Origin of the sequence: Vogesella alkaliphila, assembly GCF_014652475.1 — a bacterium.
GTDB lineage: Bacteria > Pseudomonadota > Gammaproteobacteria > Burkholderiales > Chromobacteriaceae > Vogesella > Vogesella alkaliphila.
Genome location: NZ_BMYW01000005.1, coordinates 23,751 through 70,672, shown reverse-complemented (window position 1 = coordinate 70,672; position 46,922 = coordinate 23,751). Strand labels below are relative to the sequence as shown.

Annotated in this window: 40 protein-coding genes and 2 tRNA genes; 15 read left to right on the top strand and 27 right to left on the bottom strand. The window is 65.9% G+C overall.

Annotated features, from left to right (window positions below; translation table 11 throughout):
- Positions 1 to 31 precede the first annotated feature (31 nt).
- The 13 genes from IE100_RS08955 to IE100_RS08895 form a co-directional block, all read right to left on the bottom strand.
- A complete protein-coding gene (locus IE100_RS08955) occupies positions 32 to 1,831 on the bottom strand; it encodes a methyl-accepting chemotaxis protein (protein ID WP_189373753.1) in 1,800 nt (599 codons plus the stop codon).
- A gap of 96 nt (positions 1,832 to 1,927) precedes the next feature.
- The gene (locus tag IE100_RS08950; protein ID WP_189373752.1) at positions 1,928 to 2,518 is read right to left on the bottom strand and encodes a methyltransferase domain-containing protein; all 591 of its coding nucleotides are present in this window, start codon (positions 2,516 to 2,518) and stop codon (positions 1,928 to 1,930) included.
- Between the two features lie 86 nt (positions 2,519 to 2,604).
- A complete protein-coding gene (locus IE100_RS08945) occupies positions 2,605 to 3,009 on the bottom strand; it encodes a DUF1289 domain-containing protein (RefSeq protein WP_189373751.1) in 405 nt (134 codons plus the stop codon).
- Between the two features lie 92 nt (positions 3,010 to 3,101).
- Positions 3,102 to 3,178: transfer RNA gene (locus IE100_RS08940), tRNA-Pro, on the bottom strand.
- Between the two features lie 28 nt (positions 3,179 to 3,206).
- Positions 3,207 to 3,554 carry a MerR family transcriptional regulator gene (locus tag IE100_RS08935; RefSeq protein ID WP_189373750.1) on the bottom strand — a complete coding sequence of 116 codons (348 nt, stop codon included), beginning with the start codon at positions 3,552 to 3,554 and terminating at the stop codon, positions 3,207 to 3,209.
- Complete coding sequence (locus tag IE100_RS08930; RefSeq protein ID WP_047967888.1) at positions 3,535 to 3,837, bottom strand: integration host factor subunit alpha; 303 nt, start codon at positions 3,835 to 3,837, stop codon at positions 3,535 to 3,537. The genes IE100_RS08935 and IE100_RS08930 overlap by 20 nt, the downstream gene beginning before the upstream one ends.
- Positions 3,838 to 3,900: 63 nt before the next feature.
- Positions 3,901 to 6,261: a phenylalanine--tRNA ligase subunit beta gene (gene pheT / locus IE100_RS08925; protein WP_189373749.1), complete on the bottom strand. Its 2,361-nt coding sequence runs from the start codon at positions 6,259 to 6,261 to the stop codon at positions 3,901 to 3,903.
- A gap of 18 nt (positions 6,262 to 6,279) precedes the next feature.
- The gene (gene pheS / locus IE100_RS08920) at positions 6,280 to 7,266 is read right to left on the bottom strand and encodes a phenylalanine--tRNA ligase subunit alpha (protein WP_189373748.1); all 987 of its coding nucleotides are present in this window, start codon (positions 7,264 to 7,266) and stop codon (positions 6,280 to 6,282) included.
- 116 nt (positions 7,267 to 7,382) lie between these two features.
- Entirely contained in the window at positions 7,383 to 7,739 is a 357-nt protein-coding gene (rplT, locus tag IE100_RS08915) for a 50S ribosomal protein L20 (protein ID WP_189373747.1), read from the bottom strand.
- Positions 7,740 to 7,750: 11 nt separating this feature from the next.
- Positions 7,751 to 7,948 (bottom strand): 50S ribosomal protein L35, encoded by a 198-nt coding sequence (rpmI, locus tag IE100_RS08910; protein WP_047967884.1) that lies wholly within the window; start codon positions 7,946 to 7,948, stop codon positions 7,751 to 7,753.
- A gap of 154 nt (positions 7,949 to 8,102) precedes the next feature.
- Positions 8,103 to 8,627: a translation initiation factor IF-3 gene (infC, locus tag IE100_RS08905; protein ID WP_082133798.1), complete on the bottom strand. Its 525-nt coding sequence runs from the start codon at positions 8,625 to 8,627 to the stop codon at positions 8,103 to 8,105.
- A gap of 35 nt (positions 8,628 to 8,662) precedes the next feature.
- Positions 8,663 to 10,564: a threonine--tRNA ligase gene (gene thrS / locus IE100_RS08900; protein WP_189373746.1), complete on the bottom strand. Its 1,902-nt coding sequence runs from the start codon at positions 10,562 to 10,564 to the stop codon at positions 8,663 to 8,665.
- 183 nt (positions 10,565 to 10,747) lie between these two features.
- A tRNA-Val gene (locus IE100_RS08895) sits at positions 10,748 to 10,824 on the bottom strand.
- A gap of 135 nt (positions 10,825 to 10,959) precedes the next feature.
- On the opposite strand from IE100_RS08895, the gene tgt reads away from it, so the two are divergent.
- The 7 genes from tgt to IE100_RS08860 all read left to right on the top strand — a co-directional run bounded on the left by tgt (position 10,960) and on the right by IE100_RS08860 (position 19,261).
- The gene (tgt, locus tag IE100_RS08890) at positions 10,960 to 12,075 is read left to right on the top strand and encodes a tRNA guanosine(34) transglycosylase Tgt (protein ID WP_189373745.1); all 1,116 of its coding nucleotides are present in this window, start codon (positions 10,960 to 10,962) and stop codon (positions 12,073 to 12,075) included.
- Between the two features lie 163 nt (positions 12,076 to 12,238).
- Entirely contained in the window at positions 12,239 to 12,559 is a 321-nt protein-coding gene (gene yajC, locus IE100_RS08885; protein ID WP_189373744.1) for a preprotein translocase subunit YajC, read from the top strand.
- Between the two features lie 45 nt (positions 12,560 to 12,604).
- Complete coding sequence (gene secD / locus IE100_RS08880) at positions 12,605 to 14,452, top strand: protein translocase subunit SecD (protein ID WP_189373743.1); 1,848 nt, start codon at positions 12,605 to 12,607, stop codon at positions 14,450 to 14,452.
- Positions 14,453 to 14,464: 12 nt separating this feature from the next.
- Positions 14,465 to 15,400 carry a protein translocase subunit SecF gene (gene secF, locus IE100_RS08875; protein WP_189373742.1) on the top strand — a complete coding sequence of 312 codons (936 nt, stop codon included), beginning with the start codon at positions 14,465 to 14,467 and terminating at the stop codon, positions 15,398 to 15,400.
- 88 nt (positions 15,401 to 15,488) lie between these two features.
- Positions 15,489 to 16,127, top strand: a complete 639-nt coding sequence (locus IE100_RS08870; RefSeq protein WP_229800321.1) for a DedA family protein — start codon at positions 15,489 to 15,491, stop codon at positions 16,125 to 16,127.
- A gap of 16 nt (positions 16,128 to 16,143) precedes the next feature.
- Positions 16,144 to 18,075 carry a DNA mismatch repair endonuclease MutL gene (mutL, locus tag IE100_RS08865; protein ID WP_189373934.1) on the top strand — a complete coding sequence of 644 codons (1,932 nt, stop codon included), beginning with the start codon at positions 16,144 to 16,146 and terminating at the stop codon, positions 18,073 to 18,075.
- Positions 18,076 to 18,097: 22 nt separating this feature from the next.
- On the top strand, positions 18,098 to 19,261 hold the full coding sequence (locus IE100_RS08860) for a benzoate/H(+) symporter BenE family transporter (RefSeq protein WP_189373740.1): 1,164 nt from the start codon (positions 18,098 to 18,100) through the stop codon (positions 19,259 to 19,261).
- Between the two features lie 7 nt (positions 19,262 to 19,268).
- Here IE100_RS08860 and IE100_RS08855 read toward each other — a convergent pair whose 3' ends face one another.
- Both IE100_RS08855 and IE100_RS08850 read right to left on the bottom strand, forming a co-directional pair.
- Positions 19,269 to 19,973, bottom strand: a complete 705-nt coding sequence (locus IE100_RS08855; protein WP_189373739.1) for an aspartate/glutamate racemase family protein — start codon at positions 19,971 to 19,973, stop codon at positions 19,269 to 19,271.
- Position 19,974: 1 nt separating this feature from the next.
- Positions 19,975 to 20,583, bottom strand: coding sequence for a LysE family translocator (locus IE100_RS08850; RefSeq protein ID WP_120811462.1), 609 nt, complete (start codon positions 20,581 to 20,583; stop codon positions 19,975 to 19,977).
- Between the two features lie 165 nt (positions 20,584 to 20,748).
- Between IE100_RS08850 and IE100_RS08845 the strand changes: the two genes are divergently transcribed.
- Together IE100_RS08845 and IE100_RS08840 are read left to right on the top strand one after the other, a co-directional pair.
- Positions 20,749 to 22,179, top strand: coding sequence for an aminotransferase-like domain-containing protein (locus IE100_RS08845; protein ID WP_189373738.1), 1,431 nt, complete (start codon positions 20,749 to 20,751; stop codon positions 22,177 to 22,179).
- A 72-nt stretch (positions 22,180 to 22,251) separates the two neighbouring features.
- Positions 22,252 to 22,758: a cold shock domain-containing protein gene (locus tag IE100_RS08840; protein ID WP_189373737.1), complete on the top strand. Its 507-nt coding sequence runs from the start codon at positions 22,252 to 22,254 to the stop codon at positions 22,756 to 22,758.
- A 132-nt stretch (positions 22,759 to 22,890) separates the two neighbouring features.
- Here IE100_RS08840 and IE100_RS08835 read toward each other — a convergent pair whose 3' ends face one another.
- The 7 genes from IE100_RS08835 to IE100_RS08805 form a co-directional block, all read right to left on the bottom strand.
- On the bottom strand, positions 22,891 to 24,375 hold the full coding sequence (locus tag IE100_RS08835) for a carboxypeptidase M32 (RefSeq protein WP_189373736.1): 1,485 nt from the start codon (positions 24,373 to 24,375) through the stop codon (positions 22,891 to 22,893).
- 98 nt (positions 24,376 to 24,473) lie between these two features.
- Positions 24,474 to 25,124, bottom strand: a complete 651-nt coding sequence (locus IE100_RS08830) for a hypothetical protein (protein WP_229800305.1) — start codon at positions 25,122 to 25,124, stop codon at positions 24,474 to 24,476.
- A 206-nt stretch (positions 25,125 to 25,330) separates the two neighbouring features.
- The gene (gene ribD, locus IE100_RS08825) at positions 25,331 to 26,443 is read right to left on the bottom strand and encodes a bifunctional diaminohydroxyphosphoribosylaminopyrimidine deaminase/5-amino-6-(5-phosphoribosylamino)uracil reductase RibD (protein ID WP_189373735.1); all 1,113 of its coding nucleotides are present in this window, start codon (positions 26,441 to 26,443) and stop codon (positions 25,331 to 25,333) included.
- Between the two features lie 36 nt (positions 26,444 to 26,479).
- On the bottom strand, positions 26,480 to 26,935 hold the full coding sequence (gene nrdR, locus IE100_RS08820) for a transcriptional regulator NrdR (RefSeq protein ID WP_189373734.1): 456 nt from the start codon (positions 26,933 to 26,935) through the stop codon (positions 26,480 to 26,482).
- Positions 26,936 to 27,101: 166 nt separating this feature from the next.
- Positions 27,102 to 28,349, bottom strand: coding sequence for a serine hydroxymethyltransferase (gene glyA / locus IE100_RS08815; RefSeq protein WP_189373733.1), 1,248 nt, complete (start codon positions 28,347 to 28,349; stop codon positions 27,102 to 27,104).
- 189 nt (positions 28,350 to 28,538) lie between these two features.
- Positions 28,539 to 29,648: a hypothetical protein gene (locus IE100_RS08810; protein ID WP_189373732.1), complete on the bottom strand. Its 1,110-nt coding sequence runs from the start codon at positions 29,646 to 29,648 to the stop codon at positions 28,539 to 28,541.
- A 601-nt stretch (positions 29,649 to 30,249) separates the two neighbouring features.
- A complete protein-coding gene (locus tag IE100_RS08805; RefSeq protein ID WP_189373731.1) occupies positions 30,250 to 30,432 on the bottom strand; it encodes a hypothetical protein in 183 nt (60 codons plus the stop codon).
- A 233-nt stretch (positions 30,433 to 30,665) separates the two neighbouring features.
- Here IE100_RS08805 and IE100_RS08800 point away from each other — a divergent pair, with 233 nt between their 5' ends.
- Positions 30,666 to 31,436 carry a sulfite exporter TauE/SafE family protein gene (locus tag IE100_RS08800; protein WP_189373730.1) on the top strand — a complete coding sequence of 257 codons (771 nt, stop codon included), beginning with the start codon at positions 30,666 to 30,668 and terminating at the stop codon, positions 31,434 to 31,436.
- A 173-nt stretch (positions 31,437 to 31,609) separates the two neighbouring features.
- Positions 31,610 to 32,311 carry a substrate-binding periplasmic protein gene (locus IE100_RS08795; protein ID WP_189373729.1) on the top strand — a complete coding sequence of 234 codons (702 nt, stop codon included), beginning with the start codon at positions 31,610 to 31,612 and terminating at the stop codon, positions 32,309 to 32,311.
- A gap of 12 nt (positions 32,312 to 32,323) precedes the next feature.
- Here the strand turns inward: IE100_RS08795 and IE100_RS08790 are convergent, their stop codons facing one another.
- The 3 genes from IE100_RS08790 to IE100_RS08780 all read right to left on the bottom strand — a co-directional run bounded on the left by IE100_RS08790 (position 32,324) and on the right by IE100_RS08780 (position 37,826).
- The gene (locus tag IE100_RS08790; RefSeq protein WP_189373728.1) at positions 32,324 to 33,586 is read right to left on the bottom strand and encodes an MFS transporter; all 1,263 of its coding nucleotides are present in this window, start codon (positions 33,584 to 33,586) and stop codon (positions 32,324 to 32,326) included.
- Positions 33,587 to 33,890: 304 nt separating this feature from the next.
- Positions 33,891 to 36,812, bottom strand: coding sequence for a VCBS domain-containing protein (locus IE100_RS08785; RefSeq protein ID WP_189373727.1), 2,922 nt, complete (start codon positions 36,810 to 36,812; stop codon positions 33,891 to 33,893).
- A 303-nt stretch (positions 36,813 to 37,115) separates the two neighbouring features.
- Complete coding sequence (locus IE100_RS08780) at positions 37,116 to 37,826, bottom strand: response regulator transcription factor (protein WP_189373726.1); 711 nt, start codon at positions 37,824 to 37,826, stop codon at positions 37,116 to 37,118.
- Between the two features lie 303 nt (positions 37,827 to 38,129).
- Here IE100_RS08780 and IE100_RS08775 point away from each other — a divergent pair, with 303 nt between their 5' ends.
- Together IE100_RS08775 and IE100_RS08770 are read left to right on the top strand one after the other, a co-directional pair.
- Positions 38,130 to 38,291: a hypothetical protein gene (locus tag IE100_RS08775; protein ID WP_189373725.1), complete on the top strand. Its 162-nt coding sequence runs from the start codon at positions 38,130 to 38,132 to the stop codon at positions 38,289 to 38,291.
- A 129-nt stretch (positions 38,292 to 38,420) separates the two neighbouring features.
- The gene (locus IE100_RS08770) at positions 38,421 to 38,609 is read left to right on the top strand and encodes a vir-repressed protein (RefSeq protein ID WP_189373724.1); all 189 of its coding nucleotides are present in this window, start codon (positions 38,421 to 38,423) and stop codon (positions 38,607 to 38,609) included.
- A 64-nt stretch (positions 38,610 to 38,673) separates the two neighbouring features.
- Here the strand turns inward: IE100_RS08770 and IE100_RS08765 are convergent, their stop codons facing one another.
- Entirely contained in the window at positions 38,674 to 41,565 is a 2,892-nt protein-coding gene (locus IE100_RS08765) for an adenosylcobalamin-dependent ribonucleoside-diphosphate reductase (protein ID WP_189373723.1), read from the bottom strand.
- 201 nt (positions 41,566 to 41,766) lie between these two features.
- Positions 41,767 to 45,060: a DUF748 domain-containing protein gene (locus tag IE100_RS08760; RefSeq protein ID WP_189373722.1), complete on the bottom strand. Its 3,294-nt coding sequence runs from the start codon at positions 45,058 to 45,060 to the stop codon at positions 41,767 to 41,769.
- Between the two features lie 328 nt (positions 45,061 to 45,388).
- Here IE100_RS08760 and IE100_RS08755 point away from each other — a divergent pair, with 328 nt between their 5' ends.
- Entirely contained in the window at positions 45,389 to 45,550 is a 162-nt protein-coding gene (locus IE100_RS08755; RefSeq protein ID WP_156168059.1) for a hypothetical protein, read from the top strand.
- Positions 45,551 to 45,568: 18 nt separating this feature from the next.
- Positions 45,569 to 46,906, top strand: a complete 1,338-nt coding sequence (locus tag IE100_RS08750; RefSeq protein ID WP_189373721.1) for a glutamine synthetase family protein — start codon at positions 45,569 to 45,571, stop codon at positions 46,904 to 46,906.
- The last annotated feature ends 16 nt before the right edge of the window (positions 46,907 to 46,922 follow it).

The following is a 46,922-nucleotide window of genomic DNA, read 5'->3' as shown; positions in this document are numbered from 1 at the left end:
ACGATCCGGGCGTTTTGTCATGGGCAGCGTATCAGTCCGCCTTCAGCAGGGCCGACGGGTCGAAACCGACCCGGATCGCCCCCCAGTGCCGGCCGGCCAGGCGGATCGGCAGGGCGATCTCCGACAGGATCTCGCCGGTGTCGCGCATATAGGTCTGCAGCAGGAAGGGCTGGGTGTTCTTCGCCGACTTGATGCCGGTCGGATCGTTGAAGATACGCTTGTCGCGGCTGCCGACCAGATCCTGCTGCAGGTCGCCGGTCGGCGGCTTGGAATAGAAGCTGTTGTGGGTCGGCGCGTAGCCGTTGGTATCGACCAGCAGGCAGAAACGGCCGCCATTGGTCTTTTGCACCACCAGGTCGTAGACTTTCTGCAGTGCCGGTGCCAGCTTGTCGTCGTAGGCGGTATGGAATTTCGCCGGATTGGAGCCAGGAATCGGCTGGTAGCGCTGGTCAAACACGTTGAGACCCTCGCCCTGCGCCCGCTCCAGCATGTTCGCCAGTTCGTCGCGGGCGTGGCGGGCCACGCCGATCACCGCGTCCAGCTCGCCCTCGCCGATCACGAAGCGCGACACCAGCTCCTGCACCTGCTCCGCCGCCACCGACAGCTTGACCGACACGTCTTCCGACTGCGCCAAGTGCGTGGACACCACCGTGCTCAGGCCGTGGATTTCCGAGACGTTACGGTTGACCTGCAGATTGGTGCCGGCAAACAGCTCCATGGTGCCCGCGATTTCGGTCAGGCCGCTGGCCATGTTTTCAAAATCGCTCATCATGCGACCGAAGTGCTGCGAGGAACGATTCACCACGTCCAGCGCCTGCGAGGTATCGGTATTGATGCGCGCGGTCGCCTCCTGGGTGTGCGACACCAGGTTGAGCATGCCGTCGATGTTGCCGGAGATTTCGTCGGTCGCCACCCGCACCCGCTCCGCCAGCTTGCGCACTTCGTCGGCCACCACCGCGAAACCGCGACCGGATTCGCCGGCGCGCGCCGCCTCGATCGCCGCATTCAGCGCCAGCAGGTTGGTCTGTTCCGAGATGTCCTTGATCAGGTCGACGATGGTCTTGATGCTGGCCGAGCGGTTGTTCAGCTCCACCACGGTATTGTTGAAGGCGCCGACACGGCCGCTGATCTCGCCTATCCGCGTCGCGGCGTCCTGCAGCTCGGCGTAGGACTCGCGCGCCATCGCCAGGTTGCCCACCGTGGTGGCGGAAATCGACTGCGTTTCAGCCGACACCTGGCTGATGCCGGCGGTGGTCTGATCGCTGGAATCGCGCACCTGGCTGGCCAGCTCCGCCTGCTGCTTGGCGCTGTTCAGCGACTCGCCGATGTTCTTGCGCGTGCGGGTGGAGTCCATGGCGATGCGGATGGTCATGATGCGCACATTGCTGATGATCTCGCGCATCTTCTTCAGGAATTCGTTATAGGACAGCGACAGGTCGCGGATCTCGTCGTAGGTGATGGTCGGGATCTCGCGCGACAGGTCGCCCTCGCCGGCGCCGATCTCGCGGAAGATGCCGATGATCATCTGCAAGGGCCGCACGATCAGGAAGCGCAGGTACCAGACCATGAAGGCGATGAACACCAGCGACACGCACCAGATGGCAAACGACCAGATCATGGTCTTGTCCAGCAGCGAGAAGATCTGCTGACGGATCGGTTCGGTCAGTTCCTGGCCACCGACCAGTTGGCGGATATCGTCCAGCGCCAGGTAAACGTAGGCGATCAGGATCAACTGGAACAGGCTGATGAAGAAAAAGCTGCACAATTTCTTGGTCAGCGAATTCCAGAACGATTTTTCCATCAGGTAATAAGTCCGCCAGAACCAATTCATCCTTCGTCTCTCCTGTTGCTAGCTGCGTGCTTGTCTGCACTTATTGTCGGTCGTTTTTACACTGTTTCCGTGAAAAAAAATAGCGGTTATCTTAAATCAAATGACCGGCATCAACTTTTCTGATCGCTGCCAGCAAAGCCAGTATTCGTCCGGCGCGAACACCGGCAAGGAGCCGCTCACCGGGGTTTGCTGCTGCAGGCTGAACCAAGGCTGGAACAGCGCCTGCAGCCGGGTCAGCTCGGCGCCGAAGGGCGGGCCTTTCAAGGTTGGCCGCAAGAAGAAGTAGCCGGCGAGATAGCCGCCTGGCTTCACCAGGTGCGCCATTTTCTCGGCGTAGGCCGGCCAGCGCGACGGCGGCAACGCACACAGGAAGGCACGCTCGTACACCCAGTCCCAGCTGCCGTCGACCTCGTCACTGAAAAAATCGGCCTGCCGCACCAGCTCCGACAGCGGGCCGAGCTGCTGGCGCGCCTGCGCCACCGCCGCGGCGCTGAAGTCGATCGCGGCCACCTGCAAGCCCTGGCGCTGCAGGTAGGCGACCTCGTAGCCGCTGCCGCAACCGGGCAGCAACACCGAATGCGCCAGTGGCAGCAGCGGCTGCACCAGCGCGGCGAACCCGGCCGGCAGTTGGCCGCTCTCCCACGGCGTGACCTGCTGCTGGTAACGGCTGTCCCAGAATGAACTCAAGCTGCTGTCCTGCGCCATGCGACATCCCCCTGCTCCCGATTGAGCCGCTATCTTGCCGCCGACAGGCAGGCGAAGACAAGGCACGCTCAGTTCTGCGGCGCGCAGTCGGCATCGAACAGGCAGTCCCAGAACAGGCGCAGCCAGTCGTCGCGGTGCACCGGCAGCAGGTAGCGGCGGCCGTCGTGGGTCAAGAACGGCACGTAGCCTCGGCCCTGCCGCTGCTGCGGCCAACCCAGGGTGACCAGCAGCGACGGCGTCAGCGCCAGCGTGGCCTGCCGCTCAGCCGGCTGGATCGTCAGCAGGCGGCCGCCGGTCTGCATCGCCATCTGCAGCCAGACCTTGCGTCGCGACAGCTGCGCCTGCACGGCCGCGCGCTGGCCGTCGTCAAGCGCCAGCCAGTCGGAGACCTCGGCAAAACTGCGGCCGCAGCCGAAGCAGACCTCGTCGCCGACGGCGGTGGAGCAGACTCCGATACACGGCGTGGCGATCATGTTGGCGGCTCCCGGCAGCTGATACCCAGAAGAAAGTGGATACGGACAAATGATAAAGGCCACCTGCAAGCAAGTGGCCTTCGAATGATTGTTGGTCGGAGTGAAAGGATTCGAACCTTCGACCCCTTGCACCCCATGCAAGTGCGCTACCGGGCTGCGCCACACTCCGACTCAAGGCAAAAATTATAAACAGTTATTCAGTCTTTGCCAAGGCTCAGATCCAGCCAGTCGAGGATGGCCTGCAACTCCTTGCGCACTTCGCCGGCGGTGGCCGGTGCCGGCTGGTCGCCTTCCAGACGCTGGCGGGCGCCATGCAGCGTGAAACCGTCGTCGTAGAGCAGGGAACGGATGCGACGCACCAGCAAGACCTCGCGGTGCTGGTAGTAGCGACGGTTGCCGCGGCGCTTGACGTTGCGCAGCTCGGAGAACTCCTGCTCCCAATAGCGCAGTACATGCTGCTTGACGCCGGTCAGCTCGCTGACTTCACCGATGGTGAAATAGCGTTTGGCCGGAATGGCAGGAAGCTCAGCCTTGGGTGTTTGCATGATGTTGTTCAACCATTCCCTTGAGTTTCTGACTTGCATGGAAAGTTACCACGCGTCGGGCGGTGATGGGAATCTCTTCGCCGGTTTTCGGGTTGCGCCCCGGGCGCTGCGGCTTGTCGCGCAGCTGGAAATTGCCGAAACCGGACAGTTTGACGCTGGTGCCCGTTTCCAGGGTGGAGCGGATTTCTTCAAAAAACGACTCCACCATGTCCTTGGCTTCGCGCTTGTTCAGGCCCACCTTGTCGAACAACAGATCGGCCAACTCGGCTTTGGTCAAAGTCATGATATTCCTCACTACAACATCGGATAAAACGCCACCCGCCCGGCGGGTGGCCAACAGGATGGATCAGGCGCGCAGTACGGCACCGGCCGCTTCGGCGGCCGCCAGCATCGCGGCCACCGCCTGCTCGACCTCGTCGTCGACCAGGGTGCGGTCGGCCGCCTGCAGCACGATGCGGAACGCCAGGCTCTTCTTGCCCTCGTCCACACCCTTGCCGCGGTAGAGGTCGAACAGCGCCAGCTCGCGCACGAATTCCGGCGCCACCGCCAGCATCGCCTGCTGCAGCGTGGCGACGCTCACCTCTTCCGCCACCACCAGCGCGAGGTCGCGGCGGACCGGCTGGAACTTGCTGACCGGCGCCAGCTTGACGCGGCCAACCTGCTCGGCCGCCTCGACCGCCAGTTCGAACAGCACCGGCGCGTTGGTCAGGCCGTAGGCCTGTACCCACTGCGGGTGCAGCTCGCCCAGCACGCCGACCACGGCGCCGTCCAGCAGCACCTCGGCGCAGCGGCCAGGGTGGAAGGCCGGATGGGCGGCCTTGCGGTATTCGGCGACGCGTGGGTACAGCAGCGCCTCGACGTCGGCCTTGATGTCGTAGAAATCGACGCGCTCGGCCTTGCTGCCCCACTGCTCGTCGACACGGCTGCCGTGCGCCAGACCGGCGATGACTTCCGGCTGTTGCACGCTGCCGTCGGCCTGCTTGTGGAACACGCGGGCGATCTCGAACACGCGCACACGGCTGTGCTTGCGGTTAAGGTTGGCCGCAAGGGTGTCCACCAGACCGCCGATCAGGCTGGAGCGCATCACGCTCATCTGGCTGGCGATCGGGTTGATCAGGCGTACCGGATTATGATTACCGGCGAAATCGCGCTCCCACTTTTCTTCCACGAAGGCGTAGCTGACGATTTCCTGGAAATCGCGACCGGCCAGCAGGCGGCGTACCTCGCTGCGCACGCGCAGGCCTTCCGGCTGCGACAGCATGGTTTGCGCGGCGACCGGGGCGTTGGCCGGAATATTGTCGTAGCCGTAGACGCGGGCGATTTCCTCGATCAGGTCTTCCTCGATCGCGATATCGAAGCGGAAGCTCGGCGCGGAAACCACGAAACCGTCGGCGTTCTGCTCGAACGGCAGGCCGAGGCGGGTGAAAATGGCAGCGATCTCGTCTGCGGCCAACATGACACCCAGCACCCGGGCGACACGGGCGGTACGCACCGCCACGCTGGCGCGTGCCGGCAGCGCCGACACGGTTTCGGTCAGCGGGCCCGGCTCGCCGCCGCAGATTTCCAGCACCAGCGCGGTGGCGCGCTCGATGGCCTCGGTCTGCAGCGCGAAATCCACGCCGCGCTCGTAGCGGTAGCTGGAATCGGAGCCGAAGCCCAGCGCGCGTGCCTTGCCGGCGATGGCCTCCGGCAGGAAGAAGGCGCTCTCCAGGAAAATGTCGCGACTGGCGCTAGTCACGCCGCTGTCCAGGCCGCCCATGATGCCGGCGATGGCCAGCGGCTTGGCGGCATCGGCGATCACCATCAGGTCCGGCGTCAGCTCGATTTCTTTCTCGTTGAGGCACACCAGCTTCTCGCCGGCCTCAGCCATGCGCACGGTGATGCCGCCGTCGATCTTGTTCAGATCAAACGCGTGCATCGGCTGGCCCTGCTCCAGCAGGATATAGTTGGTGATGTCGACGATGGCGGAGATGGAACGCAGGCCGGAACGCTCCAGGCGGCGCTTCATCCAGTCCGGTGTCGGCGCGGCGGCGTTGACGTTCTTTACAACGCGGCCAACGTAGCGGCCACACGGCGCGCCATCGGCGATACCGACCGCCAGCTTGCTGTCGCTTTGCGGTGCCACGGCGGCGATGTCCCAGGCCGCCAGCGGGCTACCGGTCAGGGCCGCCACTTCGCGGGCGATGCCACGGATGGACAGGCAGTCGGCGCGGTTAGGCGTGATCTTCAGCGTGAACAGGCTGTCGTCCAGGCCCAGGTAGTCGCGGATGTTCTGGCCGACCGGCGCGTCGGCCGGCAGCAGCATCAGGCCGTCGACCTCGTCCGGCACGCCCAGCTCCTTGCCGGAGCACAGCATGCCGCCGGATTCGACGCCGCGCATCTTGGTCGGCTTGATCCGGAAGTCGCCCGGCAGGATGGCGCCCGGCAGCGCGCACGGCACCTTCACGCCCACGGCCACGTTCGGTGCGCCGCACACGATCTGCACCAGCTCGCCGGTGCCGACGTCGACCTTGGTCACGCGCAGGCGGTCGGCGTTCTCGTGCTTTTCACACTCTTTCACTTCGCCGATCACCACACCGCTGAAGGCGGGGGCGGCGGCGTTGACTTCTTCCACTTCCAGACCGGCCATGGTCAGCAGGTAGGACAGCTGGTCGGTGCTCAGCGACGGGTTGACGCGGCTGCGCAGCCATTGTTCGGAAAATTGCATGAGGAGTCTCCGTCGCGATCAGTTGAATTGTTTCAGGAAGGTCAGATCGTTCTCGAAGAACAGGCGCAGGTCGTTCACGCCGTAACGCAGCATGGCAAAGCGGTCGAGGCCGATACCGAAGGCAAAGCCGGTGTATTTTTCCGGGTCGATGCCGACGTTGCGCAGCACGTTCGGGTGCACCATGCCGCTACCGCCCACTTCCAGCCAGCGGCCCTGCTCGTCCAGCACGTCGATCTCGGCCGAGGTCTCGGTGAACGGGAAGAAGGACGGGCGGAAGCGCACCTGCATGTCGTCGCGCTCGAAGAAACGGCGCAGGAACTCGGTGATGGTGGCTTTCAGGTCGGCGAAGCTCACGTTCTGGTCGATCCACAGACCTTCCATCTGGTGGAACATCGGCGAGTGGGTGGCGTCGGAGTCCACGCGGTAGACGCGGCCCGGGGCCACGATCTTGATCGGCGGCTGGTTGTCCAGCATGTAACGCACCTGGATCGGGCTGGTATGGGTACGCAGCACGTCGCCACCTTCCACGTAGAAGGTGTCCTGCATGGCGCGCGCCGGGTGGTTTTCCGGAATGTTCAGCGCCTGGAAGTTGTGGAAATCGCTCTCGATTTCCGGGCCGTCGGCCACTTCGAAGCCCATGGTGGCGAACAGACCGGTGATGCGCTCCAGCGTCAGCGTCACCGGGTGCAGACCGGCAGGCAGGATGCCACGACCCGGCAGGGTCACGTCCAGAGACTCTGCGGCCAACTGTGCGGCCAACTTGGCGGCGTTGAAACCGTCGCGCACCTCGTTGTGACGGGTCTCGAACGCCTGCTTGGCGGCGTTGATGGTGGCGCCGGCAGTCTTGCGCTCTTCGGGCGAAAGTTTGCCCAGCTGTTTCAGCAGCTCGGTCAGTGCACCGCTTTTACCAAGATAGCGGGCCTTGACCTGTTCCAGTTCAACGAGATCGGCAGCAGCATCGAGTGCCGCCAGACCTTCCTTGAGAATCACGTCAACATTGCTCATGGGTCGCACCAGTATGCGTAAGAAAACTGACCGGAACGGGGCGCGCTCGAGTCAGCCATCTTGGGGAAAATCGAAAAAAAAGGGAGGCATCAGCCTCCCTTTTTAGTATCCAGCGCTTAAGCGAGGGCGGCTTTTGCTTGTGCAACGATTTGAGCAAATGCCGGCTTATCGAACACGGCCAGATCGGCCAGGACCTTACGGTCGATTTCGATCAGCGCTTTCTTCAGGCCGTTCATGAACTTGCTGTATGGCAGGCCGTTTTCACGCGAAGCGGCGTTGATACGAGCAATCCACAGTTGACGGAACTGACGCTTTTTCTGACGACGGTCGCGGTAGGCGTACTGACCGGCTTTCATCACCGCCTGTTTGGCGATGCGATAGACGTTCTTCCGGCGGCCGCGATAGCCTTTCGCCAGAGCTAAGATTTTCTTGTGACGAGCACGTGCGGTTACACCGCGTTTTACGCGTGGCATGAATTATCTCCTTAAGCGTAGGGCATCATTTTGCGAACGGAAGCCATGTTGGTGCTATCTACCATGGCAGTACCGCGCAATTGACGTTTGGTTTTGGTGGTTTTCTTGGTCAGGATATGACGCTTGAACGCCATAGAGCGCTTGACACCACCGTTGCCCAATACTTTGAGACGCTTCTTCGCGCTCGACTTGGTTTTCATTTTCGGCATGGAATGCTCCTGCTGAATTTTCGTTAGATTAGACCCAGGGTGGCCCGAAGGCACTTGAAACCGCTGCGTCACGCTTTTGCTGCAGGCCGTTGCCGGCCCACAAAATCAACACGGCAGGCGAGCCTGCCGTGAAGAAGTCGATGATTATACCCGATTATTTCTTTTTCGGGGCAATCATCATGACCATTTGGCGGCCTTCCAGTCGCGGGAACTGCTCGACCGTACCCACTTCCGCCAAATCGGCTTCGACGCGCTTGAGCAGCGCGAGACCGATATCCTGGTGAGCCATCTCACGACCACGGAAACGCAGGGTTACCTTGGCTTTGTCACCTTCGGTGAGGAAGCGGATCAGGTTACGCAGCTTGACGTTGTAGTCGCCATCGTCGGTACCCGGACGGAACTTGATTTCCTTGATCTGGATCTGCTTCTGCTTCTGCTTCGCTTCGTGGCGCTTCTTGGACTGCTCGTACTTGTACTTGCCGTAGTCCATCAGCTTGACCACCGGCGGCTGGGCCGTCGGCGAAATTTCCACCAGATCAACGTCGCGTTCTTCCGCCAGCGCCAGACCTTCACGCAGGCTGACGATACCGAGCTGCTCGCCTTCTTCTCCTACCAGACGGATCTCGCGGGCGGTGATTTCGCCATTGATCCGTGGTTCGCGTTCCTGAGCTATAGCCAATACTCCTGTAGTTTAGTGATCGTACCCGTAGGCACTCAGACCTGCGCCATCGCGGCTTGCAGGTGTTCGGCAAAGGCTTGCAGGGTCATCTGACCCAGATCCTCGCCACGAGCGCGTACGGCCACCAGCCCGCCCTCTTTTTCCTTGTCGCCGATGACGACCTGGTAAGGAAGTTTCTGCAGGCTGTGCTCGCGGATTTTATAGCCGATCTTTTCGTTTCTCAAGTCAAGATCGACTTTGTAACCCAGTTTACGCAAACTGGTTGCCACATCCGCAGCATAATCGGCCTGTGCGCTGGTGATATTCATCACCACCATCTGCACCGGCGCCAGCCACAGCGGGAACACGCCGGCGTGGTTTTCGATCAGGATGCCGATGAAGCGCTCCAGCGAGCCCAGAATCGCGCGGTGCAGCATCACCGGCCGGGCACGGCCATTGTCCTCGGTGACATACTCGGCGCCCAGACGCTCCGGCAGCACGTAGTCCAGCTGCAGGGTGCCGCACTGCCAGGAACGGCCCAGCGCATCCTTGATGTGGTACTCGATCTTCGGACCGTAGAACGCGCCCTCGCCCGGCAGCTCTTCCCACTCCACGCCGCAGGCGCGCAGCGCCTCGCGCAGGCCTTCTTCGGCACGATCCCAGGTTTCCAGCGTGCCGGCGTACTTTTCCGGACGCAGCGACAGTTTGATCGCCACCTTGTCGAAGCCGAAGCGCTTGTACACCGCCATGGTCAGCTCGTTGAAGGCCTTGGCCTCGGCGATGATCTGCTCATCGGTACAGAAGATGTGGGCATCGTCCTGTACGAAGCCGCGCACGCGCATGATGCCGTGCAGCGCGCCGGACGGCTCGTTGCGGTGGCAGGCACCGAACTCGGCCAGGCGCATCGGCAGGTCACGGTAGGAGCGCAGCCCCTGGTTGAACACCTGCACGTGACCCGGGCAGTTCATCGGTTTCACCGCGTAGTCGCGCTTTTCCGACTCGGTGGTGAACATGCCCTCACGGTAGTTTTCCCAGTGACCGGATTTCTCCCACAGCACGCGGTCCATCACCATCGGGGTACGGATTTCCTGGTAGCCGGCCTCGGTCAGCGTCTTGCGCATGTACTGCTCGATGCTCTGCCACAGCGCCCAGCCCTTCGGATGCCAGAACACCATGCCCGGCGCCTCGTCCTGCAGGTGGAACAGGTCCAGCTGACGGCCCAGCTTGCGATGGTCGCGCTTTTCCGCCTCTTCCAGCATGAACAGGTACTGCTCCAGATCTTCCTTCTTCTGCCAGGCGGTACCGTAGATACGCTGCAGCATCTCGTTGTTGCTGTCGCCGCGCCAGTAGGCACCGGCCACCTTCATCAGCTTGAACACCTTCAGCTTGCCGGTGGACGGCACGTGCGGGCCGCGGCACAGGTCGGTGAAGCCGCCCTCGCGGTACAGGCTCAGCACCTCGCCCTGTGGAATGGACTCGATGATCTCGGCCTTGTACGCCTCGCCGATGCTCTTGAAGTAGGCAATCGCCTCGTCGCGCGGCAGCTCGTAGCGCTCGACCGGGATGTCCTTCTTCGCCAGCTCGGTCATCTTCTTCTCGATCGCCACCAGGTCTTCCGGCGTGAACGGACGCTTGTAGGCGAAATCGTAGTAGAAGCCGTTTTCGATTTCCGGGCCGATGGTGACCTGCGCTTCCGGGAACAGCTCCTTCACCGCGTAGGCCAGCAGGTGGGCGGTGGAGTGACGGATGATGGACAGGCCGTCCGCGTCTTTCTCGGTGATGATGGCCAGGTCGACGTTGGCCGCAATCAGATAGGACGTATCAACCAGTTGGCCGTCCACGCGACCAGCCAGCGCCGCGCGCGCAAGACCGGTACCGATGGACGCAGCCACTTCGTACACCGTTACCGGCTTGTCGAAGGAACGGATGGAACCGTCGGGCAGGCGAATGTCAGGCATAGCAACTCCAGCTTTAAGTGAAGGTGGACGACAAAAAACCAAAAAAAAAGTGCGGCTTGAGCCGCACTTTTTGGTTTGCTTGGAGTATTCCTTTAGCTTTAAAGGCACCCCGTATGGCTCGGTTTTATCGCGAGATACGGGTGGTGGTAGTTCGCTTGAACATTTAATACTCCAAACTGAATTTGGTAGGCACGATCGGATTCGAACCAACGACCCCCACCATGTCAAGGTGGTGCTCTAACCAACTGAGCTACGTGCCTGCAATCAAGGCTGCCGATATTACCAACCGGCGCCGGCAAATGCAAGCCGTTTGCGTGCAAAGCTCACACGCCGGGCGGGCTCGGGGTGTATACTGCGCGGCTAAATTTCCGATTCCAGCCATTATTATCAAGCACATGCTGAAGTTTACCCTGCACAAGACATCGGGTGGCGCCCGCCGCGGCACCCTGGAACTGAACCACGGCAAGGTCGAGACCCCGGTGTTCCAGCCGGTGGGCACCTACGGCTCGGTGAAGGCGATGAGCCCGCACGAGCTGCACGACATCAAGGCCCAGATCATCCTGGGCAACACCTTCCATCTGTGGCTGCGCCCGGGCCTCGACATCATCGAGAAGTTCGGCGGCCTGCACCAGTTCATCGGCTGGGACAAGCCCATCCTCACCGACTCCGGCGGCTTTCAGGTGTTCAGCCTCGGCGCGCTGAACAAGATCACCGAGGAAGGCGTGACCTTCCAGAGCCCGGTCAACGGCGATAAGCTGTTCCTGTCGCCGGAGAAATCGATGGAAATCCAGAAGGTGCTCAACTCCGACATCGTGATGATCTTCGACGAGTGCACCCCAGGCCAAGTCGACCACGCCACCGCCGCCAAGTCCATGCGCATGAGCCTGCGCTGGGCCGAGCGCTCGCGCCGCGCCTTCGACGAGCTGAAGAACCCCAACGCGCTGTTCGGCATCGTGCAGGGCAACCTGTACACTGACCTGCGCCGCGAATCGCTGGACGGCCTGATGCAGATCGGTTTCGACGGCATCGCCATCGGCGGGCTGTCGGTCGGCGAGCCAAAGCCAGAGATGTATCGCATGCTGACCGAACTGAAGGACATGCTGCCGGCCGACAAGCCGCACTACCTGATGGGCGTCGGCACGCCGGAAGACCTGGTGCATGGCGTCGCCAACGGCATCGACATGTTCGACTGCGTGATGCCGACCCGCAACGCGCGCAACGGCTGGCTGTTCACGCAGTGGGGCGACCTGAAGATCAAGAACGCGCGCTACAAGGACGACAAGAAGCCGCTGGACGAGCAGTGCGAGTGCTACGCCTGCCGCCACTTCAGCCGTGCCTACCTGCACCACCTGCACCGCACCGGCGAGATCCTCGGCGCCCGCCTCAATACCATCCACAACCTGCACTACTACCAGGTACTGATGCAGGAGATGCGCGACGCCATCGACGCCGACCGCTTCGAGGACTGGAAAGCCGGTTTCCACGAACGCCGCGCCCGCGGCGTGAACTGACGCGGCCAGCCGCTGTCAGTGTGATGTCGTGCCACGCACCGAGATGCCGCTTGCAAAAGCGGCATCTCGGCACAATGGTTGGAAATCAGCCGCAGCGTGGCTACAATCGGCCACTTGCACACGTAATACCCGCATTCAACTTATAAACAGGGAGTCTCACTCGATGTTCATCCCCCCAGCATTTGCCAACACTTCCGCCACCGGCGGCTTCGACCTGATGGGCTTCCTGCCCATGATCGTGATTTTCGTTTTGTTCTGGTTCCTGCTGATCCGTCCGCAACAGAAGAAAATGAAAGAACACCAGAAGATGCTGTCCGAAATCAACAAGGGTGACGAAGTGGCAACTCAAGGTGGCATCGTTGGCCGCGTGACTAAGGCCGGTGACCAGTACCTGGCGATCGAGATCGCCAACGGCGTGGAAATCAATGTCCAGCGTGGCGCCATCGCCGCCAAGCTGGAAAAAGGCACCATCAAGTCCCTGTAATCCCAATGGGCCGCCCTGGCGGCCCTTTTTCCTGTTACCGCCTCCATGAACCGCTTCCCGATCTGGAAATACCTCGTCATTGCGGTAGTGCTGATTGTCTCGACAATCTATACCCTGCCCAATTTCTTTGGCGAAACCCCTGCCGTGCAAATCTCCAGCACCCGCCAATCGGCCACCGTCGATACGGCACTGATGGCGCGGGTGGAGACCGTACTGCAGCAACAGGGCATCAAGCCTGCCGGCCTGTTCCTTGACGGCAACAGCCTGAAAGTGCGCTTCAACGATCCCGACACGCAGATCAAGGCGCGCGACATCATCCAGCAAGCGCTGGGCGACACCTACATCATCGCGTTGAACCTGCTGGCGGCTTCGCCGGAATGGCTGAGCAAGCTGCACGCCAACCCGATGTTCCTCGGCCTCGACCTGCGCGGTGGCGTGCACTTCCTGCTGGAAGTCGACATGCAGGCCGCCGTGGACAAGACCATGGAACGCTACGCCGGCGACATCCGCCGCGAGCTGAAAACCGCCAAGATCCGCTACGGCGCCATCAAGCGCACCGGCAACACCGCGCTGGAAGTGCAGCTGCGTGACCAGGAGACGCTGAATGCCGCCGCTGACAAGCTGGCGCGCAGCCTGCCGTCGCTGACCTTCAGCAGCGACGACCAGCTGTTCCGCCTCAGCCTCGCGCTGAAGCCGGAAGAGATCACCCGCATCCAGAGCGATGCCGTGTCGCAGAACATCACCACCCTGCACAACCGTGTCAACGAGCTGGGCGTCGCCGAACCGGTGATCCAGCAAGCCGGCCCGAGCCGCATCGTGGTGCAGCTGCCGGGGGTGCAGGACACCGCCAAGGCCAAGGACATCCTCGGCCGCACCGCCACGCTGCAGGTGCGCATGGTGGAAGACGACCCGTCGCGCGTGGCCGAAGCGATGGCCGGCAACGTGCCGGTCGGCTACGAGCTGCTGGATGAAGCCAGCCCGCAGGGCATCCAGAAGATCCTGCTGAAGAAGGATGTCGAGCTGACCGGCGACAACATCAACTCGGCGCAGCCCGGCTTCGACCAGAATGGCGGCGCCTCGGTGGACATCGGCCTGGACAGCACCGGCGCCGAGATTTTCCGCAGCCTGACCGCGGAAAACATCGGCAAGCGCATGGCGATGGTGCTGGTCGAGAAGAACAAGAGCGAAGTGGTGACCGCGCCGGTGATCCGCAGTGAAATCGGCGGCGGCCGCGTGCAGATCTCCGGCAGCATGAACCCGGCCGAAGCCAACGACGTGGCCCTGCTGCTGCGCGCCGGCTCGCTGGCCGCGCCGATGAACATCATCGAGGAACGCACCATCGGCCCGAGCCTGGGCAAGGAAAACATCGAGAAGGGCTTCAGCGCCACACTGTGGGGCTTTGCCGCCATCGCCGTGTTCATGGTGCTGTACTACCGCGTGTTCGGCCTGATCTCGGTGGCCTCGCTCGGCGTCAACCTGTTCATGCTGATCGCGCTGCTGTCCATGCTGCAGGCGACCCTGACGCTGCCGGGCATCGCCGCGATCGCGCTGACCCTGGGCATGGCCATCGACGCCAACGTGCTGATCAACGAGCGCATCCGCGAGGAGCTGCGCAACGGCGTGCCGCCGCAGTCGGCGATTCAGGCCGGTTACGCCCACGCCTGGGCGACGATCCTGGACTCGAACGTGACCACGCTGATCGCCGGTATCGCGCTGCTGGTATTCGGCTCCGGCCCGGTGCGCGGCTTTGCCGTGGTGCACTGCCTCGGCATCCTGACCTCGATGTTCTCCGCAGTCCTGGTATCGCGCGGCATCGTCAACCTGTGGTACGGCCGTCGCCGCCGCCTGACTGCCGTGTCCATCGGCCAGGTGTGGAAGCCGGAAACCAAGTAAGGATCAAGAAACATGGAGTTTTTCCGCATCAAACGGGACATCCCGTTCATGAGCTACGGCAAGCTCACCACCGCGATCTCGCTGGTGACCTTCATCCTGGCGGTGTTCTTCCTGGCCACCAAGGGCCTGAACCTGTCGGTGGAGTTCACCGGCGGCACGGTGATGGAGGTGCAGTACCAGCAAGCGGCCAACCTCGCCGACATCCGCCACCGCGTGGAAACGCTGAAAGTGGGCGAGGTGCAGGTGCAGAGCCTGGGCACCAGCCGCGACGTGCTGATCCGCCTGCCGAACAAGGAAGGCACCAGCTCGGCCAAGCTGTCGGAACTGGTGATGGGCCTGCTCAAGGCCGGTGACGCCGGCGTGCAGCTGCGCAAGGTCGAGTTCGTCGGCCCGAGCGTGGGCGAGGAACTGGTCACCCACGGCCTCACCGCGATCCTGCTGGTCTGCCTGGGCATCGTGATCTACCTCGCACTGCGCTTCGAGTGGCGGCTGGCGGTATCGGCAATCATCGCCAACATGCACGACGTGGTGATCATCATCGGCTGCTTCGCGCTGTTCCAGTGGGAATTCAGCCTGACGGTGCTGGCCGGCGTGCTGGCGGTGCTGGGCTACTCGGTGAACGAGTCGGTGGTGGTGTTCGACCGTATCCGCGAGAACTTCCGCAAGCCGGGCATGCGCGGCCGCAGCACCGCGGAAGTGATCGACAACGCGATCACCTCCACCATCAGCCGCACCATGATCACCCACGGCTCCACCGAGACGGTGGTGCTGGCGATGCTGGTCTTCGGCGGCCCGGCGCTGCACGGCTTTGCCATGGCGCTGACCATCGGCATCGTGTTCGGCATCTACTCCTCGGTACTGGTCGCCAGCCCGCTGGCGCTGGCGCTGGGCGTCAAGCGCGAGCACATGATCAAGATCGTGAAGCCGAAAGAAGAAGCGGTGGTCTGACGCCCCGTGCCGCAGACCCGAGCAAGGTTGGCCGCAGGCAATGCGGCCAACCTTTTTTGACTTTTACCCACCCCGAGTCGCCATGGAACTGATCGCTTTTCTGCTTGATTTCATCCTGCACATCGACGTGCACCTGACCCAGCTGGTCGCCAGCTACGGGCCGTGGATCTACCTGATCCTGTTCCTGATCGTGTTCTGCGAAACCGGGCTGGTGGTGACGCCGTTCCTGCCCGGCGACTCGCTGCTGTTCGTCGCCGGCGCCCTCGCCGCGATGGGCGAGATGAACGTGCAGCTGCTGGTCGGCCTGCTGATCGTGGCCGCCATCCTCGGCGACGGCGTCAACTACGCCATCGGCAAACATGTCGGCATGCGCCTGTTTGCCCGCTTTCCGCGGCTGCTGAAACCGCAGTACCTGGACAAGACCCACGCCTTCTACGAGCGTCACGGCGGCAAGACCATCATCTTCGCCCGCTTCGTGCCCATCGTGCGCACCTTCGCCCCCTTCGTCGCCGGCGTCGGGCGCATGGACTACCGCCACTTCCTCAGCTACAACGTGGTCGGCGCCGTGCTGTGGGTGGCCGGCTTCTGCTACGCCGGCTACTTCTTCGGCAACCTGCCCTTCGTGCGCAAGAACCTGGAATACCTGATCTTCGGCATCATCATCGTGTCGATGCTGCCGGGCATCATCGAGGTGCTCCGCCACCGCCGGGCGGCAAACAAGGCCTGAGCCCGCCATGCACACCATGAAACGCATCCAGAAACTGCCCGACCACCTCGTCAACCAGATCGCCGCCGGCGAGGTGGTGGAGCGGCCGGCGTCGGCGCTGAAGGAAATCCTGGAAAACAGCCTCGACGCCGGCGCCGACCGCATCAGCGTCGACCTGGCGCAGGGCGGCATCAAGCTGATCCGCGTCACCGACAACGGGGGCGGCATCGCCGCCGCCGACCTGCCGCTGGCGCTGGACCGCCACGCCACCAGCAAGATCGGCAGCCTCGACGACCTGGAAAACGTCGCCACCCTCGGCTTTCGCGGCGAGGGGCTGGCCAGCGTCGCCTCGGTGTCGCGGCTGACGCTGACCAGCCGCCCGCACGACGCCGAGCACGCGCACCAGATCGTCGCCATCGACGGCACGCTGCACCCGGTGGAGCCGGCCGCGCACGCGCCAGGCACCAGCGTCGAGATCGTCGACCTCTATTTCAACACCCCGGCACGGCGCAAGTTCCTGAAGAGCGAGAACACCGAGTACGCGCACTGTGAGGCCACCTTCGAGCGCATCGCGCTGGCGCATCCGCAGGTCGAGTTCATCCTGCGCCACAACGGCAAGGTGGTGTGGCGCCTGCCGCAGCAGAGCCTGGCCGAGCGCGTCGGCGCGCTGTTGGGCCGCGATTTCGTCGAGGCCTCGCTGCCGGTCGACACCGGCGCCGCCGGGCTGACGCTCTCCGGCTTTGTCGCCAGCCCGACCTACTCCAAGGCCAGCCGCGACGCGCAGTACTTCTACGTCAACGGCCGCTTCGTGCGCGACAAGATCGCGCAGCACGCGCTGCGCCAGGCCTACCGAGACGTGCTGCACCACGACCGCCACCCGGCCTACGCGCTGTTCTTCACGCTGGATCCGGCCAACGTCGACGTCAACGTGCACCCGACCAAGATCGAGGTGCGCTTCCGCGAGAGCCAGGGCATCCACCAGTTCCTGTTCCACAGCGTGCACAAGGCGCTGGCCAGCACCACCGCCGGCGCCAGCCCGGCGGTGACGCTGGACGACGGCCAGCCGGCAGGCAATGACACGGCCGTTGCGGCCAACGTTGGCCGCAACGAGGACGCGCTCGCCGCCTTCGGCACGGCCGCCGCGGCCGCGCGCGCCGCAGACAGCCCGCCGCGGATGCCGTTCCAGCAGCCACGCTACGAACAGCAGGCGATGCCGCTGCACGTGGCGCGCGAGGCGATCGGCGGCTACCAGCGCCAGTTCGCCGGGCTGCGCGAGGAAGAACGCGGCCAGACGCCGCCGGTCAGCAGCGCGACGGCCGCCAGCCCCCTGCCCTCGCCGCTGGCTGCGGCCGAGCTTGCCGCCCTGCCCGACGCCAGCGACGGCATCCCGCCGCTCGGTTTCGCGCTGGCGCAGCTGCACGGGGTGTACATCCTCAGCCAGTGCGAGGACGGGCTGATCGTGGTCGACATGCACGCCGCGCACGAGCGCATCGTCTACGAACGGCTGAAAAATGCACTAGAAGAAGACACGATCCCGATGCAGCCCCTGCTGCTGCCGGTGTCGTTCGCCGCCGACCGCTTCGAGGTCGCCACCGCGCACGAACACGGCGAGGCGATGCAGCGCCTCGGCATCGAGCTGGCGCCGCTGTCGCCGACGCAGATCGCGGTGCGCGGCGTGCCGGTGTGGCTGCAGGACGGCAACCCGGTGGAGCTGGCGCGCGCGGTACTGAAGGACGTGCGCGAGATCGGCCTCAGCCAGGTGCTGACCGAGCGCCGCAACGAGCTGTTGGCCACCATGGCCTGCCACGGTGCGGTGCGCGCCAACCGCCAGCTGACACTGACCGAGATGAACGCGCTGCTGCGCGACATGGAAGCCACCGAACGCTCCGGGCAGTGCAATCACGGCCGGCCGACGTGGTCGCGGCTGTCGATGCGCGACCTGGACAATCTTTTCATGCGCGGCCGCTAAGGCGCGCCTTCACGGAGTCTCCATGCTGCAACGTCGCGATCTGCCCGCCCTCAGCGCCGGCTTTGTCACCGTCCTCGTCGGCTACACCAGCTCGGCGGCGATCATCTTCGAGGCGGCGCTCAGCGCCGGCGCCAGCCAGGCGATGATCGCCTCGTGGCTGATGGCGCTGGGCATCGCGATGGGCATCACCTGCATCGGGCTGTCGCTGCGCTACCGGGTGCCGGTGGTGACCGCGTGGTCGACGCCGGGTGCGGCGCTCTTGATCACCTCGCTCTCCGGCGTCAGCATGGCGGAGGCCATCGGCGCCTTCGTGTTCTCGGCGGCGCTGATCGTGCTCGCCGGGGTGACGGGCTGGTTCGAGAAGGCGCTCAACCGCATTCCGCTGCCGATGGCGGCGGCGATGCTGGCCGGCATCCTGGTCAAGTTCGGCATCAATGTGTTCACCGCGATGCAGGGCGAGCTTGCGCTGGTGCTGGCGATGTTCGTCGCCTACCTGCTGGCCAGACGCCTGCTGCCGCGCTACGCCATCGTGCTGGTGCTGCTGCTCGGCTGCGTCATTGCGACCAAGCTTGGCCTGCTGCAGCTGGGCGAGGTCACCCTGACGCTGGCCACGCCGGTATGGACCACGCCGCAGTTCAACCCCGGCGTGCTGCTGGGCGTCGGCCTGCCGCTGTTCATGGTCACCATGGCGTCGCAGAACATCCCCGGCGTCGCCACCCTGCACGCCAACGGCTACCGGCCGCCGATCTCGGCGCTGATGACCGGCACCGGCGTGGTCAACCTGCTGCTGGCGCCGTTCGGCTGCTTCGCGGTCAATCTGGCGGCGATCACCGCCGCGCTGTGCATGGGCAAGGACGCGCACGAAGACCCGGCGCGACGCTATCTGGCCAGCGTGGCGGCGGGCGCGTTCTACCTGCTGCTGGGGCTGTTCGGCGCCACCGTCGGCGCGCTGTTCGCGGCCTTTCCCAAGGCGCTGGTGCTGGCCATCGCCGGGCTGGCGCTGTTCGGCACCATCGCCGGCGGCCTCGCCACCGCGATGAAGGACGACGTGATGCGCGAGCCGGCGCTGATCACCTTCCTGATTACCGCTTCCGGCGTGTCGCTGGCCGGCATCGGCTCCGCGTTCTGGGGGCTGGCGGGCGGCGTGCTGGCGCTGCTGATCCTCAACGCGCGGCGCAAGGCCTGAGCCGCGCTCAGGCCTCGACCTGCAACAGCCACGCCGCCGCGGCCTGCGCGTGCAGCGCGGTGGTGTCGAACAGCGGCAGGCCGGCCTCGCAGCCGTCCAGCAGCAGCGCGATCTCGGTGCAGCCGAGTATCACCGCCTCCGCCCCCGCCGCCTGCAGCGCGGCGATGATGTCGAGATAGCGCGCCCGCGACGCCGGCAGCACCTGGCCCTGGCACAGCTCGTCGAAGATCACGCGATGGATATCGTCGCGCTCGGCCGCCGTTGGCAGCAGCACCTGCAGCCCGGCCGCCTGCAGCCGCTCGCGGTAGAACGCCTGCTCCATGGTGAAGCGGGTGCCGAGCAGGCCGACGCGGCCAACCTTGGCCGCACGCAGCGCGGCGATGGTGGGGTCGGCGATGTGCAGCAGCGGAATGCCGGCCCGCTCCGCCACCGGCGCCGCCACCTTGTGCATGGTGTTGCTGCAGATCAGCAGCGCACCGGCACCGGCCTGCGCGAGCTTGCGGCCGGCCTCGCCCAGCAGCACGGCGGCCTGCGCCCAGTCCCCCTGGCGCTGCAGCTCGGCCAGCGGCGCGAAGTCGACGCTGTGCAACAGCAGCGGCGCCGAGTGCAGCCCGCCGCGGGCGTCGCGCACCCGGCGATTGATCTGCGCGTAGTAGTGCGCGGTCGATTCCCAGCTCATGCCGCCCAACAGTCCCAGTAGCCTTCCCGTCATGTCATAGCACCCCGGCCAGTTGCAATTCGTCGTACAGCAGGTATAGCGCGGTCAGCGCCATCAACAAGGCCATGATGCCATTGAACCAGCGCCGTGCCGCCGCCTGCGACAGATGGCGGCGCAAGGCCTCGCCCAGCCCGGCCCAGACGCAGATGCAGGGAAAGTTGATCAGCGCACAAGCCAGCGCCAGCAGCAGCGCGTGCGACAGCTGCGCCTGCAGCGGCAGGAACAGCAAGGCGGTGTTGATCACCATCACCCACGCCTTGGGGTTCACCCACTGGAAGGCGGCGGCGGCGACAAAGCCCATCGGCCGCACCAGCTGCTTCGCCTGCGGCTCGCCCGCCAGCCACACCTGCCACGACAGCCACAACAGGTAACTGCAACCGGCCAGCGTCAGCAGCAGGCGCCAGTCGTCCAGCCACGCCATCACCCAGCCCAGCAGCAGCGACACCAGCAACACCTGCACGCCGTGGCCGATGCTGATGCCCAGCAGGTGCGGCACGCTGCGGCGAAAGCCGAAATTGACCCCCGATGCGGCCAACATCAGGTTGTTCGGCCCCGGCGTGATCGACATCAGCGACACGTAACTCAATAAAGGCAGACCCAGCATCACACGCTCCCGCAACAAGTAGTAGACCGCTTCATCGTAGCCAACGGCAGTTGCCGGATACAGTGCCAAGAATTTATTATTGTCATGGTGACAGTTGCAGCCTATCGGCAACTGTCACCCCCCGTTCTCCCGCCCACTGTCATGCCCGCGTCACGGAAAGCCGCCATGGATAGCACCACCCTGTACCAGCAACTCGCCGACGACCTGTCCGGCGCCATCAACCTGGGTACCCTGCCGCCCGGCTCGCGCCTGCCCTCGGTGCGCAAGACCGCGCACAGCCGCCAGCTGTCGCTCAATACCGTGGTCGCCGCCTACCGCGTGCTGGAAGACCGCGGCCTGGTCGAGGCGCGGCCGCAGTCCGGCTACTACGTGCGCTCGCGGCTGCCGTCGCCGGCGCGCAGCAGCAGCCAGGCCGCCGGCCCGGCGCAGGGCACCGACGGCGCGGTGCTGGACCTGATCGGCGCCGCACTGAAGGCGCAGCAGACGCCGGGCTATGTCGACATGGCGCTGGCCTGCCCGCGTGGCGGCGACTTCTACCCCGCCGCCAAGCTGGCGCGGCTGATGGGCCAGGTGCTGCGCAAAAACCCGGGCCTGGTCAGCAACTACGCGCTGCCGCCGGGCTCGGAACGGCTGCGCACCCAGATCGCACGGCGCGGGCTGGAGCTGGGCATGGCGTTGCAGGCCGACAACATCATCCTCACCCACGGCGCGATGGAGGCGCTGAACCTGGCGCTGCGCGCGGTGTGCCGCCCCGGCGACACCGTGGGCATCGAATCGCCGACCTACTTCAACCTGCTGCCGCTGTTCGCCAGCCTGGGGCTGAAGGCGCTGGAGATCCCCACCGATCCGCAAACCGGGCTGTCGCTGGAGGCGCTGGAGATGCTGCTGGTGGAAAAGCGCCTCAACGCCATCATCGCGATGCCCAACGTGCACAATCCGCTGGGCTGCAGCATGCCCACCGACAACAAGAAAAGGTTGGCCGCACTGGTGAACCGCTACCAGGTGCCGCTGATCGAGGACGCGCTGTACGCCGAACTGCAGTTCGGCGACGCGCTGCAACCGGCGGTGAAGGCCTACGACAGCGATGGCTGGGTCATCGTCTGCGCCAGCTACACCAAGACGCTGGCGCCGGACTTCCGCGTCGGCTGGATGGAAGGCGGCCGCTTCACCGAGGAATTGCGCAAGCTGAAGTTCGCCACCTCCATCGCCGAGCCGCTGGTGCTGTGCGAGACGCTGGGCGCGTTCCTGGAGTCCGGCGGCTACGACCACCACCTGCGCGCGCTGAAGCGGCGCTACACGCTGCACATCGACAAGGTGCGCGCGCTGATCGCCGACCACTTCCCGGCCGGCACCCGCGCCACCCACCCCGGCGGCGGCTTCCTGATCTGGGTGGAGCTGCCCGAGGGCTACGACACGGTGAAGCTGTTCGACCTGGCGATCCAGCAGCGCATCAGCATCTCGCCGGGGCCGCTGTACTCGCCGAGCGGCCGCTACCGCAACGCGCTGCGGCTGTCCTGCTGCCAGCCGCTGGACGAGCGCTTCGTCAGCGCGCTGGCGCGGGTCGGCGAGCTGGCCGCCAGCTGCGGCACGACATGACAAAGAAAACACATAAAGCATAAATGACATTAAAATACGGGATTGGCCACCCACCCTGACCAGGCAAATCCCATGCTTTATCACGGCACCATCAGCCGCTGGCACGACGACAAAGGCTTCGGCTTCATCACCCAGGATCACACCGGGGAAGAACTGTTCTTCGACCTGTCCGATTGCCCGCCGGACGGCGTGCGGCCGCAGGTCGGCTTTGTCGTCTACTTCCGGCGCCAGCAGGGTGCCAACGGCAAGGTGTCGGCCCGCCAGGTGCAGGGCAAGGTGTTCACCGAGCCGCCCGCCCTCAGCCCGCCGCTCGACTACGTGCTGGCGCCGGCCGCGCCGCGTCGGCACAACCGCCGCGTGCACGGCATCGTGCTGCTGTTGCTGCTCACCGCCGGCGTCGCCGGCTACGCCAGCCTTGCCCCCCGCAGCGGCGCGGCACCGGCCAGCAGCGCGGTCGGCACCGCCCGGCCCGCCGCGACGCCGGCTGCGGCCACCGCCGGCTTCCGCTGCGACGGTCGCCAGCCCTGCCCGCAGATGAACTCGCTGCAGGAGGCCGCCCACTTCCTGCGCCACTGCTAGGACACCCGGATGGACGGCGACGGGCAAGCGTGCGAAACGCAATTCGCCAACTGAGCCGGCACTGCGCCAAAAACACTGCGGCCAACCTTGTCACCAAGGTTGGCCGCAGTCACGTCCGGCGTGTGCCGGCGCTTACAGGTAGCGCGCCTGCAGGTGGGCGCGGAAGTGCGCCGGGTTCAGCGCCTCGCCGGTGGCGCGGCGCACCAGCTCGCCGGTTTCCCAGCGGCTGGCCTGCGACCAGATGTTGGCGTCCAGCCAGTCGAACACCGGCGCCAGGTCGCCGGCGGCGATGCGGGCGTCCAGGTCCGGCACGTTGCAGCGGAGGGTGGCGAAGTACTGCGCCGCGTACATCGCGCCCAGGGTGTAGCTGGGGAAGTAGCCGAAGCTGCCGTCGGTCCAGTGGATGTCCTGCATGCAGCCGTCGCGGTAGTTGCCGCGGGTGTCGACGCCGAGGTAGGCCTGCATCTTTTCGTCCCACAGCGCCGGGATGTCCTCCGCCTCGATCTCGCCCTCGATCAGCGCGCGCTCGATCTCGTAGCGCAGGATCACGTGCGCCGGGTAGGTCAGCTCGTCGGCGTCGACGCGGATGAAGCCGGGGCGCACGCGGCTGTACATGCGCGCCAGGTTGGCCGCATCGAAGGCGCTCTGCTCGCCCAGGTGTTTCTTCACCAGCGGCGCGATCAGCGACAGGAAGGCCGGGCTGCGGCCCAGCTGCATCTCGAACGACAGGCTCTGGCTTTCGTGGATACCCATCGAGCGTGCCTGGCCCACCGGCAGGTGCACTAGATCGCGCGGCAGGCGCTGTTCGTAACGGGCGTGGCCGGTCTCGTGCACGATGCCCATCATGCTCTGCATGAAGTCGTCGTCGCGGTAGCGGGTGGTGATGCGCACGTCCTCGGCCACGCCGCCGCAGAACGGGTGCACCGATACGTCCAGGCGGCCGGCGTCGAAATCGAAGCCCAGGAGGCCCATGATCTCCACCCCCAGCGCGCGCTGCTTGTCCACCGCGAACGGCCCCTGCGCCGCGAGCAGCGTCTCGCCGGCCTGCTTGTCCATCACCTGGCGGATCAGCCCCGGCAGCCAGCTTTTCACGTCGCCGAAGATGCGCTCCAGCTCGGCGCTGCTCATGCCCGGCTCGTACTTGTCCAGCAGCGCGTCGTAGCGCGACTTGCCGCTGGCGTCGGCCAGCAGCTGCGCCTCTTCGCGTGCCAGCTGCACCACCTCGCGGAAATTGCCCAGGAAACCCTGCCAGTCGCCCGCCTTGCGCTGCTCGCGCCACGCGTGTTCGCAGCGGCTGCCGGCCAGCGCCTTGGCCTCCACCAGCCGCGCCGGCAGCAGGTTGGCGTGCTGCCAGCTGCGGCGCATTTCGCGCAGCGAGGCCTGCTCGGCGTCGGACAGGCTCTCCTGCGCCGCCGCCTGCAGCGCCTGTTGCAGCGCCGGCGCGGTCAGCAGGCCGTGCATCAGCAGCTGCAGCTCGGCCATCGCCGCGCCGCGCGCCGCGTTGCCGCCGGGCGGCATCATCGCCGCCTGGTCCCAGCCGGCGATGGCGGCCAGGTGCTGGTAACGGTACAGGCGGGTGAAGGCGGCAACGGCGGCCTGGTAGGCTGGATGGGTCATTTCGTGGCTTTCTTGGAATATTCTGCCCGATGATGCCAGCACAATCGGCAGCAATCAATCTTTACAACATGGAAAAGCAAACAAAAAACCCGTCGCACTCAGGCGAGCGAGGCCTTCTTGTGGCGCACGCCGGCGTCGGGAAAGGTCATCCAGTAGTAGAAGAATTCGCGGGAGATGGTGAGGAAGCTGTCGCGCGCGTAGTTGTCGGTGAGGTGGATCAGCATCGCGTCGACCGCGGTGCGGAAGCTGTCCGGGTGGTGCGCCTGGCCGTGCAGCAGGTAGAGCAGCGGCTTGATCAGCCCGGCGCGTTCGGCCAGCACCTCGTCGTCGGCGCCCAGCTCGTACAGCTTGCCCAGGTAGATGTCCAGCGAGGGCGGGAAGCTGGCGAAGTTTTCCTCGCTCATGCGCTGCTGCAACTCGGCGAACGAGGCCAGCACCGGCAGGCGCACGTGATGGGTGGTGAAGCCGGAGCGGGCATTCATCTGCGCCAGCTGCTGCAGGTCGCCGAGCCAGAAGTAGTAGTACTCGCGCGCCGCCGTCATCGCCGCCGGGCGGTCACCGGGCGGACAGATCGACAGCAGCGCATTGATCGCGCTGCGATAGACATCGCGGTTGCGCGGCTGGCCGCGCAGGATCTGCACCAGCCGGCGCAGGATGTTGCGGCGGAACAGCACCACCTCCACCGCCGCGCCTTTTTGTTCGAGCAGGTTCAGGTACGCGTCCAGCGCCCTGACAGCAATATCACCCACAATGACAACCTCATTTATGACAACGACAGCGCCGGATACAACTCTGGCCTTGTTACCGATGCGGGCAACAAGGCCAGACGCGCCAAGCATAACGTGTTTTCAGCCTGCGTTACTGATCGGCATCAACGCCCCCCGGCACGCCGGGCCGCCGCCCACTCATTATCGGCAATTTCCATCCCTGCGGCCAAGGTTTGCGCCTCGCCCGCTCAGCGCGGCGGGAAGGCGAGGCTAAGCCGGATATCGCGCCCGACCAGGCGCAGGTCGCGCACCGCCAGCGGCACCTTGTCGTCGAGCGATGCCAGCGCCGGCCAGGCAAACAGGCCGCGCGCGGCGTCGCCGGCCAGATACGGCGCCAGGTACAGCACCGCCTCGTCCACCAGCCCAGAGGCGACCAGCGCACCGTTCAGGCCGGCACCGGCTTCCACCATCAGCTCGTTGACACCGTCGGCAGCCAGCATTTGCAGCAGCCGCGCCAGGTCGACGCGGCCGTCGGCCGACGCGCACGGCAGCAGCCTGACGCCGCGCGCGAGATAGGACGCGTGCCGGGCCGCATCGCTCACCGCGGTCGCCAGCCAGGTCGGCGCCACGGCGGTGTCGTAGATCGCGGCGCCCGGCGGCGTCTGCAGCGCACCGTCCACCACCACCCGCAGCGGCTGGCGCGCACACGCCACCTCGCGCACCGTCAGCTGCGGGTTGTCGGCCAGCACCGTGCCGCTGCCGGTGAGGATGGCGCAGTTGTCCGCCCGCAGGCGATGCACGTCGCGGCGCGCGTCGGCGCCGGTAATCCACTGGCTGACGCCGTTGAGCAGCGCGGTCTTGCCGTCCAGCGTCGCCGCGCCCTTCAGCGTGACGAACGGGCGCTGCCGCGTCACCCGCGACAAAAAGCCGCGATGCACGCGCTCGGCCTCGGCCTGCAGGCAGCCGGCGGCGGCCTCGATACCGGCGGCGTTGAGCATGGCGATGCCGCGACCGGCGACCTCGCGGTAGGGGTCGACCATCGCCGCCACCACGCGGCCAACCTTTTCCGCGATCAGCCGCCCGGCGCACGGAGGCGTGCGGCCGTGGTGGCTGCACGGCTCCAGCGTGACGTAGGCGGTGGCGCCCTCAGGGCTCAGGCCGCGCGCATAGCAGTCCTTGATCGCCTGGATCTCGGCGTGGTCCGATCCCACCGCCAGCGTGGCGCCCTCGCCGATGACCTGCCCGTCGCGCACCAGCACGCAGCCGACACCGGGGTTCGGCGCCGCGCGGCGGGTGGCGGCGGCGGCCAGGCGCAGCGCCTGCTGCATGTAGTGGTGATCGTCGGCAGTAAATATGCTCATCGGCAATTCCATCGCAATGGGAGCTGGCGACGACACTCAGTCGCGCTTCTGGATTTCCTTGATCGCGTCGCTGAACTCGGCGATGTCCTGGAAGCTCTTGTACACCGAGGCAAAGCGCACGTAGGCGACCTTGTCCAGCCGGGCCAGCTCGTTCATCACCATCTCGCCGATCTGGCGGCTGGACACCTCGCGCTCGCCCAGCTGCAGCAGGCGCTGGCAGAGCCGGTCGATGGCGTCGTCGACCAGCGGCGTCGGCACCGGCCGCTTGTGCAGCGCGCGCAGGAAGCTGGTACGCACCCGCTCGACGTCGAATTCGGCGCGGTGGCCGCCGGATTTCACCACCTGCGGCATGCGCACGTCGGCGGTTTCGAAGGTGGTAAAGCGCTTTTCACAGCCCATGCAGCGGCGGCGGCGGCGGATGCTGTTGCCGTCGTCACTGACACGCGAATCGACCACCTGGGTATCGGCACAGCCGCAGAACGGGCATTTCATGGCTTTACAATCCTGCTGGTTTCAATAGCCTGATGTTATCAGCAATCGGCGCTGCCGCGCAGCCCGTGCCGCAGCGCAATAGGCGCAGGCCGCGTGCGGCCAACGTTGGCCGCATGAAAAAAGCGGCCCGCAGGCCGCTTTGTCGTCTACCGCTAGGAGCAGTGACTTACTTCTTGCCGTACACCGGGAAACGGTGGCACAGCTCGGTGGCCTCCTTGGCCACGCGCGCCAGTACCGCTTCGTCGGTCGGGTTGTCCAGCACGTCGGCGACCAGGTTGGCGACGATGCGGGCTTCTTCTTCCTTGAAGCCGCGGGTGGTGATCGCCGGCGAGCCGATACGGATGCCGGAGGTCACGAACGGGCTTTCCGGGTCGTTCGGGATCGAGTTCTTGTTGACGGTGATGTGCGCCTTGGTCAGCGCGGCGTCGGCCGCCTTGCCGGTCAGGCCTTTCGGACGCAGGTCAACCAGGAACACGTGGCTCTCGGTACGGCCGGACACGATGCGCAGGCCGCGCTCGGCCAGGGTCTTGGCCATCGCGTCGGCGTTCTTCAGTACCTGTTGCTGATAGGCCTTGAATTCCGGGGTCAGCGCTTCCTTGAACGCGATGGCCTTGCCGGCGATCACGTGCATCAGCGGGCCGCCCTGCAGGGTCGGGAACACGTTGCTGTTCAGCGACTTCTCGAACTCGGCCTTGGCCAGGATCAGGCCGCCACGCGGACCGCGCAGGGTCTTGTGGGTGGTGGAGGTCACGAAGTCGGCGTGCGGCACCGGGTTCGGGTACACACCGGCGGCGATCAGGCCAGCGTAGTGCGCCATGTCGACCATGAAGTAGGCGCCGCATTTCTTGGCGATCTGGCCCATGCGCTCGAAGTCGAAACGCAGCGCGAAGGCGGAAGCGCCGCCGATGATCAGCTTCGGCTTGGTTTCCATCGCTACGCGCTCCATGTCGTCGTAGTCGATTTCTTCGTTCTCGTTCAGGCCGTAGGCCACGATGTTGAACAGCTTGCCGGACAGGTTGGCCGGGCTGCCGTGGGTCAGGTGACCGCCGTGGCCTAGGTTCATGCCCATCACGGTGTCGCCCGGCTTCAGGATGGAGAAGTACACCGCCTGGTTGGCTTGCGAGCCGGAGTGCGGCTGCACGTTGGCGTATTCGGCGCCGAACAGCTGCTTCACGCGGTCGATCGCCAGTTGCTCGACGATGTCAACGTGCTCGCAACCGCCGTAGAAGCGCTTGCCCGGGTAGCCTTCGGCGTACTTGTTGGTCAGCTGGGAGCCCTGGGCTTCCATCACTGCCGGGCTGGTGTAGTTCTCGGACGCGATCAGCTCGATATGGTCTTCCTGGCGCTGGACTTCCGCATCGATCGCAGCTGCGAGTTCCGGGTCAAACTGGGCAATTTTCAGATCAGCAAACATCGTTGACTCTTCCATCTGGAGGGTTTGAACTAAAAGGCAGTGTTGACGTTTAGCCTGTCGCGCGGCGGCGGCAGGGCAAACGTCAACACTGCAAGGCGGCTATTTTACCTCATCCGGCGCGGCGCCGTGATGAACAAATGGCAGGTTCGGCATGAAAGCGTTTCATGCCGGCCCTGCCATTTCAATGACTTACTGCAGCGTCACCGGCTGCGGCGGCCAGTCGTCGGCGGTGAAGAACAGCGGAATGCCGTCGCGGCTTTCCGGCTGCACCCCGTCCACCACGCGCACGTCGCCGACCTGGCACTCCGCCATCAGCAGGCGGAAGTTGGTCTCGATCTGCGCCACGTCGTCCTGCGCCGCCAGCGGCCACACGAAGCCGCCCCAGTCCTTCTCATTGCCGGTAGCCGACACGGTGATGTGCAGCTCGCCGTTGTCGTGCGCCGACATGATCGCCACCGGCTCCTGGCCCAGGTCGCGCAGCTGGCGGATCTGGGTGCTGGCAAATACCTGCAGCGCCACTTCCAGGCGCGCAAAGTTGGCCGCAACGATGGCCTGCATCAGCGGCATCGGCGGACGCGGGATCGGGAACAGGGTCACGCCCTCGGTCTTCAGCTGTTCGCCGATGAACTTCATCACCGGCACGCCCCAGGCGCCGACATTGCCGCCCAGTTTCACCGGCGGCTCGGCCCCCTCTTCACGGATCGCCACGCCGACCAGGTAGCGCAGGAACACGCCCTCGTCCTTGGCCACGATCGGCGCCGCCGGCAATTCCAGCGGCAGGCCGCGCGCGGCGTCCACCAGCTGGCGGGTGTAGCGGTAGATCTGGGCGGAGTGGATGCCGACCACGCTGTCCGGGTGCAGCAGCTTGCCGGACAGGAACACCTCGGTGCCGTCGGCGAACAGGCCGTGCTGGCGGAACAGCGCATTGAGGGTATCGACGTCGGCGATGCGCTCCGGCAGCGTGGCCTTGCCCTTGCTGCCGATCACCAGCACCAGCGGCACCGCGAAGATCACCGCGTGGCGGCCGCTGTCCGGACGCTCGGCGGCATCGCGCAGCGCGTCCCACAGCTCGCGGTAGATCTGCTGCGAGGTCACCATCGCCAGCGCGACGGACAGGGACAACAGTTCTTCGCGTTCCAGCATCTCGGTCAGCGCGGCGCGCAGCGAGGCACGCCACATGGCACGGTCGTCCTCGCTACGCGCGTTCACGATCGACTGCGTGTAGTGGATCAACATATTGGAAGGGGAAGATTCGGGGTACTGACGCGGATCGGGCAACTGCAGGGAAATATCGCTCATCACTGGCAACCGGACATAGCTGGCAAAGACGATATTGTGGCACAGCTTGGCGTGATGCGCCGCATCAAGCGCAACGAGCAAGCGCTAGATTTTCGCTTTCCAACACGCAGCGTGTTCAAAGCGCGACAAAATGTTATATTTTTTGCGTTATTGCGGATTGTATACATTGACAGTGGCAGGGACGATCCGGATAATCCGTACTCGTTGGGATGCAGCAATTGCTTCTTGATAGTTTCTCCTCTATTTCTCCTTTGTAGACTTGGCGCGGGCGTAAAACCCCGCGCAATTTTTTTGCCCGCTTCCCTCCCCCAGCAAAATCAAACACTTGTTCCGCCTGCCGGTCACCTGTCGCCGTCGTCCTTGCACGCCCGGCAGAAACGTCAATGGCATGGACGTGACGCCACGCCGCTTCGCCACCCGCATTCGGCTTGTCACACGGTCGTAATCAAAAACGAACATGACAGGTTCGGTTTCACTGAAAACTGAACAAAAAAAACCGCGCCAGCTCGCGCGGCGCGGTACAAGTCAATGCGAAACAATCAGAGGAGAAAACGTCAGGACGACGCTTGCTACGGCTTGGTCACGCCTGCCCGCGAAAAGTTCAGCCGGATATCGATTTATTTGAATTTGCCGGAGCGCTCGCACCGCCACCATCGCACCCCGCCTCCGCCGCAAAGTGCCGGCACAGGAAATCGACAAACCGCCGCACCCGCGCCGACAGCGCCAGCGCCGGCGGGTACAGCGCATAGATGTCCGCCGGCGTGCCCTGCCACTGCAGCAGCACCGACCATCTCCCGGGGTATGGCGCTGGCGCAGCGCTTGCCGGAGGCGCGGCTGAAGCCGAGTTTTGCCGCGATGCTGCTGCTGACCGCGCTGTTGCTGTGGCGCAGCAGCGTGGCGTGAGCCGCGGCCAGCTTATTCATTTACCGAATAACTAATCTCTTAAAACATCTAAGCAGTTATAAACCCTTCGGTTAGCATGGCCGCCTGATCACGATTTTGGCGAAGGCAGACGGCATGGATCCGGGTTACATCATTGCAGGCTTGGCAGTAGGCTTCATCGTCGGCCTGACCGGCGTCGGCGGCGGCTCGCTGATGACACCGATCCTGCTGTGGTTCGGCATCAATCCGGCCACCGCGGTCGGCACCGACCTGCTGTACGCCTGCATCACCAAGATGGGCGGCGTGTGGGTGCACCACAAGCACAAGCACATCGACTGGCGCATCACCAGGCTGCTGGCCTACGGCAGCGTGCCGGCGTCGCTGCTGACCGTGATCGTGCTGCACTACCTGCAGCTGGACACCCAGGCCGCCAACCGCCTGATCAAGGTGATGCTCGGCTTCGCGCTGATCCTGACCGCGCTGGCCATCCTGTTCAAGCCGTGGATCCTGCGCCAGATTGCCCGCTTCATGCCGGCACGGCCGGAAGGCTACATCCCGACCAAGGCCACCGTGTTCACCGGCGTGGTGCTGGGCGTGATCGTCACCCTCAGCTCCATCGGTGCCGGCGCGCTGGGCACGCTGGCCATTTTCGCGCTGTACCCGCTGCTGCCGACCGCGCGCCTGGTCGGCACCGAGATCGCCCACGCGGTGCCGCTGACGCTGGTCGCCGGCCTGGGTCACGCCAGCATGGGCAATATGGACTACGGCCTGCTGGTGCAGCTGCTGATCGGCTCGCTGCCCGGCATCTGGCTCGGCAGCCACCTGACCCGCCGCGTCGCCGAGCGCTGGCTGCGTCCGGCACTGGCGCTGATGATGGCGCTGATCGGAGCCAAGCTGGTGCTGTAAACGCCCCGCTCCCGCTGCCTGACCTTGCGGCCAACCTTGAACCCAAGGTTGGCCGCAAGGCCGTTGTGGCGCCGCCGGCGCGCATTGCCGGCTTGGGAGATCGCCGTTATCTGCCTATCATCAAGGGTGTCGCGGCCGCCGCGCCCCCGTCGCCACCAGCCCAGGACTCCCCGATGCCCGCCTCCCGCCTTGCCACCGCCGTCTTGCTGTTGCTGTGCAGCCTGAGCCAGGCGCGCGAGGTGCTGCGCTTCGCCATCGACGCGCACAACCCGCCGTTCATGTATGTCGACGACCAGGGCGTGGCGCAGGGGCTGTACGCACAGACGCTGCGCGAGCTGGGGCAGCGCGCGGGGCTGACGCTGCGCATCGAGGCGATACCGTGGAAGCGGGCGCTGGCCTATCTGGAACGCGGCAGCCATGGCGTGGCCGGCCTCTACCGCAACGAGGAGCGGCAACGCAGATACCTGTACTCCAGGCCGATCTACCGCGAGGAACTGGTGGTGTATGCGCGCAAGGGCCACGCGATGGCACCGTACAGCGGCATCGCCTCGCTGTACGGCAAGCGCGTCGGTGTGCTGTCCGGCTGGTTCTACAGCGACGACTTCAGCCGCGCCCGCGACCAGCAGCGGCTACTGGCCGACGAGGCGGCGCGCGACGCGCAGAATGTCGACAAGCTGCGGCTGGGGCGGCTGGACTACCTGATCGGCATCCGCGAAAGCATCGCCGCGCTCAATCACGGCGAGCTGGAAGAAGCCGGCATCCTCGCCAGCAACCTGACCTATATCGCGCTGCCCCACGGCCCGCGCTCGCAGGCGCTGCTGCAGCAACTCAACGCCCACATCCCGGATCTGCCGGACAAGGCGCGCACGCCGTAGACGCCCACGCGCTCACACCCCGGCGCCGGCCAGCTGCGGGCGGCGCGCCGCCTGGCGGATCAGCCGGTTCAGGCGCACCACCGCCAGCACGCACATCACCGCGCCCAGCGCCAGCGTCAGCCGCGTGTCCAGCAGCGTCAGCAGGCCGCCGATCACCGCGATCAGCACATTGCTGATGCAGAAGATGGTCGACAGCAGCCCCATCACGCTGCCCTGGCCGTGGTGCTCGAAACGCTCCGCGCACCAGCTGGGCAGCACCGCGTTGTAGATCGCCAGCGGCAGCCCCAGCAACACCACCAGCACCACACCGGGGCCGTCCGGCAACAGCGACAGCAGCAACAGCCCCAGCGCGAAGACCACCGCCGACTTGCGCGCCTGGCGCAGCGGATCGTGGTGCAGGCCGCGCTTGCCGGACACGGTACTGGCCAGCGACATCATCAGGCACAGCCCGGCGGTGACCCAGGCAATGCCGCTGCTGCCGAGGCCGGCGAACTCCACCAGCCACAGCGGATAGAACTCGTAAAAGGCATTCACTCCCAGCGCGAACAGCAGCTGCATCCAGAACAGCCCGGCCAGCAGCGCATCCTGCCGCAACAGCCGGAACGCCTGCTGCTGCCGCACCGTCTGCCACAGCGACACCCCCTGCAGGCCGGCGGCGCGGCCGGTTTCCGGCAGCACCCACAACAGAATCGCCAGACACGGCAGCAGCGTCAGCGCGCCGATCAGGAACGGCACCGGTTCGCCCAGCGGCAGGGTGAAGCCGCCTATCATCGGCCCCACCAGCCAGCCCATGTACAGCACCGCGTTGAGGATGGCGAAGCTGCGGGTGCGGTCCAGCTGCGGGTGCAGGTCGGCGACGATGGCGCGCGCCACCGCGACATTGCCCTCGGTCAGGCCGGTGAGGAAACGCGCGAACACGAACAGCGGGTACCAGCGCAAATCCAGCGCCCACGCCGTCAGCAGGTAGCCGAGCAGGGTCAGCGACAGCGTGCTGAGCAGCACGCGGCGCCGGCCGAGGCGATCGGACAGCGCGCCGATGAAGGTGCTGCCGATCAGGATGCCCAGCGGGTTGGCGGCCAGCGCCATGCCCAGCAGCAGCTTGGGCGGCAGGCCGGCAAAGTGGTTGAAACCGTCGGCGGCGGCATCGACGAAGATCGGCGCCAGAATCGGGTACGGCATCGCCACCCCGGCGGTACTCATCAACGCCACCAGGCAGATGGCCAGCAAGATCAGGCGCGGATGCGCCACGCCAGAGGGCGTCACGGGAAGAGCCATGCTTGTTTATCCAGGAAACGGCCCTCCCGCCGCGGCAGCGCGCCGCCGGCATCAGGCCAAACGCATAGCATATCGCCGGTACGGCCATATCCAAACCGCTTTGTTGCATGCGCAGCGCGGGCGGCTTGCGGCCAACCTTGTGCCGGTCCCGCCCGGTGGCGGCGCGGCGCGACATTCCGTCAGGAAAAAATGAAAAGGTTGGCCGCAACACTGCGGCCAACCTTGTTCTCCCCCTCGTGCCGGTCAGCGCCCGGCGGCAAAGCCCCCTCTCGCGCAGAGGGCCATGACAACAACCCAGCCTTACTCAGACATCGACCACCAGCTTGTTGCTGCTCAGCAGATTGCTGATGATGGCCTGATCGTCGGCGCCGGCCAGCTGGATACCCTCCAGCACGATGGACTGCGTCACCGCCGTGCCGGCCCCGGCGGAGTGAACCGCGATGGTGGTATTGCCACTGGCGTAACTGAAATCCAGATACGCATCCAGCGATCCCGCATTGGCATGCTCGCCCTGTAGCAGGTCGCGCAGGTCCAGCTTGTCCGCGGTCCCGCCGGCACCCCAATCCTTGACGGTATCGGTGTAAGGCCCGCCGGCAATGTCGGCCAGCGACCAGACGAAGGTGTCGCTGCCCGTGCCGCCGGTCAGCTCATCGTTGCCGCTACCACCGCGCAGCATGTCGCTGTCACCATTGCCGAACAGCTTGTCGTTGCCGGCACCGCCAAACAGCTGGTCGGCCTTCTCGGCACCGGTGCCGGTATCGCCTGTCAGCGTGTCATCGCCGCCATCGCCGAAGACCACATCCGCCTGCCCGCCACCGATCAGGCTCTCGCCCCCGCTACCGCCATCCAGATAGTCTGTCTGATTGCCGCCGGTCAGCCCGGTAGTCACGTTCTTGACCTCGACATACAGGGTGGTGGTCACCGGCGCCGCAATCCCGTCGCTGACCGCCACCTCCAGCGCATAGCCCCGGGCACCGCCACCACCCGGAATCAGCGCCGCCGACTCGTAATCGAGCAGCGACAGATCCTTGACCGATACGGCCCCGCCGGCCGAAATCTGGAACGCCCCGCCGGACGCATCCGACAGCAGGCTATAGCTCAAGGCATTGCCATCGGCATCACTGGCCAGGACACTGCCCAGCAGGGCGGCAGCAAAACCGGTCGGGCTCGTCGCCGCATTCAGCAAATGCTCGAACATACTGACCAGCACGCCACTACTGAGGAATTGCGGTGCCGAATTATCGGTCGCGCCCTGGATCGAGACCGTGATGGTCTGCTGCGCCGTGCCATCGTAGGACTTCACCAGCAGCGTGTCGTAGACCGTGGTACCGCTATTCAGCGCCTGGGTGGCCGCCCTGTTGTTGTCCAGCTGATATCCCCACACCCCGGTGCCGGTATCCAGCGTGAAACTGCCGTACACCCCGTCCAGGCTGTCCGGTTGCTGGAACACCGCCTCGCCGTCATCGACGTCGCTGAGCAGCAGCACACCGCCGGTAGTCGGCACGCCGGCAGAGGCGGCGGTGGCCTCTTGCACGCTGCCACTGGCAGTCCCCGTGATGCCCGCCAGATCGTTGGTACCGGTGACGGTGATGGTCAGCGTCTGCACGTTGGAGTCGGCGCTGCCGTCGTTGGCCGTGAAGTGCACCACCACGTCCTGGCTGGCGCCGGCTTTCAGGTGGTCGTAGGCGCCGACCGTCGGGTCGAAGCTGTAGCTGCCATCGGGGTTGAAGGTCAGCCCCGCCGGCAGCGGGTCGGTCAGGCTGTAGCTCAGCACGGCATCGTCGTCGACGTCGGTGGCGCTCACGCTGCCGTTGATCGTCGCCCCGCCCTCGGTGGCGGCATCGAGCCTGGCTTCCGCGACCGGCGCGTCGTTGGTCCCGGTGACGGTGATGGTCAGCGTCTGCACGTTGGAGTCGGCCGTGCCGTCGTTGGCCGTGAAGTGCACCACCACGTCCTGGCTGGCGCCGGCTTTCAGGTGGCCGTAGGCGCCGACCGTCGGGTCGAAGCTGTAGCTGCCATCGGGGTTGAAGGTCAGCCCCGCCGGCAGCGGGTCGGTCAGGCTGTAGCTCAGCACGGCATCGTCGTCGACGTCGGTGGCGCTCACGCTGCCGTTGATCGTCGCCCCGCCCTCGGTGGCGGCATCGAGCCTGGCTTCGGCGACCGGCGCGTCGTTGGTCCCGGTGACGGTGATGGTCAGCGTCTGCACATTGGAGTCGGCCGTGCCGTCGTTGGCCGTGAAGTGCACCACCACGTCCTGGCTGGCGCCGGCTTTCAGGTGGTCGTAGGCGCCGGCGCTCGGGTCGAAGCTGTAGCTGCCATCGGGGTTGAAGGTCAGCCCCGCCGGCAGCGGGTCGGTCAGGCTGTAGCTCAGCACGGCGTCGTCGTCGACGTCGGTGGCGCTCACGCTGCCGTTGATCGTCGCCCCGCCCTCGGTGGCGGCATCGAGCCTGGCTTCGGCAACCGGCGCGTCGTTGGTACCGGTGACGGTGATGGTCGCGGTCTGTGCCACGCTGGCGCCGTGCTCGTCCACCACGACATAGCTGACGGTGATGACTTCGGTCGCGCCGGCTTTCAGGTGGTCAAAAGCGCTGCCGTCGGCGTCGACCAGCAGCTTGTTGCCGACCAGCGTCAAGCCGGCAGGCAGCGTGCCCGAAGGCGCGCCGCCGTTGACGCTGAAGCTCAGTCCGCTGGCCTGCAGGGTGGCGGTTTCGCCATTGTCGATGTCGCTGGCGCCCTGCAGCAGATCGACCTCGAAGTCGGCGCCGCCCTCGATGCCGCCTGCGGCGACGGCAGCACTGACGCGCGGGCCGTCGTTGCTGCCGACCACCGTTACGCTCACCGTGGCGTAGCTGATGGTGCCGTTGCCCAGCTGGATGGCGTACTTGAATGAATCCTGCCTGGCCTGGCCCTGCACCAGCGAGTCGAGCGATTCGACAAACTTGAACTCGATCTTGCCGGCGTTGATGCGGATCCAGTTGCCGCCCTGCGTGGTTTCCCAGCCGGTGGTGACATTACTTGTCAACAGGTCCGTCAGCGCTCCGCTACCGTCGTCGATCGAGTACAGCTTCTTCGCGTTGCCGCCCAGATCATTGCTCATCACATTCAGGGTCAGGACGTTGCTGCCGCTGTCGTAGTTACTGGCAGCCAGCAGTTCATCCTCGGTGTACCAGTAGTAATCGTCGCCGGCTTGCGGTGTCTTGGTATAGGAAACGGTGCTGACAGCCATGATGTTCTCCCTGAATGATCTGCGCCGGCCGGGCGACAAGGGGGCAGCTTGTGCGTGCGGGCCGGTGCGGCGGAATCGATGGCATGAGCGGCGGCGGGCTTGCGGCCAACCTTGCCCGGCTGGGCAGGCAGAATGCGCCTGGCGCATCAGGCTGGCGGCATGACGCCGAGGCGCCGGAACCGGTCATGACATAAGAAGTGTAGTAAGCGAGACTTTTTAATCTACGGGAGAAACATCCCGTTATTGGCAGGAGCAAGCTCCGGAATGGCCAGGAGAGAGCTCCCGCAAGGCGACACCAGCGGCTCAGGCGGGCAGCAGCAGGCCGTGCTGCAACACGTAGCCGAGCAGGCCGTGGCGATTGCTCACCCCGAACTTCTTGTAAATCACCGTCAGATGGTTACGAAGGGTGCTCTCGCTGATGTGCAGCTTGCCGGCGATCAGCTTGGCCGGTTCGCCGCTGTTGGCCATCAGGATGGCGACGATCTTCTTTTCCTGCTCGCTCAGTGGCGGCGGCACGACGCTGGCCGCGTCCGGCAGCGGCATGCCGCCTTGGCGCGACAGCGCACCGAAGATGCGCCCGGTGGCGTCGCGGTCCAGCCACAGCTGGCCGTGGTGGACCTTCTCGATGGCGGTGAGCAGCTGCGCGGTATCCGAGTCCCGCGTCAGCAGGCCGCGGGCGCCGAGCATGATGGCGCGGTCCTGCAGCGCCCGTTCCTGCTGCCGCGTCAGCAACAGCACCTTGCCGCCGCGCGCGGCCAGCGCCCGGATCAGCGCTAGGGTCGGTTCGGCATCGCCATCCAGGTCCAGCAGCACGACGTCGCTGTCGGCGGCGGCCAGTGCGGCCAGCGGCGATGGCGTGGCCGCGGCGATGCCGGCCAGCGCCAGCCGTGGCGTCTGCGCCGCCAGCAGGGTGGCCAGCGCCGCCAGCAGCAGCGGGAAATCGCTGATCGCGAATACCCGCAGCGGGGTATCCGCACCGTCTGCCGCCAGGCCCTGCTGTGTCTGCATCGTCATCGTCGCCCCCGTTCGCTGTCACGCCGTGAGGCGCGCCTGCTTCAGCTTATGCCAAAACGGCAGCGCCTCCAGCACAAAGCGTTGCCGCGCGGCCTTGCGCTACAGGACAGCAGCGTCGCGCCAGCGGCGTCGCGCCAGCGGCGTCACACAAGCTGTACACAATTAATATTTGTTAGCAAATGCCGGCTATCTGATGGCAATGGCTTCGATTATGCTGAAACCAGATTGACTGCCGCGGTGGCCGCGACGCTTTGGCACCGCTGCCATGACGGCGCAACCGGAGGAGACATCATGAAACTGCTGATGCTCGTACTACTGGCCAGCGTGCTGAGCGGCTGCGTGATACGGCCGCTGTACCCCCATCGCCACCATGACTACTACGGCCACGACCGCTATTCGCACGGTGACGACTGGCGTGGCGGGGACTGGCGCGATGGCGATCGTCGTGGCCACCGGCGTCGCTAAACCGATGCGCCATGCCCTCATGGCGTGCAACACTCTGGACAGCAGGGCCGGCCGATGCCGGCCCTGTCCGCAAGCAATTCCCGGAGTCGCCCCGCACGGCGACCCCTTACCGCCATAGCGAGAACCACCATGAAAACCATCCTGTTCGCCCTGATCGCCGCCAGCAGCCTGTCGGCCTGTGTGGTGCAACCCGCGCGCGTCAAGCTGCGCTCCCCCATCGTGCTGGAACCGGTCGTGGTCGAGCCGGTCTACGATGACCACTACCATCGCGGTGGCGGCTTCTGCCCGCCGGGCCAGGCGAAGAAAGGCCGCTGCTAAAGGTTGGCCGCAAACAGCAACAAGCCGCCCGATGGGGCGGCTTTTTTATCGCCAGCAAACGGTATCAGCCGCAGGCGCCCACGTGGCCGCAGGCGGTGCAGAACTCGCAGCCGTCCTTCTTGATCAGCGCGCGGTTGCCGCACTCCGGGCAGGCCTTGCCGGCCATCTGTGCCGGCGCCACGCTTACCACCGCGCTTTCGAACAGGTCGCCCTGCTCCGGCACCATCACCCCCATTTCCTCCACCGGCACGCCATCCTCGCTGAGAATACCCAGCATCGCGTAGCGGTGGATCACCAGCCGCGCGAGATATGCCTCGGTGGACGGCCAGCTCTGCGACTTGTCGCTGCCCGGGGTGCGGGCGAAGAAGTCGGCCTGCGGCTCGGCGTAGCTCAGCAGCTTGCGCAGCTTCATGCCGATCCACGCCGGGTCGATCACCCGCATGTCGAGGCTCAGCATCTTGCACAGCCCGTCCAGCTCGCGCGGGTAGTGGCCGGCCAGCCACATCGAGTACGGCCGGCGCTGGCCGTTGGGCAGCACCAGCTCCTTCACGAACAACACGAAGTCGTCGCCGGTCTGCGGATTGTTCACGTCCACCGACCAGCTGATGGTGCCGTCGGTGCCGGATTTCGGCTCCTTGCGCGCGAACAGCGCGTCCATCACCGGCGTGGCGTCGGCTGCGGCCAAGGTCAGCGCACCCAGCTGCTCGACGCGGTATTTCACCACCCGGCCCAGCGCGGCGGCGGCGGCGCTGCTGCCCACCGGGCCATCGCCCAGCTCGGCGCGGTAGTGGCGGTCGCCGCGGGTGGCGGCCAGCGCGTCCAGCTTGGCGCCCAGCCAGGCGCGGTCGCGGCAGCGCATGTCCATCGACAGCGTCTTGGCAATCGCCCCCAGGCCGCGCGGCACGTCGCCGTTGACCCAGCATTCGAACGGCAGCGGCGCCTCGCCCGGCTGCTGGCCTTCGATATGGCCGACCATCACCGCGAAGTCGCCCTCCTCGCCTTCCACCATGAAGGTCCACGACGGGTTGCCGTGCTTGAGCTTGGGGCGATGCGGCCACTTCAGGCTGGCCAGCGCCGGGCTGGGCGCGGTGTTCAGCGTGATGCGGCGGTCCGGGTCGTTCTGGTTGCCCAGATCCTGCGGCAGCTGCTGGCTGCCCGTGCTGCCAGACGCAGGGTTGGCTGCAGGCGTCGGCTCAATCGACAGCACCGAACCCAGCACGCTGTTGGGGCGATAGGTGGTGATGCCCTTCAGCCCGGCGCGCCAGGCTTCCAGGTACAGGCTTTCGAAGTCGGCAAACGGGTAGTCCGCCGGCACGTTCACGGTCTTGGAGATGGCGGTATCCACGTACGGCGCCACCGCCGCCACCATGCGCATGTGGTCCAGCGCGCTCATCTGCAGCGCGCTGACGAAGTACTCCGGCAGCGCATTGGTATCGCCGCCTTGCATGCGGTACACGCGGTAGGCGTGATCTTCCACCAGGTATTCCTGCTGCGTGCCGTCGGCCATGCGCTTCTTGCGGGTGTAGTACCAGCTGAACGGCGGCTCGATGCCGTTGGAGGCGTTGTCGGCAAACGCCAGCGAGATGGTGCCGGTCGGCGCGATGGACAGCAGGTGCGAGTTGCGGATGCCGTGCTTGCGGATGCGCGCCTTGATCTTGTCCGGCAGGCGGCTGGCGCAGTGCGGCGCCGCCAGATACTTGTCGGCGTCGAACAGCGGGAAGGCGCCCTTCTCGATGGCCAGGTCCACCGAGGCGTCGTAGGCGGCGTCGCGCATGTGCTCGGAGATGCTGGCGGCCAACCTGCGGCCTTCCTCGCTGTCGTAGCGCACCTTGAGCATGATCAGCGCATCGCCCAGACCGGTGAAGCCCAGGCCGACACGGCGCTTGTTCTGCGCCTCGCGCAGCTGTTCCTGCAGCGGCCACACGGTGAGGTCCAGCACGTTGTCCAGCATGCGGATCGAGGTGCGCACCACCTTCTCGAACGCCTTGTAGTCGAAGCTCGGCGCCTCGCCGAACGGCTGGCGCACGAACTTGCACAGGTTGATGGAGCCCAGGTCGCAGCAGCCGTAATCCGGCAGCGGCTGCTCGCCGCAGGGGTTGGTGGACTCGATCACCTCGCAGTACGACAGGTTGTTGTCGGCGTTGATCTTGCTCATGAACAGCACGCCCGGCTCGGCGTGGTCATAGGTAGAGTGCATGATCTGCTGCCACAGCTCGTGGGCGCGCACCTTGCGATATACCCACAAGCCATCGGCGCGCTGGTAGCTGCCGGGGAAGGCGTCGGACGCCGGCGCCACCGCGTGGGTCAGCTCCCAGTCGCCGTCGGCGTCCACCGCCTGCATGAAGGCGTCGGACACGCCTACCGAGATATTGAAGTTGGCCAGATCACCCTGGTCCTTGGCGTGGATGAAGGCTTCGATGTCCGGGTGGCTCACGTCCAGCACCCCCATCTGCGCGCCGCGACGCGCGCCGGCGGATTCCACTGTCTCGCAGCTGCGGTCGAACACACGCATGTAGGATACCGGGCCGGAGGCGCGGCTATTGGTGCCCTTCACCCGCGCGCCCTTGGGGCGGATGCGGCTGAAGTTGTAACCGACGCCGCCACCGCGACGCATGGTCTCGGCCGACTGCAGCAACGCCTCGTAGATGCCGACCTTGCCGTTCTCTGACTCGGACACCGCGTCGCCCACCGGCTGCACGAAGCAGTTGATCAGCGTGGCCTTGAGGTCGGTGCCGGCGGCGGAGTTGATGCGGCCACCGGGGATGAAGCCGCCATCCAGCGCCTCGAAGAACAGCGGGGCAAAGCGTTGCGGATCCTGCTCCTGCTCGGCCAGTGCCTGCGCCACGCGCTGGCGCACTTCGCTGACCGACTGTTCGCCGTTCTTCGCGTATTTTTCCAGCAATACCTCGCGCGAAATATCCTGCTCCGCAAACGCTACGCTGTTGTCCCGGTTCATGCCGCCCCCGCTAGATGTGGTGTCAAAAGATTTTCAGTCTAACTAGATATAGCGATTATTGACCTTGATAGCCATCAAAACCGCGCCGCAACGCTTCAGTCTGCCGCCAGTGCGGCTGGCTTGCAACAGCTGTTTTCCAGCCCGGCAAACGCTTGCGGCCAACCTTGTCCCAAGGTTGGCCGCAAGCGGAAAAGCAGGCGCTTATTTCAGTTTCAGCAGCAGCGGCACGCCGTCCTTGCCGGCCTTCACCTTGTCGGCGTCCAGCACACTGATGCGCTCCGCCAGCTCCGGTTTCGCCGCCAGCAGCAGCTGCCGCGCCGCGTTGCCGCGCGCGGTGGCCAGCGCCCGCAAGGCCGCGTCGTCGATCTTCTGCGCCGCCAGCAATTCGGCGCGCATCGCCTGCGCCCGCTCGGCGGTGTCCTTCTCGCTGGCCACGCGCTTGAGCCAGGCGAAACGGCCGAACTGCTGCGCGTAGCCATCGCCCACCGCCTTGCGGATCGCCGGATCACCCATGTCCGGCAGCGGCAGCGGCTCGTCCGCCTGCAGCTGGTAGGCGGCGCGCTTCAGGATGTCGCTGTCGACGCGGTAGCGCGCGAGCTCCTTGCTGTCCTGCTCGGCGTCATAGCCGCCGCCGATGGCCAGCGCCAGCTTCGGCCGCTTGGCCAGCAAGTCGGCCAGCTTGCCCAGCTTCTCGCGCTCCGGCGGCGGAATGCGGTCGTCGCCGGCGTCGGCGTAGATCTCGTCGAAACCCTCGCCGCCGAACAGCGCGCGGAACGGCGCCGTCACCACCTTCACCAGGATGTTGCGCAACGCCTGCCACACCAGGTGGCCGTAGGAGAAGTCCGGCGCATCGAGGCTGCCGGCCACCGGCAGCGCGAGGTCGATGCGGCCATCGCTGTCTTCCAGCAGCGCCACCGCGAGGCGCAGCGGCAGGCGGGTGCCGTCGTAGTCGGCGACCTCCTCGCCCAGCCGGATGTGGTCGATCACCACGCGGTTGTCGCCCTGCAGCTGGCGCTCTTTCAGCAGGTAGCGCAGCTCGGTGGTGAGCCGGCCGTCGATGATCTGCCAGCCGGCGAAGGTCATCGAGTACGGGTTGAGGCTGCCCAGCGGGATGTTGCGGAAGTTCAGCGTCATGTCCAGGTCGCGCGTTACCTCGAACGGCGACAGCGCGCCACGGATGCGCACGTCGCCGAACTGGTCGACGCGGCCGTCCAGCGTCACCGTGCCGCGCCGGCCGGGCCGGCTGGAGAGGCCCAGCACGGTACCGGACAGCGAATGGATGCGGGTGGCGAAGCTGGGCTGCAACCCCAGGTCGGCAAAGTCCATGCGCGCGTTGCGCACGCGGATGGCGCGCACCTCGACCACCGGCGCGGCACTGCTCTTGCCCGCAGCCGCCGGCCTGGCAGGCTGCGCGCTCGCCGGCTGCGGCTTCATCAGGTGGGCGAAGTTGGGCACCCGCTTTTCATCGAGGATGAAACGCAGCTGCGGCGACACCAGCCGCACGTCGGCAAGGCTCACCCGCTCCGGCTGCGCCTTGATGCCGGACACCGCCAGCTGCTGCCAGCCCAGCAGCACCTCGCGCCGGCCCGGCTCGAACAGCGCCAGCCTGTCCAGCTGTGCCTTGCCGTCAGCCTGCCAGCGGCTGCCGCTCAGCGCAAAGCCCAGATCGGCCGACAGCTCGCCGCCGCCAAAACGCAGCACCGTCTGCTCCAGCGCGTACGGTGCCACCTCGCGCAGCGGCAGGCGGCGGGCCTGCAACTGGCCCTTGATGTCCTGCAGGTTGGCCGCAAGCGTGGCATCCAGCTGCAGCTTGCCCGGCCCCATCGCCGCCGCCAGCTGCACGGCAAAGCCCTGTTGCGGATCGCCGCTGACGCTGGCGCCGACATCCTGCAGCGTCACGCTCACCGGCTGGCTGAGGCCGGTATCGCGCCAGCTGACGCTGCCGCCCGCCAGCGTCAGCTGCGGGTAGCGGATCTGCCACGCAGGGGAATCCGGCGGGGCGGTCCTGGGTGCGGGGGCCGCCTTGGCGGCGGATTCGTGCCGGCGCAGCGCCTCGGCGATATCCAGCTTGCCGTCCTTGCCGCGGTTCAGCGCCAGCTGCAGGCCCTGCAGCGTGACGTCGCCCGGCGTGACGCGGTGCTTGCCCAGATCCAGCTCGCTGCTGGCCAGCTGCAGGCCGGCCAGGGTGGCGAACGGCGGCCGCTCGCCACTGGTGGCGATGAGCTGCGACAGCGCCAGCGTGGCGCCCTGCACCGTCAGCCCGCCCTTGGCGTCAAGATGGATGCCGGCTTGCAGGCTGTCCAGCTTCAGGCTGGCGGACAGCGGCGTGACGAAGCCCTGGTGTGTGGCGCGCAGCTGCCAGTTGTCGACGCGGATGGCCGGCAGGCTCACCGTCCAGCCCGGCTCCGGCCTGGCCGGAGCTGGCTTGGTAATCGCGGCGGTGCTCACGCCGGCCGGTGCGGGTGGCAAGGCCGCCAGCCAGTCCGGCTGCCCCTGGCGGTCGAGCACGGTGTCCAGCTCGCCGCCGGCGAGGCTGAGCCGGCCCACACTCAGCCGGCGGTTGACAAGGTCGAACTCGCCACCGCCCAGCGCCAGCTGGCCGAGCCGGAAGCGGCTGCCGCTGCCCGGCGCGCTCACCACCAGCCCCGCAAGGTTGGCCGCAACGCCCCTGGCCGACAGCCGCACCGTCTTGCCGGCCAGATCGAAGTGGTAGGGCAGGCTGACGCTCAGCTTGCCCTGCGGCGGCGCCAGCCTGAGATGCGGCTGCACGTACGGCCACACGCCGGCCAGCGTCAGGCCGGCCACGTTCAGCACCCCGTCCGACTGCAGCGGTTGCAGCAGCAGGCTGCCCTGCCAGTCCAGCCGGGTACCGTCGTCCAGCTCGGCGGCGAGGCGGTAGCGGCCCTGGTTATTGGGCAGCGTGGACAGGTTTTTCAGCTGGAAGTCCAGCGGCAGCACCTGGCGCTGCACGTCGCCGGCCAGCCGGTCGTGCAGCAGCAGCTGGCCCTTGTTCAGTGCCAGCTGCGTCAGCAGCAGCTTGGGCGGCTCGCTGGCCTCCTCGTCCGGCGCGGAGTCCGGGCCGGCGGCGTCGCGCAGCAGGCGCGTCCAGTTCCACTCGCCCTGCGCATTGCGCACCGCCCACAGTCGCGGCGTGTCCAGGGTCAGCTCCGCCAGCTCGATGCGGCCGATCAGCAGCGGCAGTGCCTCGGCGTCGACATTCAGGCGCGCGGCGGAAAACAGCGGCGTGCCGTCGCGGTCGTTCAGGCGCACATCGTGCACGGTCAGCCGCCACGCCCACGGCGCGAATTCCACCTCGCCCAGCGTCAGGCTGCGGCCGATGCCCTTGCCCCACTCTCCTGCGGCGTAGTGCACGGCACGCGGCACCCCCGCCCACAGCCCACCCAGCAGCACGGCCACGGCGGCGGCGCTCCACAACAGACGACGGGGCCAGCGCGCGGGCGTGGCGGCGGGTTTGGCAGCGGTTTCACTCATCATTAAACAGTCCGGCAAAAATGGGCAGCCTTCGTCCGCAGCTCGCGCGGCGGTGGCTGTGGGCTTTAGAGCCGCTAACAAAACCTCGCAGAGCACCTGAGCCAAGGCGCGCCGACGCAGACAGTACAAGTAGTACGGCAAGGAGGCGCAACGCAGGATCAGGGGTCTTGTTAGTGGCGCTTATTCCACAACCGCCCGCCGGCAAGGCGGACGAAGGTTGCAGTCGCGCCGCGCCGCTCATAGCATGGCGAAGCGTGACCATAATTTTAAACACCGCAGCCCCAGGCTGCGGCTTTCATTAAGCATTCTATACCCTGGAGAGGAACGCATTTTGATTGATCTCGCCTGGCCGTGCCATGCACGCCAGCCGCTGCTGCGGCAACCCTGCGACCTGCGCCTCGACGCCGCGCAGGCCTTCCTGACGCTGGCGCGCCGCCGCGACGCGCTGCTCAACCACGAACGCCGCAGCACCAGCTCCGGCGCCCACACCTGATCGCCACAGGACTACCCGATGAACGACGCACAGACAATCCAGCAATGGCTGGACGACCACCACATCACCGAAGTGGAATGCCTGATCCCGGACATGACCGGGCTGGCGCGCGGCAAGATCGTGCCGCGCCACAAGTACAACCCCGCCGAGGGCCTGCGCCTGCCGGAAGCCGTGCTCAGCATGACCGTGACCGGCGACTACCCGGAGCAGGACTTCACCTCCGTCGCCGACCCCGACATGCGCCTGATCCCGGACGCCAGCACCGTGAGACCGGTGCCGTGGGCGAAGGAACCCACCGCGCAGATCATCCACGACTGCGTCAATTTCGACGGCAGCGACGCCGACCTCGCGCCGCGCAACGTGCTCAAGCGCATCCTGAAGCTGTACGAGCAGGAAGGCCTGTCCGCCATCGTCGCCCCGGAAATGGAGTTCTACCTGGTGCAGGTGGAACCCGACGAAGACATCCCGCTGAAACCGCCGGTTGGCCGCACCCGCCGCACCGAGGCCGGGATGCAGAGTTTCAGCATCGACGCGGTCAACGAGTACGACGACATCTTCGACGTGATGTACGACTGGTGCGAGGCGCAGGGCCTGGCGCTGGACACGCTGATCCACGAGATGGGCACCGCGCAGATGGAGATCAACCTCGACCACGGCGAGCCGCTGGCGCTGGCCGACCAGGTATTCCTGTTCAAGCGCACCGTGCGCGAGGTGGCAATCCGCAACAATATGTACGCCACCTTCATGGCCAAGCCGATGCAGGGCCAGCCGGGCAGCGCGATGCACATCCACCAGAGCGTGGTGGACGCCGACGGCCGCAACATCTTCAGCCAGGCCGACGGCAGCCCGTCCGACGCCTTCCTGCACTTCATCGGCGGCCTGCAGACCTACCTGCCGGCGGCGATGCCGTTCTTTGCGCCCTACGTGAACAGCTACCGCCGCTTGTCGCGCTTCACCTCGGCGCCGATCAACCTCAGCTGGGGCTTTGACAACCGCACCTGCGGCCTGCGCGTGCCGCACTCCGGCCCCGAGGCGCGGCGGGTGGAAAACCGCCTCGCCGGGGTGGACGTCAACCCCTATCTGGCGATCGCCGCCAGCCTGGCCTGCGGCTACCTGGGCATGCAACAGCGCATCCAGCCGGGCGCGCCGCTCACCGGCAGCGCCTACGAGCAGCCACACCAGCTGCCGCGCCACCTCGACGACGCGATCGACACCCTGCTCAAGTGCCAGCCGCTGGCGGAGCTGTTCGGCGAGCACTTCATCCGGACCTACAGCGCGATCAAGGAAGCCGAGTACCGCGAGTACTTCGACGTGATCAGCCCGTGGGAGCGGCGCTTCCTGCTGTTGCACGTGTAAGCGACAGCACCGTTGC

Bases quoted from the DNA above. Each gene is read 5' to 3' on its own strand.
- IE100_RS08935 (WP_189373750.1), bottom strand. From the start codon at position 3,554: ATGCAAACACCCAAGGCTGAGCTTCCTGCCATTCCGGCCAAACGCTAT.
- IE100_RS08855 (WP_189373739.1), bottom strand. From the start codon at position 19,973: ATGACGGGAAGGCTACTGGGACTGTTGGGCGGCATGAGCTGGGAATCG.
- IE100_RS08945 (WP_189373751.1), bottom strand. From the start codon at position 3,009: ATGATCGCCACGCCGTGTATCGGAGTCTGCTCCACCGCCGTCGGCGAC.
- IE100_RS08790 (WP_189373728.1), bottom strand. From the start codon at position 33,586: ATGGCTCTTCCCGTGACGCCCTCTGGCGTGGCGCATCCGCGCCTGATC.
- IE100_RS08795 (WP_189373729.1), top strand. From the start codon at position 31,610: ATGCCCGCCTCCCGCCTTGCCACCGCCGTCTTGCTGTTGCTGTGCAGC.
- IE100_RS08810 (WP_189373732.1), bottom strand. From the start codon at position 29,648: ATGAGCGATATTTCCCTGCAGTTGCCCGATCCGCGTCAGTACCCCGAA.
- ribD (WP_189373735.1), bottom strand. From the start codon at position 26,443: ATGAGCATATTTACTGCCGACGATCACCACTACATGCAGCAGGCGCTG.
- thrS (WP_189373746.1), bottom strand. From the start codon at position 10,564: ATGCCTGACATTCGCCTGCCCGACGGTTCCATCCGTTCCTTCGACAAG.
- IE100_RS08750 (WP_189373721.1), top strand. From the start codon at position 45,569: ATGAACGACGCACAGACAATCCAGCAATGGCTGGACGACCACCACATC.
- IE100_RS08785 (WP_189373727.1), bottom strand. From the start codon at position 36,812: ATGGCTGTCAGCACCGTTTCCTATACCAAGACACCGCAAGCCGGCGAC.
- secD (WP_189373743.1), top strand. From the start codon at position 12,605: ATGAACCGCTTCCCGATCTGGAAATACCTCGTCATTGCGGTAGTGCTG.
- IE100_RS08860 (WP_189373740.1), top strand. From the start codon at position 18,098: ATGCTGCAACGTCGCGATCTGCCCGCCCTCAGCGCCGGCTTTGTCACC.
- yajC (WP_189373744.1), top strand. From the start codon at position 12,239: ATGTTCATCCCCCCAGCATTTGCCAACACTTCCGCCACCGGCGGCTTC.
- pheS (WP_189373748.1), bottom strand. From the start codon at position 7,266: ATGAGCAATGTTGACGTGATTCTCAAGGAAGGTCTGGCGGCACTCGAT.
- IE100_RS08845 (WP_189373738.1), top strand. From the start codon at position 20,749: ATGGATAGCACCACCCTGTACCAGCAACTCGCCGACGACCTGTCCGGC.
- IE100_RS08840 (WP_189373737.1), top strand. From the start codon at position 22,252: ATGCTTTATCACGGCACCATCAGCCGCTGGCACGACGACAAAGGCTTC.
- rplT (WP_189373747.1), bottom strand. From the start codon at position 7,739: ATGCCACGCGTAAAACGCGGTGTAACCGCACGTGCTCGTCACAAGAAA.
- IE100_RS08800 (WP_189373730.1), top strand. From the start codon at position 30,666: ATGGATCCGGGTTACATCATTGCAGGCTTGGCAGTAGGCTTCATCGTC.
- mutL (WP_189373934.1), top strand. From the start codon at position 16,144: ATGAAACGCATCCAGAAACTGCCCGACCACCTCGTCAACCAGATCGCC.
- secF (WP_189373742.1), top strand. From the start codon at position 14,465: ATGGAGTTTTTCCGCATCAAACGGGACATCCCGTTCATGAGCTACGGC.
- pheT (WP_189373749.1), bottom strand. From the start codon at position 6,261: ATGCAATTTTCCGAACAATGGCTGCGCAGCCGCGTCAACCCGTCGCTG.
- IE100_RS08835 (WP_189373736.1), bottom strand. From the start codon at position 24,375: ATGACCCATCCAGCCTACCAGGCCGCCGTTGCCGCCTTCACCCGCCTG.
- rpmI (WP_047967884.1), bottom strand. From the start codon at position 7,948: ATGCCGAAAATGAAAACCAAGTCGAGCGCGAAGAAGCGTCTCAAAGTA.
- IE100_RS08930 (WP_047967888.1), bottom strand. From the start codon at position 3,837: ATGACTTTGACCAAAGCCGAGTTGGCCGATCTGTTGTTCGACAAGGTG.
- glyA (WP_189373733.1), bottom strand. From the start codon at position 28,349: ATGTTTGCTGATCTGAAAATTGCCCAGTTTGACCCGGAACTCGCAGCT.
- IE100_RS08780 (WP_189373726.1), bottom strand. From the start codon at position 37,826: ATGACGATGCAGACACAGCAGGGCCTGGCGGCAGACGGTGCGGATACC.
- IE100_RS08955 (WP_189373753.1), bottom strand. From the start codon at position 1,831: ATGAATTGGTTCTGGCGGACTTATTACCTGATGGAAAAATCGTTCTGG.
- IE100_RS08850 (WP_120811462.1), bottom strand. From the start codon at position 20,583: ATGCTGGGTCTGCCTTTATTGAGTTACGTGTCGCTGATGTCGATCACG.
- IE100_RS08765 (WP_189373723.1), bottom strand. From the start codon at position 41,565: ATGAACCGGGACAACAGCGTAGCGTTTGCGGAGCAGGATATTTCGCGC.
- IE100_RS08775 (WP_189373725.1), top strand. From the start codon at position 38,130: ATGCTCGTACTACTGGCCAGCGTGCTGAGCGGCTGCGTGATACGGCCG.
- IE100_RS08770 (WP_189373724.1), top strand. From the start codon at position 38,421: ATGAAAACCATCCTGTTCGCCCTGATCGCCGCCAGCAGCCTGTCGGCC.
- tgt (WP_189373745.1), top strand. From the start codon at position 10,960: ATGCTGAAGTTTACCCTGCACAAGACATCGGGTGGCGCCCGCCGCGGC.
- IE100_RS08760 (WP_189373722.1), bottom strand. From the start codon at position 45,060: ATGATGAGTGAAACCGCTGCCAAACCCGCCGCCACGCCCGCGCGCTGG.
- nrdR (WP_189373734.1), bottom strand. From the start codon at position 26,935: ATGAAATGCCCGTTCTGCGGCTGTGCCGATACCCAGGTGGTCGATTCG.